Raw genomic sequence first — 56,247 nt, 5'->3', positions numbered from 1 at the left:
GGACGCTGCCGGTGCGGATGATGATCGCGGACCGGGAGACCGCGCTGCTGCCGCTGGTCCAGCACGTCGGCGGCATGACGGAGCTGACGGCCGCGCTGGTGCGCGACAGCAGCCTGCTGGAGGCGCTGATCGCGCTGTTCGAGGCGCAGTGGGAGCGGGCGACGCCCATCAGGTTCTCGGAGGACGGCCAGGTGGCCGACACCGGGTCGTGCCCCCTGGACGCCGACGAGCTCTATCTGCTGTCACTGCTGGTGGCCGGCGTGCCGGAGAAGACGATCGCGAGCCAGCTCGGGCTCAGCCTGCGTACGGTGCAGCGCCGCGTCTACCACCTCATGCGGCTCGCGGGCGCGCAGACCAGGATGCAACTTGCCTGGCATGCGGCCCGCGAGCACTGGTTGTGATCGGTCAGCGCACGCCGTACGCCCTGGTCACGGTCTGCTCGAACCGGCTGCCCCGGTCGCCCGTCACGGTGACCCGCAGCGAGACGCCGGTGTCGGTGCGCTTGTGCGCGACGAGGGCGGAGTAGCGGCCCTGGCCGAGCGGCAGCACCGGGATGCGCTTCCAGGTCTTGCCGTCGTCGTACGACAGCTCGGCGCTCAGCGTCTTCGCCCCCTTGGCGGTGAAGCCGAGCGGGACCGGCAGCGTCCTCGGCACCCTGCCTTCGAGGTCGGCGGGGATCGTGTAGTCCACGCCGAGCAGCGGCAGCTCCTTGGTGCCCTCGGCGCGGCCCGACCTGAACGTCCACGCGGACTCGGTGGCGGTGGCGTAGCGCCAGTTCTCCGAGGTGCGGGTGGTGGACAGCTCCATGCGGTATTCGGCGTCCTGCTCGCCGGCCGGGTAGGTGCCGCTCAGCGCCCTGCGCTCCTCCTCCAGCCTGCCGTCACGGTAGAAGCGGGCGGCGGTGGTGTCCTTGTCGCCGCTGCCGCCGGCGTACCCGATGTGCCCGGCGGCGTCCACGAACTCGGGCACCTCGACGCTCAGCACGTCACCCGTACGGCTCGCGCTCTGCGCGACCGGCCGGACGACGGGCGCGAACCAGGTCTCCCTGACCGTCTCACCGGCCCGGTACGTGCGCGGCACGTCGGTCAGGCCGCCGCGCAGCCGCGAGTTGGACTCCCAGGTGAGCATGTGCTGCACGATGTGCTGCCACTGGGTGTCGCCCGAGCTGACGTACTCGGCCCTGCGGTTGCCGGTCGGCAGGTAGCGCTGGGTCTCCATCTGGCTGTCGAGGCCGTACTGCTGCCAGGGCCGCCAGCCGAAGCGCTGGTCCTTGCCGTACCGCTCGCCGCCCGACTCCTGGTAGTGGGAGTCGACGAGGGCGGTGTTGCGCCAGTTCACGTCATGGACGATCTTCTGGGGCACGTGGCCCTGGGAGACCTGCATGACCTCGTACAGGTACGGGGTCTGGAAGCGGCCCGTCACCTGCAACGTGCCGCCGCCCTTGCGCACCCGGTCGAGCAGCACCTGGCCGCGGTCGTGAGTGATCATCAGGGTGGGCAGCGGGTCGCGGGCGCCGGTCGGGTTCCACGGCTGCCACATCGCGCGGCCGTCGGGGCCGACGACGATCACCGCCACCGCGCCGGCCGCCTTGAGATCGTCGAGCTTGCTCGACCAGTCGCCGAACGAGCTGCTGGTGATGACCGCGGCCTTGCCCTTGAGCTTGCCCTGGAGCCGGCCGCCCGCGTCGCCGTCGGCGAGCTTCCAGTGCTGGGTGCCGGAGATCTCGGGAGACCTGATCGTCGGCCTGACCACCAGGTCGTCGCGGCCGAGCCGGGCGCTCACCCGGGGCGCGGCGAGCTGCCAGCGTGAGGCGAACTCGAACGTGCCGTTCTTCACCGGCGCCGTCGGGGTGACGGCCAGGCCCTCGACGGACGGGAAGTTCATCGCGCCGAGCGCGATCTTCCTGTTCCCGTACGTGCGGTAGGTGAAGTAGGTGGCGATGCCGTCCTGGATCACCGGCTGCGAGGTTCTGATCTCGATCGGCACGGCGGTCCTGGCGTCGAGCACGACCTCCATGTCCTGCTGCAGCCGCAGCTCGGGGAAGACCATCAGGGTGTCCATGGGCAGCTCGTCGCTGGTCTCGCCCATGATGGCCTGGGTGTGGTAGACGCCCTCGGGCATCTCGACCGTCCAGCCCTCGGCCTCGTCGAGGATGTAGCCGTAGGCGTCGTCCCTGCTGGAGGCGCCGTACATCATGATCACCGGGACGCGGGACGGCCGGCCGTCGCGGCCGATCGCGGTGAAGTGGACCTTGTGCATCTTGCCGCGCCTGGTCAGCGCCAGCGTGGTGTGCGCGAGCGCGGCGCCGTCCGCGGTGGTCGCGGTGACGTAACCGGCGTGCCTGCCGTGCTGGAGCTTGGCGAGGTCCACCTGGAGGTCCACGGTGGCGCTCGCGCCCGGCTCGATCGTGACGGTGGTCGCCGACAGGGTGAGCGCGCCGTCGCCGGGGGCGGTGCCGTCCAGGTTGGACAGCGCCGGGGTGAGCGTCAGCGTGGCGGGGGAGTCGCCGGCGTTGCTGTAGGTGATCGTGCCGGACGGGACCGCGGTGCCGCCGTCCTCGAACACGCCGAGGCTCAGCGAGGCGGTGGCGGTGACCGTCTGGCGCAGGGCGCGGACCACGTCGAGCCGGCCGCCGCCCTGCTCGAACGGGGTCTGCCCGTCGATCGTCCTCGCCGTGGACACCAGGGCGTCCTTGAGCCGGCCCGCCTTCCAGTCCGGGTGCCGCTGGGCGAGGATCGCCGCCGCGCCCGCCACGTGCGGCGTGGCCATGGACGTGCCGTTGAGCCGGGTGTAGAGGTCGTCCACCGGGGTGCCCAGGGTGGTGCCGGAGGCCCTGGCGGCGGTGATGTTCACGCCGGGCGCGGTGATGTCCGGCTTGATCGCCTCGTCCAGGCGCGGGCCCCGGCTGGAGAAGGAGGCGAGCGCGTCGTCGCCGTCCACGGCGCCGACGGTCAGCGCCGCGCCGGCCGCGCCGGGGGAGCCGACGGTGTAGTCGTCGCCCTCGTTGCCCGCCGCGATCACGAACAGGCTGCCGGTCTCCTCGGTCAGCCGGTCCACGGCGACGCTGAGCGGGTCGGTGCCGTCGGTCGCGCCGCCGCCGAGGCTCATGCTGACGATGTCGGCGCCGCTCTCGCGCGCCGCCCACTCCATGCCGGCCAGCACCTGCGACTCCGCGCCGCTGCCCCGCTTGTCGAGCACCTTGCCGATGGCCAGTTGCGCGCCGGGGGCCACGCCCTTGCGCCGCCCGCCCGCGCCGGCGCCGGTGCCCGCCACGGTCGCGGCGACGTGGGTGCCGTGGCCGTGCTCGTCCTTCACCGATTCGTCGTCGGTGAAGTTCCTGGTCTCGGCGATCTTGCCGGCGATGTCGGGGTGGTTCTCGTCGATGCCGGTGTCCAGCACGGCGACCTTGACGCCCGTGCCGTCGTACCCGTCCTGCCACGCCTGCGGCGCGCCCACCTGCGGGACGCTGTGCTCCAGCGTCGCGTGCACCTTGCCGTCGAGCCACACCTTGGCCAGCCCGTCGCGCAGCCTCGGCTCGCCTGACGCGCTCCACAGCGTGGGCAGGTCGTCCTTCTCGGCGCGCATCGTGGCGGCGTTGACGCTGCGCAGCGTGACGCCCTTCGCGGCGCCGTCGCGGTAGGACAGGATGAGCGGCAGCACGTCGCTGCTCTCGTCGTCGTAGCCCTGCTCGATCAGCTCGCCGACCGAGAACAACCGCTCGTCCACGAGGCCGCGCGACAGGTACGGCACCATGTCGGCGGGCGTGACGACCAGGTCGCCGTTCTCCTCGCGGGTGAAGAACCTGACGTCCTCGCGGCCCTCGGCCGGTTTCACGGTCGCGGCGCGCTTCCCGCCGGCGAACTCCTGTACGGTGACCACGTCACCGGTGATCAACGTCACCCGGTGCTGCTCCCCGCCGCCCGGCTGGCCTGGCTCCGCGGCCTGGGCCGGAGCCGCGAGCAGCGCCAGGCCCACGCCGGTGGCGGCGAAGAGGGGGATCCATCTCATGAACGAACCGATCTTTCGTGCGGCTTTACCCGTTCAAGAGGATGGGGGATCCTGCCGGTCAGAAGCAGTCGAACAGCCTGGTCAAATGACGACATGTCGCGAACATGACAGCAGGGCCGGAGCTCAGTTGTACTTGTAGAGGCGGGTGGCCTGGCGCCGGCCGCCGTCGAAGAGCGAGGCGCGATACATGCTGATCGCCAGATCGCCGTGTTCCGCCTTGCCGCAGGTGCCGGTGCCGGCGAGCTGGTGGATCTCGAAGCGGGCGGTGGGGTCGCCGGCGACGAAGTACTCGGCGCGGGCCTGGAAGCGGTCGGCCTTGGTGTCGCAGGCGTAGACGAAGGTGGGACGCTCGCCGAAGCAGAGGGTGGCGCCGCCCTTGGTGGAGGTGCAGATCTTGGACTTGGCGCGGGCGGCGGCCGGGGAGGTGCGGGTCTCGCGCTTGACGGGGTATTTGGCGGCGTTCCTGACGGTCTTCCAGCGGCCGTACTTGACGCGCTTGCCGCCGCGGTACAGCGCGGCGCGGAACGTGACCGTCTTGCCGATCTCCCTGCTGCCGCGCACCTCGCCGTTGCGGGCCAGGTTGTGGATGACGTACTTGGTGCCGAGGTAGCCGTTCAGGTAGTACTCGACGGCCGGGTGGTAGCCGTCGTCACGGGTGTCCTCGACGGTGATGCCGGGGCGGGCGCTCCCGTCGGGCCCCACGCACGCCTCCACGCCCTTGAGCCGCGCGCACACCGGCTCGTCGTCCGTGGTGTCCGTGATGGCGTCCGTGTCCGTGGCGACGGCCACCGGCGCCGGAGACACCGTCGCCGACGGTACGGCCGCCACCGCCCCGTCGGCGCTCAACGCGGTGGCCGTCAGTACGACCGCCGCCAAGATGGTACGACCCAACATCACCGAACCCACCAACCTCTCTTGTCACTTCCTGCCATGCCTGGATGTGACGCGAAATACCGGAGGAAGGTTCCGGAAAAGCGCGGACGGCGATGACCGGCCCCCCGCCCGTCGGGCCGGTCACCGCGACGCCTGCCTGGTCAGGCCGGCAGCTCCCGCCGCTTGGGAGTCACGCTGGCCAGCAGCAGGAGCAGGGCGGCCTGGGCGAGCATGCCCGGGGCGAGCGGCGGCGCGCCGCCGACCGACTTCGTCAGCGCGGACCACCACTGCGACAGCGGCGACAGCGAATCCCAGTCGGGGTCCATCGCGCCCATGCCGTGGTTGGCCACCACGTGCATGAGGACGCCGTACGCCGAGGCCAGCAGCACGATCACGGCGAGCACGCGCACCACGGTGAGCACGGGCCCGGCGTCGCGCAGGGCGAGCATGAGCAGCGCGACCGCGAGCAGCGCGATGGCCACCCAGGGGATCAGCTGGGGCGGGGTCTGCCAGTGGCGCTCGAAGGCCAGCTCGAGAGCGGCGCCCACGATGCCGATCGCGACCAGGGCGAGCAGCCCGAGCCGCAGCATCGCGGTGCCTGCGGGGCCGCGGCGGCGGCTGGGCCGCGCGGTCGTTCGTGAGGAGGTTGAGGTCATGTGCGGGGACCACCGTCCGGTACGAGGGGTCTTCGTCCCCTCCAAGGTCGCCGTGCATCCTCAGATATTTCTCAGTGGAATGTGAAGATCTGGTGAGAAGTGCAGCTAGAAGGGCCGGGTGGCGAGGTCGAAGGCGCGTACGAGCTCGTCGGCCCCGGCCCGCGGATCGGCCGAGAGGGCGAGCGCCTCGATCGACCCCCGCAGCGCCGCGCTCATCACCTCGGCGTCGAACGCACGGAAGGCGCCCTCCCGCTGTCCCTCTACGAAGAGCTCGGCGGGCCACCCGTCGGAGCCCGCCTCGGAGGTGTTGCAGACGATCTGCCGCAGCGCCCGTACGCGCTCGGGCCGGGCCGCGGCGAAGTCGAGCCGCCCCCTGATGTACGCCGACAGCCGCTCCCGCACCCCCGCAACGCCCGAGGCCGCCCGCCGGACGAACGCCGCCTCCTCCTCCCGCACCACCCGCGCCACGGTCGCCAGCAGCTCCTCCTTGTCGGCGAAATGGTAGGAGATCAGCCGCTTGCTGCTGAGCCTCGCCTGCCGGCAGATGGCGTCGTAGCTGGTGCCCGCGAACCCCCGCCGCGCCAGCACGGTGATCGTGGCCGACGTGATCTGCGCCCGGCGCACCTCGGACACCGGCAGGCGCCTCGCGGGGACTCCCATGCCTGCACACGTTCCACGCCGCGGCTCGGGACATCCCCAGGGACGCTTAAAGCGCGGATTTCTCTGGTTCACGCCGCCGATGCGCCTACCCTGGTACGCGCCGCACCGGAGACTCCCGGAGAGACCCCCATGGCCAAATCCCCGCCCCCGCAAGCCACCCACGAGCCGGGCACGTACGCGGGCGCCCTCGCTGGTGACCCCGACGCCCCCGCAAGCCCCGTGACCAGGGCCGACCCGGCCACGGCCGAGCGGGCGCCCTACCGGGGAACGCCGGCCGCGCGGCGGCAGCTCGCCGGGCTCGCCTTCGCCGCCCGCAGGCTCGCGCGCGGCGACGCGGGCGCCGCGCCGGCGGTCGCCGTCGTGTACGTGGCGGGCGGCGACGAGGAGCTCACCCTGCGCCGCGTGCACCAGGCGCTGCGCGAGCTCGGCGGTGACGTCGTCAGAGGCAGCGTGATCTTCACCGGCAGCCTCTGGCAGGCGGTGCTGACCGTCTTCAAGCGGCAGGCCGGCGCCGAGCGCGTCGAGTCGGCGGTCGGGCTGGCCGTCTCGGCGGGGGAGAACAAGCTGTACTTCGAGACCCAGGCGGCCATCACCAAGACCAACGCCGAGGCGATCGCCACGCTGCTGGACTCGCTGGGGGACGCCACCATCGGCCTGGTCTTCGTCGGCAACCTGCTGGCCATGAAGATCGACGGGACGACCGTCGGCATGGAGCTGACCCCGCGGCAGGCGGCCTACCTGCGCGACAATCCGGCGCTGCACCGAGACCCCGCCGCGGCCCTTGAGGCCATGGAGCGCATTCGCGTACAGGGGGCCTGACGCGCCGCGGCAGGAGGTCGGTGGCTCACATGTTGATCATGTGGCCCGCGAGCCCGTGGACGGCCTCCTTGACGGCCTCACCGAGCGTCGGGTGGGCGTGGACGTTGCGCGCCACCTCGTGCACGGTGAGGTCCCACTGCTGCGCCAGCGTCAGCTCGGGCAGCAGCTCGGTGACCTCGGGCCCGATCAGGTGGGCGCCGAGCAGCTCGCCGTGGGTGTCATCGCTGATGATCTTCACGAAGCCGGCCGTCTCGCCGAGGCCGTGGGACTTGCCGTTGGCGGTGAACGGGAACTTCGACACCTTCACGTCGTAGCCCAGCTCGCGGGCCTGCGCCTCGGTGTAGCCGAAGCTCGCCACCTGCGGCTGGCAGTAGGTCGCGCGCGGGATCATCACGTAGTCGAGCTCCATCGTCTCGGCGTTCGCGATGGTCTCGGCGGCGATGATGCCCATCGACTCGGCCGCGTGGGCCAGCATCAGCTTGGCCGTGACGTCGCCGATGGCGAAGATGTGCGGCACGTTGGTGCGGCACCGGCCATCGACCGCGATCGCGCCGCGCTCGGTCAGCTCCACGCCGGTCTTCTCCAGGCCGTAGCCCTCGACCCGCGGCTGGAACCCGATGGCCTGCATCACCTTGTCGGCCTCCAGCACCTGCGTCTGGTCGCCGCGCGTGACGGTGACCTTGACCGAGGAGCCGTTGTCCTCGATGGAGTCGACGCGCGTGGAGGTCAGCACCTCGATGCCGAGCCGCTTGTAGCGCTTGGCCAGCTCGGCCGAGACCTCTTCGTCCTCCAGCGGCACGATGCGGTCGAGGAACTCGACGATCGTCACCTTGACGCCGTAGTTGTGCAGCACGTACGCGAACTCGACGCCGATCGCGCCAGCGCCCGCGATGATGATGCTGCCGGGCAGCTCCTCGGAGAGGATCTGCTCCTCGTACGTCACCACGCGCTCCGACAGCTGCGTGCCGGGGATGAGCCGGGTGGTCGCGCCGGCCGCGATGATGCAGTGGGAGAACGTGATGGTCTCGCCGTTGACCTGGAGCGTGTTGGCGTCGAGGAAGGTGCCGCGCCCGTCGTACTCCGTGATGGCGTTCTTCTTCATCAGGTAGTGAACGCCCTTGACCCGCCCGTCGGCCACCTTGCGGCTGCGCTGGAAGGCCGCGCCGTAGTCGAAGGTGACCTCGCCGCTGATGCCGAAGGTCTTGGCCTCGTGGTGGAAGATGTGGGCGAGCTCGGCGTTGCGCAGCAGCGCCTTGGACGGGATGCAGCCCACGTTCAGGCAGACGCCACCCCAGTACTTCTCCTCGACGACCGCGGTGCGCAGGCCGAGCTGGGCGGCGCGGACCGCGGCCGTATAGCCTCCAGGACCCGCGCCGAGGACGACGACGTCATAGTGAGTGCTCATGAGTCGGACCATACCGCCCGGGCGTACCTGCCCCTGACCTCAGACCTCCACCTTGTACGGCAGGCTGAGTTCATCTGCGGGAACGCCCCGGATGCCCCAGTTGTGCGTGGGCATCTCGATGATCGTGATCTCGACGTCCTCGGGATCGTACCCCGATCTGGCGTAGATCTCGCGAATCAGCGCCTTCTTGGCCTCGGCGCTGCGCCCGGTGAAGCAGACGATCTCGATGATGAGATAACGCTCACTCCGCTGCGGGCAGACGAAGTCGTCGGCATCGAGCAGCAGAAACCGGTGGAACCGCTTGTCCTCGGGCAGCCCCCACGCCTTCACCAGGCACGCCTGGATGAGATCGGAGACCTCACGCTGCCGCCCGGCCCACACGTCCCGGCGGCCGTACACCTTCACCTGCGCCATGCCGCCACTATAGAGGGCGTGATCCGCATACTCCTGGCCGACGACGAGGCCATGATCAGAGCGGGGGTCAGGGCGATCCTCGAATCCGACCCCGAGCTGGACGTCGTGGCCGAGGCGGGCGACGGCAGGCAGGCGGTCGACCTCGCCATCAGCCATCACCCCGACGTCGCGCTCCTCGACATCCGCATGCCGCGCCTCGACGGCCTGGCCGCCGCCGCCGAGATCCGCAGGGCGGCGCCCGCCACGGCGGTGGTGATGCTGACCACGTTCGGCGAGGACGACTACATCGCCAAGGCGCTCGACGTGGGCGCGGGCGGCTTCCTGCTCAAGTCGGGCGACCCGCGCGAGCTGCTGGCCGGCATCCACGCGGTCGCCGAGGGGGCGGCGTACCTGTCGCCGAAGGTCGCCCAGCGGGTGATCGCGCAGCTGTCCGGCGGGCGCATGTCGAAGGGGGCGCAGGCGCGCGACCGCATCGAGGTGCTCACCGAGCGGGAGCGCGAGGTGCTCGCGCTGCTCGGCGCGGGCCTGTCCAACGCGGAGATCGCGCGCGAGCTGCACATCGTGGAGGGCACGGTGAAGGCGTACGTGAGCGCCATCCTCACCCGGCTCGACGTGCGCAACCGCGTGCAGGCCGCGATCATCGCCCACGAGGCCGGCTTGGTAGCCTGACGCGTGATGTATCGCCTCGTGTTCTCGCAGGTCTTGCGGCGTTTCGACGCCGAGGCCGTGCACCGACTCACCGTGAGCGCCCTCGCGCTCCTCGCCCGGCTGCCGCTGCTCAAGCGGCTGCTGCACCGGGCGTACGCGCCGCACGACCCGGCCCTGCGCGTGAGCGCGTTCGGCGTGCACTTCCCCGGCCCGCTCGGCCTGGCCGCCGGCTTCGACAAGGACGCCGCCTGCGCCGAGGCCGTCGCCGCGCTCGGCTTCAGCCACGTCGAGGTGGGCACCATCACGGCCCACGGTCAGCCGGGCAACCCGCGCCCCCGGCTGTTCCGTCTCGTACGCGAGCGCGCGGTGATCAACCGGATGGGCTTCAACAACGCCGGCGCCCACGCCGCGGCCCGCAGGCTGCGCCGCCCGCGCGGCGTGCCCGTCGTGGTCGGGGTGAACATCGGCAAGACCAAGGTGATCCCCGAGTCGGGCGCCACCGCCGACTACGTCGCCGGCGCGAAGAAGCTCGCCCCGCTGGCCGACTACCTCGTGGTCAACGTCAGCTCGCCCAACACCCCTGGGCTGCGCGACCTGCAGGCCGTCTCGCTGCTGCGGCCGCTGCTCACCGCGGTCAAGGAGGTCTGCGACGCCACCCCGCGCCGCACCCCGCTGCTCGTCAAGATCGCGCCCGACCTCGCCGACGAGGACGTCGACGCGGTCGCCGAGCTGGCCATGGAGCTGGGCCTCGACGGCATCATCGCCACCAACACCACGATCAAGCATGACGGCGAGCGCGGCGGGCTGTCGGGCCGCCCGCTCAAGGCCCGCTCGCTGGAGGTGCTGCGGCGGCTGCGCGCCAAGGTCGGCGACCGGCTCACGCTGGTCTCGGTCGGCGGCGTCGAGGACGTCGACGACGTGTGGGAGCGCATCCTCGCCGGCGCCACCCTCGTCCAGGGCTACACCGGCTGGATCTACGGGGGCCCGCTGTGGGCCGCCCGCATCCACCGGCAGCTGCTGCGCCGGGTTCGCCGCCACGGCCTGAGCTCGGTCATGGAAGCCGTCGGCCGTACGGCGTGATCTAAGGTGGGCCGAATGATCCGACCCGTGACTCTCACCGGCGACGTTGTCATGCGCCTGGCGACCGAGCAGGACGCCGAGGCGCTCGTCACCGCCTACATCCGCAACCGCGACCACCTCAAGCGGTGGGAACCGCGCCGCTCCGAGGGGTTCTTCACCCTCGCGGGGCAGGCCGAGGGCCTCAAGGGCCAGCTCCAGGCGCACGCCAGAGGCCAGGTGGTGCCGTGGCTGCTCTGTGACGGCGAGCGGGTCGTCGGCCGCATGACGCTCAGCAACATCGTCCGCGGCCCCTGGCTCAGCGCCGACGTCGGCTACTGGATCGACGCCGAGTACAACGGCCGCGGCCTCGCCACCGCGGCCGTGCAGGAGGTGTGCAGACAGGCCGACCAGGAGATCGGCCTGCACCGCGTCGCGGCCGGCACCCTGCTCGACAACGCCGCCTCGCAGAGCGTGCTGCGCAAGTGCGGCTTCGAGCCGTACGGCACCGCGCCCGACTACTTGGAGATCGACGGCCGCTGGCAGCACCACCTGCTCTGGCAGCGCATACTCAACGACCGCCCGGCCTTCTGAGCGTCCGTCAGAGGCTGGGCCTGGTGGACTCGGCGTCGTGGGTCATGGCGTCGATGCGCTCCATCACCTCGGTCATCCGCACGGTGGAGGGCCGGTGCGGGCGGCGGCGCTGCCACGGGTGCGGCCCCGCCGCCGGACGGTACTCCACGCCGAGCGCGTCCAGCCGCCCCAGGTGCTCGCCCAGGCGGGCGTCGAAGTCGTCGCCCGCCGCGCCCGCCCAGGCCACCTCGGCCAGCGCGCACGCCCTGGGCCACATCCGGTAGTCGACGGTCCGCGGGTCGGGCACCCGCTCGGTCCACAGCTGCGCCTGCACGCCGATGACCCGCGCCCGCTCCTCGTCGCTCCACGGGGCCGGCGCGGGATCGAACGCGGCCACGTCCGCCACGGTGATGGCGTCGCCGATCGCCATCGGCTCGTCCGGCGAGCCGGCCTCGGCGTAGTCGAAGTAGAGCGGGAACACCGGCGTCGCCACCACGTCATGACCGGCCGCGGCGGCCCTGCGGCCCACGTTCATGCCGCGCCACGGCATGACGATCGTGTCCTGCCGCAGCCCGCCGCTCACGAACGCCTCGTCCCACACCACGGCCCGCGCGCCCCGCTCGGCCAGCACGTCGGCCAGCCGGCGCAGGAACCACGCCTGCAGCTCCACGACGCCGCCGAGGCCGAGCGACTCCCGGTACGCGGTGATCTCGTCGGAGGCCGCCCACCGGTCGAGCACCACCTCGTCGCCGCCGATGTGCACGTAGGGGGTCTCGCCCAGCGCGCCGATCAGCTCGTCGAAGATCGCGGTCAGGAACTCCACGGTCTTCGGCAGCGGCGACAGGATCGCGGGGGAGATGCCCCACCGGTCCAGCACGCCATGGGGCTCACCCGTGGCCCCGAACTCCGGATAGGCCGCCAGGATCGCCGACGCGTGCCCCGGCACGTCGATCTCCGGCACGATCGTCACGTGCCGCGAGCGCGCGTACGCGCCCAGCTCAGCGAGGTCGTCGAGGGTGTAGTAGCCGCCGTGCGGCACCTCGTCGTACGCGTCGGGCTCGCGGTAGTGGTTGACCGCCGTACGCGGCCGGTGCGAGGAGACCTCGTGCAGCAGCGGGTAGGCCCGGCTCTCCACCCGCCAGCCCTGGTCGTCCACGAGGTGCAGGTGCAGCCGGTTGAGCTTGTGCACCGCCATCAGGTCGATCAGCCGCAGCACCTCACGCTTGGGGAAGAAGTGCCTGGCCACGTCGAGGTGCAGGCCGCGCCAGGCGAAGCGCGGCGCGTCCTCGATCCGCACCCCGCGCACCGGCCACGAGGCGCCGGAGGAGAACCGGTAGGCGGCCGGCGGCAGGAGCTGGCGCAGCGACTGCGCCGCGTAGAACGCGCCCGCCGGCCCGCCCGCCACGATCTCCACACCCCGCGACCCGACCGTCAGCCGGTACGCCTCCTCGCCCAGCCCGGGGTCACGGCGCACGTCGATCTCACCGGAGTCGCCGGGCAGCGGGTCGAGCCCGGCCAGCGCCGTGCGTACGGAGGCGACCAGGTCACCGGAGACCGTGGGAGAGGCCGTCAGCTCGAAGGAGGAGGAAAGGTCACGAAGCAGCTCTGGGCGAGGAATCATGCTTGCAGATAGTGCTGCAATCCGTTCGCCAGCGCCACAGCGATCTTCTGCCGGAACTTCGGGTCGCGGAACTTGGCCGCCTCGGTGGCGTTGCGCATGTTGCCGCACTCCACGAAGATCTTCGGCACCGTCGACAGGTTGAGCCCGCCGAGGTCGCTGCGGTAGTCGAGGGCCTTGCGCCCGATGTAGGTGGAGTAGGGCAGCCCCGTGCCCGCGCGGAAGGCGTCGCGTACGGCCATGCCCAGGCTGCTGGAGTCGGCCACGACCTTGTCGACGGGACCCTTGATCTTCTTGGGCATGATCACGTGGAAGCCCCTGTTGGCCGGGGCCGAGCCGTCGGCGTGCACCGAGATCGCGGCGTCCGCCTTGGCCTTGTTGCCGATCGCGGCCCGCTCGGTGATGCACGGCCCGACGCCGTCGTTGCTCGAGCGGGTCAGCTTCACCGTCGCGCCGCGCTTCTTCAGGATCTTCTGCAGGCGCTTGGAGACGTCCCAGGTGAAGGCGGCCTCGCTGTAGCCGTCATTGGTCGAGGTGCCGGTCGTGTCGCAGGCCTTCATCTGCGTCAGCACGTTGACCTTGCGGTTGATCTCCTTGGGCGCCCGGTAGTTGCCGCCGTTGTGGCCGGGGTCGATGACGACCACCTTGCCGTCGAGCGGCTTGGCCTCGGGCGGTGCGTCCTTGGCCTGAGCGGCGGCGGGTGCCTGCCCTGCCGTGGTCGCTGGGGCGGCCTGACCTGCCGCGGCGCCACCGGTGCCGGTGCCGCCACACGCGGAGGCGATCAGGCCGCAGACGGCGAGGACTGTGGCTGGTAGAGCACGCATGCCGTCCAACTTACGGCAATCCACGCATGCGAACTCGACTTATGCCAAGGGCGGCGTGCCTCGGCAGGCCGTACGTCCTCACCAGACGCGCTCGCCGGCCTCCTGACGTTCGAGCAGGGCGGCGAGCTCCCGCGCGTCCTCGGCGTCGAGGCCGAGGACGACGCGGGGACGGCCCCACGGGTGGTCGAGCGAGTGGGCGACGTAGCTGGCGACCGACTCCGCGGCGCCGTCGGTGCCCCGTCCCCTGCCCGCCCGCCAGTGCCCCCAGGCGCGCTCTAGCTCGGCGGCGGCGCGCTGGGCGCAGGACACCAGTTCCGGATCACGCATAGCTGTTCCCCCGGATCAGATCGTGGCCGGATCGGATCCGGCCACACCTAGCATGACCCTGCCGAGTAAACCGCCGTGTGGCGCCGCCCCCACACGGCTTGACCCAGGTTTGATGCTCTCTTAGGCGGGTCCCGTGCTCCGCCGGACGATCAGTTCAGGGCGTACCTCCCGCAGGCGTGCGACCTTGCCGGGATCGCCGATCCTGTCGCTCAGCAACGCGGCCGCCGACCTGCCCATGGTGCGGCGAGGCTGGTCGACGGAGGTGAGCGAGATGTGCCGGGAGGCCGACAGGTGGGTGTTGTCGTAGCCGACCACCGAGAGGTCCTCGGGGACGCGCAGGCCCAGCTCGCTCGCGGCCGACAGCACGCCGAGCGCGGTCACGTCATTGGCGGCGAAGATCGCCGTGGGCCTGGGGTCGCGGGTGAGCAGCGCGAGCGCCGCCTCCCTGCCGCCCTCTTCCGTCGAGTCGGCGGCCTCGACCATGATGTACGGCGCCAGCGAGTGCCTGCGCATCGCCACGAGGTAGCCCTCGCAGCGCGACGCTCGCCGGCCTTCGATGTGGGCGATGCGCTTGTGGCCCAGCTCGACCAGGTGGTCGATGGCCAGCCGCGCGCCGAGCTGGTCGTCGTCGACCACGATGTCGACGCCGTCGAGCTCGATGTCACGTTCCCCCACGACGACGGTGGGGGTGTACGCGGTCGCCTCGATCAGCGTCTCGCTGGTCGGGGCGATGCCGAGCAGGACCAGCCCGTCGACCCTCAGCTCGAGGAAGGCCTCCACGGCCTCGTCCTCGAACGCGGGGTCCCATTGGCTGTTCCCGATCAGCATGCGCAGCCCGTCGCCGTGCAGACTCTCCTGCAGGCCGTCGAGGAACTCCGCGTAGAACGGGTTGTGCAGGTCGGCGACCAGTGCGCCCACCAGATGGGTACGTCCTTCGACCAGGCTCCGCGCGACCGCGTTGGGCCGGTAGCCGAGTTCGCGGGCCGCCTGCAGCACGGCCTGGCGCCGGTGCTCGCTCACGTGCGGGGATCCGCGCAGCACGAGTGAGACCAGCGATTTGGACACGCCGGCTCGTTCGGCGACGTTACGGATGGTCGGTCTGGGCCGAGGCAGCGCGTCTACCTCTCTTAGCTCAGGGATGGTGGATGTGTTGACGGGCGGTCCTGACATGTGTCTCCCCCGCGATGCGGATATGGGCACCTGTCTCACCAAACGATCGAGTTGACCGCAGGGTACGGCCTGCGTCACGGATTGCCGCAACCTGTCGCGTAACGGGCGCGGGACGTGCGGCATCCCGGCGGGGGCCGGTCGGATACTGTGCTGGTGTGACACCCGGGAAGTCAGCCGAGACGGCACGGCCGGCTCGGCGCAGGCTCAGCGTGGACCGCCGCCGGGAAGAGCTCATGGCGGCGGCGCTGGAGTTGTTCTCCACCCGCGACGCGGAAGACGTGTCGATCGACGACGTCGCATCGGCGGCGGGGGCTTCGCGGGCCCTGGTCTACCACTACTTCGGTGGCAAGCAGGAGCTCTACGTGGCGGCGCTGAGAAGCGCGGCGGAGCAGTTGGAGTCGCGGCTGCGGCCGCAGGAGGGCGGCAGGCCGCTCGACGAGCTGGCCTCCGGGCTCAGGCGCTACTTCGACTTCGTCGAGGAGCACGCGGCGGGCTTCGCGGCGCTGCTGCGCGGCGGCCCCGCCAACAGGACGGGCGAGGTGGGGGAGATCGTCGACGGCGTGCGCCGCCGGCTCTTCCTCCTCATCCAGAAGCAGATGGGCGTCGAAGAACCGAGCCCGGTGCTGCGCACGACCCTGCGGTCGTGGATCGCCTCCGTCGAGACCGCCGGGCTCGACTGGCTGGAGCATCGCGACATCGACCGGCCCACCCTGGAGAAGCTGCTGGTCGACCAGATGGTCTCGCTGCTCGGCGTCGCCGCGTCGCATGACGGCGGCGTCGCCGGTTTACTCGACCGGCCGGCGTAGCGGCGGAGGGCGTGACACGTCACGGAAGAGTGGCGCCGGGCGGGCGGCGCCAACTTCCATCCGACGTCTCGTCGTCACAGTGGTGGACCCGGCCCAAATGGCGACCCGGTCCACCCCCTTCAAACCCCCCTGAGGTCCGTGACGACCTTCCCGCTACTCGGAGCGCTGCTGCGGAATGCCCGCGAGCAGCGCCCGAACCTCGGTCTCCCGGTAACGCCGATGACCGCCCAGGGTACGAATCGACGTCAACTTGCCCGCCTTGGCCCACCGCGTAACGGTCTTGGGGTCGACCCTGAACATGGTCGCGACCTCAGCGGGCGTGAGCAGTGGCTCGGCCTCGGGTGTACGAGCTGACATTTGTGCGGCCTCTCCTCCGTGTGGACCGGCTTGCGATCCTGTGACTGCCTTTGCGCGTGTCACGGATGTCCCCCTATGGCGCAGAGCGTGCGGCTTTTCTGAGCCATATGCGGCATCACCCGATGTGACCATACCGCCACACAGAGCGATTGGCGAGCCCTTCTTTGACCCAGCTGCCCGCCCCCGTGGCCTTGTCACGCTCGGTGATTCTAGCGACACGGTTCGTGGTATCGCAGTGAAAACGGCAAACTACTCAGTTCGCAGAAGAGAGCAGCCGCGAGACGTGACCTACTCATGCAGGTCAGACGGCCGTATTGGGGCTCAGTTGGCAGATTCCAGCAGTTGCATTGACTTCCACCGCAGGATGACCCTCTGGTACATGGCGTAGGCAAGTTCTTCTTGACCCGTGTCCAGTCCCGTCAAAGCGGCAGAAAGCTCCGCAACCGACTGGTCGGCCTGCAACGCGTCGTCGTCCATCAGGTGGACGAGACCGCCGTAGTCGAGCTCGACGAGGGAGTGCGGGTGGAACTCCTCCAGCCACCTGGCGATGTCCTCGACCTCCAGATTGGCCGCCGCGTCGCCCAGATGCCGGCGCAGCACGTTGAGTGCGCGGGCCGCCCGCCTCCTGGCCTGTGCCATGGAGGTGACGTAGATGAGGTTACGGCCCGTAGCGGTCGTCACGTCCTGTCCCGGGTTGGCGGAGCCGAGCACCAGCCAGCGCTCGTTCCCATCAAACGGCACGAACCACGACGGCGGCACATGCCACGCCGTGGTGCGGATGTGGGTGCGCAACGCGGCCGAACCGGCCTTCCTCTTGTACCGGTCGAAGTCGTCGGCCGTCTGGTCGGCGATCGCCTTCGGCACGAGGTGGTCCATGATCTTCTGGGGTGTGGTGCCACGAAGCCGTGAGAACGCCAGCCACGAGCGCAAACGCGTCTGCCAAGGGCAGACATAGAGACGGTCCTCAACGCGCCGCAGATAGGCGTTGGGGCTCTCCTGGGCGGGAACGGGTTGAGGGGGCGTGCCGAGCAGACGCATGACCGACTCGCCATGCTCCGCATTGAGCGCGTTCGCGCGGCGCGGGCGGTCACGTGAGTCGGCGTAGTCGGCCCACACCTTGCGCTCGGACTCGGCGAACGCGGTCAGTGGCTCATAGACACGGAGGTAGGCGGCATAGGGCAGCACGGAGGCATCGTGTCACGAAGCGAACCTGCGTGCACCGTCGTGTCTCTTACTACTCTGTGAGGTGATCTCCGCCGCAAAGGAGCGGTGGACCGGACAGGGAGTCACTACCGTGACCGACGTCTTCGGAGCGTCCCACAAGGACGTCCACGAGCAGGTCGTCTTCTGCGCCGACGAGCAGAGCGGCCTGCGTGCCATCATCGCCATCCACAACACGGCCCTGGGCCCGGCCCTCGGGGGCACGCGGTTCTACCCGTACGGCAGCGAGCAGGAGGCCCTGGCCGACGTGCTCAACCTCGCCAAGGGCATGGCCTACAAGAACGCGCTGGCCGGCCTCGATCTGGGCGGGGGCAAGGCCGTCATCGTCGGCGACCCGGCCCGCGACAAGAGCGAGGCGCTGCTGCGCGCGTACGGCAGGTTCGTCCAGTCGCTCGGCGGGCGCTACATCACCGCCTGCGACGTGGGCACCTACAGCGAGGACATGGACATCGTCGCCCGCGAGTGCCGCTTCGTCACCGGGCGCACGGTGGCCAGCGGCGGCGCCGGCGACTCGTCGATCCTCACCGCCTTCGGCGTCTACCAGGGCATGCGGGCCTCGGCCGAGCGGGTCTACGGCACGCCGTCGCTGCGCGGCAGGCGGGTCGGCGTCGAGGGGGTCGGCAAGGTGGGCCACCGTCTGGTCGAGCTGCTGCGCGAGGACGGCGCCGAGGTCGTGATCTGCGACGTCTCTCCCCAGGCGATCGAGCGGGTGCGCCTGCGTCATCCCGAGGTCGACGTGGTGGCCGACGCGCGGGCGCTCATGACCTCCGACATCGACGTGTTCGCGCCCTGCGCGCTGGGCGGCGCGCTCGACGACGACTCGGTGGCGGTGCTGCGCGCCAAGATCGTCTGTGGTGCGGCCAACAACCAGCTCGCCCATCCCGGCGTCGAGAAGCAACTAGCCGAACGCGGCATCCTGTACGCGCCCGACTACGTCGTCAACTCCGGCGGCGTGATCCAGGTCGCCGATGAGATCGGCGGCTTCGACATGGAACGCGCCAGGTCGAAGGCGGCCCAGATCTACGACACGACTCTGAAGATCTTCGCGATCGCGGCCGAGGAGGGCGTTCCTCCCGCCGTGGCAGCGGATAGGCTTGCCGAGCGCAGAATGTCGGAAGTCGGGCGTATTCGGGCCATTTGGCTGGGCCACTGACGCCCCGCGCCCATACGACGTACCGAGCTGGGCACAAAACAGGTACGGTAATAGGCGAACGATAGGCTGACGCCCAAAGTCAGGCGGCGTCAGTGAGTGGTGCGTTAGCGACGAGGGGTCGGGGACGACCCCACACGAGGGGGTCGAGCCAATGGGGCGCGGCCGAGCAAAGGCCAAGCAGGTCAAGGTTGCTCGCCAGCTGAAGTACAACAGCGGTGGCACGGATCTTGACCGTCTTCGCGACGAACTCGGGGTCGGAGACTCCAGCCGCAATGACGACGCCGACGACCTCAACGATGAGCTGGCTGATCGCTATGCCGATTACGCCGATGACTATGGCGCCGGAGACGACGACGATGGCCGTACGTCCGGCCGCCGATAGCCGTTCTCCTGGTTGATGTGACCGAGGGCCCGGCGCCTCACCGCGCCGGCTCCTCGCTCACGCTCGTCGGGCCCCACGGGCAACCGTGGGGCTTTCGTTGCGTCCGCCTCCGGCCTCAACCGCGACGCCCTTCCACGAGGGGTCGCTTCGCGTATCGCGGTTCCAGGCGGCGTCTCCCAAGGGTGACACCGTCCCCCTTTCGCCCCTGACAAGCACGCTCGCCCAGCGCCCGCCCGTGAGGGCACACCGGTGGCCTTCGGGAGGGTGCACCGCGGAATCATCACAGGTGGCGGGGCATGTCGCCGCACCGCAGGCATGAGGCTACCCGGCTCCGCCGTCCGCTGCAGACAGTGATGCTGTTGTCACTGTTACGCAAGCGGCTCCTCCAATCTTCGCGTGATTACTTTGCGCATGTAAAGCGCTACACAGCGTATTCACGCGCAGCGGAAGGGGTCACGTGCACCACCTCCTCACCAAGCTCCTCGCGGCTCTCACCGTCATGGCGACGCTCTGCGTCGTCGCCCCCGCACCCGCCCAGGCGGCGGACCCGGCCTACTTCGTCATGACCGACATCACCCGCGAGGAGTTCGTCGTCCAGCTCACCGACCCCGGCAAGATCCAGCACGCCCGCGACCTGCTCAGCGGCGCCACCTCGGACAAACCCCATGTCATCGGGCGCATCGTCAAGAGGTCCGCCCCCTACAACCCGCGCTGGAGCTACAACCTGAACCCGGACACCGTCAGCTTCTTCGACGTCGCCATCGAGGTCTGCGACGCCACCATCCCCTACGTCGAAGATCACCTGGACGAGGCCGGCGGGGCGTTCCTGCCCGGGCTCGTGTGGTGCCCCTGGACTTCCAGGCTCGTGCGCGAGCTCCCGGCGCCATAGTCCATCTGACGTCAACTCTCATCGCGGCCCTGGGCAACCGCTCCGGGGCCGCCCGCATGCGCCGGAAGGGGCTTCAGCTCATGAGCATGCCCGAGCGAGACTTCGCTCCGGGAGACGGGCCGGCCACCAAAGTCCGTGTGTCACTGAGAGCGGGCACCATTCGCGCCGTCCGAGAGCGCGCCGGGGCCCGTGGGTTCTCGGCCTACGTCGATGCCGCTGTGGAGCGCCAGATCGAGCGGGATCTGTTGGAGGAGGCCCCGCAGGCGAACGAGGCCGCTGCCGGGCCGCTCCCGCATGCCTTACGCGATGAGGCGGCGGCGTTGTTCCGCCACGTCAGGTCGGCGCCTGAACTCCGGGAGGAGAGCGGGTGGCACGCGCACGAAGCAGATTGATTGCGGGCACCGTTGTTCTCGATTGCGAAGGGCCGGTGAAGTGATGCGAGGCCGCAAACGGTAGGGAAAAGCAGTGCAGGCGGTCCTACGGCGCGCGCACTGGTCATCGCCATGCCTGACGTCTTCCCGTGGGTGCGCCACCTGTCGTCGGACGAGCAGCGGGCCTTCACGCTCGAGCTAGTTGAGGCGCTGTCCGACGCGGCGGAGCTGGACATGGACGTGACCACGCAGGAGGTCATCGCCGGCTGGCGCGCAACCGCAAGGATTAAGGCCGATCCCGCGCAATATGCCGCAGCGCGCAAGCCTACGACTGGAGACTTCGGGCCTGTCGAGGTCACGGCGTGAGCCCGAAGCGCGGAGACCGCGTCACAGTGCCACCTCCAGACGGTGAAGGGGACCTCCGGTTCGGCACTGGCGATGCGGTCAAGGGTTGGGAAGAACTGTGCCGCCACGCGTTGGCCAATACCCGTCGTACTCCCGTCGGCCCACCGTGTAACCGGGATCGGGTGGGTTCGGCGAGCGCAAGCGAGCGTGCTTGTCGGAGGAGCGAAGTTCCCTTGGGAGGCGCTGGGTGAAGCCTGTGCGCGCAGCGCCCCCCTGGAAGATCTTGCGGTTAGTGGTAGCGGGCCTGGCCGGTGCCGGGGGTGGTTTCGCCCATGGGCCAGGCTTCGACTCCGCGTTCCGCCAGGAGGCGGATCGCCTCGTCCACGGCCTCGGCGGGCAGGATCGCCGCCATGCCCACCCCCAGGTTGAAGGTGCGGTCCATGTCGCGTTGCGCGATCTTCCCGTACCGGGCCAGTACGTCGAAGACGGCGGGTGGCGTCCAGGAGGAGCGGTCAAGTACGGCGTCGAGGTGGCCGGGCAGCGAGCGTGACAGGTTGTTCTCGATGCCGCCGCCCGTGATGTGCGCGTACGCGTGCACGTCCACCGTCCTGGCCAGCTCCAGGCAGGCGAGGGAGTAGATCCGGGTCGGTTCGAGGAGTTCCTCGCCCAGCGGCCGGCCCAGCTCGGGCAGGACCGCGTCGAGCGACAGGTCCGCCTCGCGCAGCACGTGGCGTACGAGGGAGTAGCCGTTGGAGTGGATGCCGGAGGAGGCGAGGCCGAGGACGACGTCACCGGCGGCCACGCGGTCGGGGCCGAGCATGGCCGACGCCTCGACGACGCCGGTGCCCGCGCCAGCAAGGTCGTACTCGTCGGGGCCCATCGCGCCGGGGTGCTCGGCCGTCTCGCCGCCCACCAGCGCCGCCCCGGCGAGCCGGCAGCCCTCCGCCACGCCGCCCACGATCTCGGCGATGCGCTCGGGCACCACCTTGCCGCAGGCCACGTAGTCGGTCATGAACAGCGGCTCGGCCCCGCACACCACCAGGTCGTCGAGGACCATGCCGACCAGGTCGATGCCGATCGTGTCGTGCTTGCCGTAACGCTGGGCGAGCATCACCTTGGTGCCGACGCCGTCGGTGGACGACGCCAGCAGCGGCCGCTTGTAGCGCAGCAGGGCCGAGGCGTCGAAGAGACCGGCGAAGCCGCTCGCGTCGTCGACCACCTCGGGCCGCCGCGAGCGCGCCACCTTGTCCTTCATCAGCGCGACGGCCCGCTCGCCCGCCTCGATGTCGACGCCCGCCGCCTCGTACGTACTCACGCCTTGCTCTCCAACACGAACTTGCCCACGTTGTCCTGGTCGATCGGGATCGGGTACTCGCCCGTGAAGCAGGCCCGGCAGAGCCGGTCGGACGGGAGGGTGGTGGCCTTGGTCAGCCCCTCGAGGGAGATGTAGCCGAGCGAGTCGGCGCCCAGCGAGGCCCTGATCTCCTCCACTGTCAGCGAGCCCGCGATCAGCTCCGCCCGGGTGGCGAAGTCGATGCCGTAGAAGCACGGCCAGGCCACCGGCGGCGACGAGATGCGCACGTGCACCTCACGCGCCCCCGCCTCGCGCAGCATCCTGACGATGGCCCGCTGCGTGTTGCCGCGCACGATCGAGTCGTCCACGACGACCAGCCGCTTGCCCTCCACGACCTCGCGCAGCGGGTTGAGCTTGAGCCTGATGCCGAGCTGGCGGATGGTCTGGGAGGGCTGGATGAACGTGCGGCCCACGTAGGAGTTCTTCACCAGGCCCTGGCCGTAGGGGATGCCGCTCTCCTCGGCGTAGCCGACCGCCGCGGGCGTGCCCGACTCGGGGGTCGGGATGACCAGGTCGGCCTCCACCGGGTGCTCCCTGGCCAGCACGCGGCCCACCTCGACCCGGGTGACCTGCACGCCGCGACCGGCGATCGTGGTGTCGGGGCGGGCGAGGTAGACGTACTCGAACAGGCAGCCCTTCGGCTCGGCGAGCGCGAAGCGGCGGGACCTGACGCCGCGCTCGTCGATCGTCAGCAGCTCGCCCGGCTCGATCTCGCGGACGAACGTGGCGCCCACGATGTCGAGCGCCGCCGTCTCCGAGGCCACCACCCAGCCGCGTTCGAGGCGGCCGAGCACCATCGGGCGGATGCCCTGCGGGTCGCGGGCCGCGTAAAGCGTGCGCTCGTCCATGAAGACCAGCGAGTAGGCGCCCTTGACCTGCGGGAGCAGCTCGGCCGCCGCGTCCTCGACGGACCTGCTGCGGTCCTGCGCGAGCAGGGTCGTCAGGACCTCGGTGTCGGTGGTGGCGCGCGTGGAGCCGGGAGCGAGGCGCTGCGCCAGCTCAGGGGTGTTGATCAGGTTGCCGTTGTGGGCCAGCGCGAGGCCGCCCTCCTCGGTGGAGCTCAGCGTGGGTTGCGCGTTCTCCCACACGCTGGAGCCGGTCGTGGAGTAGCGGCAGTGTCCGATGGCCAGGTGGCCGCGCAGGGTGCTGAGCACCGACTCGTCGAAGACCTGGGCCACCAGGCCCATGTCCTTGTAGACGAGAATGCGGCTGCCCTCGCTGACCGCGATGCCCGCGGACTCCTGTCCGCGGTGCTGCAACGCGTACAGCCCGTAGTAGGTGAGTTTGGAAACTTCCTCGCCCGGAGCCCAGACGCCGAAGACGCCACAGGCGTCTTTAGGTGCGCGGTCGTGGGGGTCCAGGTCATGGCCGAGCCGGCCGTCGCCCTTCAGCACATGCCTCAGTCTAGGTTGGGCGCTTCCGTGCTCGCACACCTGGGGGTGAATCTGCGGGTGCGCGTTGACCTGGCCGCATTCGTACCGTGCTCCCGTCATGCTTGCGGTCGCGCTCCGGTACGGTCACGCGCCCGCCACCCGGCCGTTCCTTACTCGTTCCCTGACGTTTTGTCACACGGTGACCCAGAGATGAGGATCCTCTTACCGTGTCGTGCGGTTTAGCGGGCGCTCTCCGCGAAAGGGTGAACTATCCGGCATGCAGACCCGTCGGGAGACGCAGACGTGACCACACCTGGGGACCCCAACGAGCCCCGCCCGGGGCAGGACCAGCGTCCAGAGCACCAGCAGGAATCAGAGTGGTGGAGCGAGGGCACCCGGCCGGACGACCGGTCCGACGAAGAGCCTGAGCGCCCGGGTGAGAAGCCCGGACGGCCCGGTGAGGAGCCGCGGCCCGGCGTGGAGCCCAGGGAGCCGGGGGACGAGCCCGTGCAGCGGGACGTGGAGGAGACGCAGGTGTTCCCGATCCCCGGGGCGACGCCCACCTACCCGGGATGGGGCCGGGAGCAGGAGGAGGGCGAGCCGCCGGGCAGGCAGCAGCCCTCACGCTACGAGCAGGGCGACCAGCCGCACTTCGCGCCACCGGGCGAGAGCTCCCGGTGGGAGGGCGGCCAGGCGGGCACGCCGCCGCCCGGCGGAGGACCGGCCGGCACGCCGCCGCACGCGGCGGGGGAGTACCGCGGCGACCAGCCGCACCCGCGCGAGCAGCAGGAGCGGCGCGACCAGGCGTACCGGCAGGACGAGGACCAGACGATCCCGGGGACGATGCCCTCCAGCCCGTACGGCGGCCCGCCCGGCTACCCGCCGCCCCCGCCCCCGGGCACCCCCTACGGCCCCTCAGGCGGCCAGTACGGCCAGTACGGCCCATACCAGCAGCCCCGGCCTGGCAGCGGCCTGGCGACGGCCTCGCTCGTGCTGGGCGTGGCCAGCCCGTTCCTGGTGTTCGTCTGCTTCACGGGCCTGATCACCGCCATCCTGTCGATCATCTTCGGCTGCGTGGCCCTGGCCAAGCGGGTCGGCAAGGGCCGCGCGATCGCCGGCATCGTGATCAGCGTGCTGTCGCTGGTCCTGTTCGCGATCGTGGCGATCTGGTTCTGGAACGTCGTGCAGGAGTGCGCCCAGCTGCCGAGCCCGATGGCGGACCGGTGCTTCGAGTCGAAGTTCCCGTGGATGAGCGGCACCAGGTAGGGCCTACAGCGGCAGGTGGGCCGAGAGGTCGGCGCGGGAGCCGCTGGCGGAGACGGCGCCCTTGGCGACCGCTTCGTCCCAGGTGAGGCGCCCGAGCGCGAGCTCGATCCAGGTGCGTCCGTCCATCTCGACGACGTTGGGCGGGGTGCCGCGCGTGTGGCGGGGCCCCGCGACGGCCTGGACGGCGGCGTACGGCGGCACGCGCACCTCGACGGTGTGGCCCGGCGCGGCGGTGGCGAGCTTGTCGAGCAGATAGCGCACGGCCTGCCTGGCGGCGTCGCGTTCGGGCGGCAGCCCGCGGTCGTAGGCGGCGAGCACGGCGGCGACGAGCGCGTCGGGGAGCGCGGACGCGGGGCCGTCGTAGGGGGGCTCGTCGAGGGCGACGAGCTGGCCGTCGAGCGCGGCTCTCAGCTTTTCCTGGTCCAGCTTGCGTGGAGGCACCTCACCATTGTCTCCCTGTCAGCGTTCATCGGGATGGAGGTCGTCGTTCACCTGCGGTTTCGACGGCGCCCGTAGCCTCCCCGCCGTACAACTGCGCCTTTTCCTGGAGGACCTGTGGCGAACCCCAACGCGGGAGGCCGGCTGCTACCGCTGCTGTCCACCCCGCACAAAGGTGGCCGTTCCGCGCTGACCTGTCAGTTCCGCTGCGGCAACGCGTGCGCCCACGACGTGGCCAACACCACGGACAACGTCTACTTCGGCGATGTGGTGAAGGAGGCCCTGTCGCGCCGCGGCGTGCTGCGGGCGGGCGCGCTCGGCGCGCTGGTCGCGGGTGCGGGCCTCGCGGGGGCGGCGCCGGCGCTCGCGGACGGGCAGGCGGAGCCGGCGGCGGCCCGTCCTGGCAGGCCGGGCGGCGGCCGTTCCGACCTGCGCTTCGCTCCGGTGCCGCCGAACAAGGAGGACGTGCTGCGCGTCCCCGACGGCTACAAGTCCTCGGTGGTGGTGCGCTGGGGCGACCCGGTGCTGCCCGACGCGCCCGCGTTCGACTTCGACGGTCAGACGCCCGAGGCGCAGAGCAAGCAGTTCGGCTACAACTGCGACTACGTGACGCTGTTCCCCATGGGCGACGACCGGGCGCTGATGTGGGTCAACCACGAGTACACCGACGAGAGCCTCATGTTCCGCGGCTACACCGGCGGCGCGGAGGCGACCGAGGAGCAGATCAGGATCGGGCTGGCCGCGCACGGCGGCTCGGTCGTGGAGATCGAGCGGGCCGGCGGCAGCGGCCAGTGGAAGCTGGTCACCAAGGGGCGCCGCCGCTACAACCGGCGCATCACGGCGCAGACCGAGATGCGCTTCAGCGGCCCCGCCGCCGGGCACGAGCTGCTGCGCACGGCCGCCGACCCGAAGGGCCGCACGCCCATCGGCATGCTGAACAACTGCTCGGGCGGCACCACGCCGTGGAAGACGGTGCTGACCGCCGAGGAGAACGTCGACCAGTATTTCGTCAACGGCGACAAGGTGCCCGCGGCGCAGAAGCCGTACATCGAGCGCTACACCATCACGACGGGCGTGCCCGAGGAGAGCCGCCGCTTCGACCGGGTGGAGGAGCGCTTCGACCTGGCCAAGCACCCGCACGAGGCCAACCGCTTCGGGTGGATCGTGGAGATCGACCCCTTCGACCCCGACTCCACACCGGTCAAGCGCACCGCGCTCGGCCGGTTCAAGCACGAGGCGGCCACGACCACGCTGGCCCGCGACGGCCGCCTGGTCGTCTACATGGGGGACGACTCGCGGTTCGAGTACATCTACAAGTTCGTCTCCAAGGACCGCTACATCCCCGGCTTCGACCGGCACAACAGGGCACTGCTGGACGAGGGCACCCTGTACGTCGCCAAGTTCACCGGCGACAGCCCGGACGAGGAGATCGACGGGTCCGGCAAGCTGCCGAAGGACAAGGAGTTCGACGGCTCGGGCGAGTGGATCCCGCTGGTGTCGGGCGACCGGTCGTACGTGAAGGGCATGTCGGCGGCCGAGGTGCTGGTCTACACGCGCGTCGCGGCCGACAAGGTCGGCGCCACGAAGATGGACCGGCCTGAGGACATCGAGCGCAACCCGGTCACCGGCGGCGTGTTCGTGGCGCTGACCAACAACACCAACCGCACCCCGGCCCAGGTGGACGAGGCCAACCCGCGCCCCTCGAACAAGCACGGCCACGTGCTGGAGATCACCGAGCGGCGAGACGACGCGGGCGAGCGGCGCTTCGCCTGGTCGCTGGTGCTGGTGTGCGGCGACCCGAAGGACGCCACGACCTACTTCGCCGGGTACGACAAGAGCAAGGTCTCGCCGATCTCCTGCCCGGACAACGTGACGTTCGACAAGGACGGCAACCTGTGGATTTCCACGGACGGCAACGAGCTGGGCTCCAACGACGGCCTGTTCGTGATGCCGGTCGAGGGCAGGGAGCGGGGCCACCTGCGCCAGTTCCTGACGGTCCCGGTGGGCGCGGAGACCTGCGGCCCGCTGGTGACGAGCGACCAGCGCAGCGTGTTCGTGGCGGTGCAGCACCCGGGCGAGATCGACGGCGCCACGCCGGACAACCCGGGCAGCCGCTGGCCCGACGGCGACCAGCCGCGCCCTGCGGTGGCGGTGGTCTGGCACGGCAAGGGCAAGAAGATCGGCGCTTGACCTCAAGTTAAGTCGAGGTCGTACCGTCCATGTCATGAGCATGGAGATGACCGCCTGGCACCAGCTTTATTCGATGAACAACCAGCAGGAGCGTCGTCCGCTGTCGCGGGCGACGCTCCGCCGTATCGCCGGGTTCGCCCGTCCCCACCGCACCAAGATCACGCTGTTCCTACTGCTCAGCGTGGTGCTCGCGGGCCTCGCCGTGGGCTCTCCGCTGCTCGCGGGCCGGGTGGTGGACGCCGTCTTCAACGGCGAGCCGCTCGGCGTGGTGGTGACCGTGGCGCTGCTGATCGCGGGGCTGGCGATCGCGGAGGCCGGGCTGGGGCTGCTGAACCGGTGGTTCTCCGCGGGGCTCGGCGAGGACCTCATCCTCGACCTGCGTACGGCCGTCTTCGACCACGTCCAGAAGATGCCGATCGCGTTCTTCACGAGGACCCGCACCGGCGCCCTGGTCAGCCGCCTGAACAACGACGTGATCGGCGCGCAGCGGGCCTTCACCGACACGCTGTCCGGCGTGGTGGGCAACCTGGTCACGCTGGTGCTCACGCTGGTCGCGATGATCGGCATCTCGTGGCAGATCACGCTGCTCGCGCTGGTGCTCCTGCCCGTGTTCATGCTGCCGGCCCGGCGGATGGGCGGCAGGATCGCCCGGCTGCGGCGCGAGGCGGCCGACCACAACGCCGCCATGGGCACGCAGATGACCGAGCGGTTCTCGGCGCCGGGCGCGACGCTGATCAAGCTCTTCGGCCGGCCCGCGCACGAGTCGGCCGAGTTCGCGGGCAGGGCCCGCAGAGTGCGCGACATCGGCGTGCGCACCGCCATGACGCAGACCGCGTTCGTCACGGCGCTCACCCTGGTCTCCGCGCTGGCCCTGGCCCTCGTGTACGGCCTCGGCGGCTTCTACGCCCTGCGCGGCCAGCTCGCCCCCGGCGCGGTCGTGGCGATGGCCATGCTCCTCACCCGCCTGTACGCCCCCCTGACCGCGCTGGCCAGCGCCCGCGTGGACGTCATGAGCGCGGTCGTCAGCTTCGAGCGCGTCTTCGAGGTGCTCGACCTGAAGCCGCTCATCCAGGAGCGCCCCGGAGCCCGCGAGGTGCCCGAAGGACCGGTCTCGGTGGAGTTCGACGACGTGCGCTTCTCCTACCCCTCGGCCGACAAGGTCTCGCTGGCCTCGCTCGAAGAGGTGGCCGTGCTCGACTCGCGCGGCGGCGAGGAGGTGCTGCACGGGGTGTCGTTCCGCGCCGAACCCGGGCAGATGGTGGCGCTGGTCGGCTCGTCCGGCGCGGGCAAGTCCACGATCGCGCAGCTGCTGCCCCGCCTGTACGACGTCGACTCGGGCGCCGTACGGCTCGGCGGGGTGGACGTGCGCGACCTGACCGCCGACACGATCCGCGACACGCTCGGCATGGTCACCCAGGACGGCCACCTCTTCCACGAGACCATCCGCGCCAACCTGCTGCTGGCCAGGCCGGGGGCGAGCGAGGACGAGCTGTGGGACGCGCTGACCCGCGCCCGCCTGGCCACGCTCATCCAGTCGCTGCCCGACGGCCTCGACACGGTGGTGGGCGAGCGCGGCTACCGCCTGTCGGGCGGCGAGCGCCAGCGGCTGACGATCGCCAGGCTGCTGCTGGCCAGGCCGCGGGTGGTGATCCTGGACGAGGCGACCGCGGCGCTCGACTCGACCTCGGAGGCGGCGGTGCAGGCGGCCCTGGGCGAGGCGCTGGAGGGCAGGACCGCCGTGGTGATCGCGCACCGGCTGTCCACCGTACGGGCGGCCGACCTGATCCTGGTCATCGAGGACGGCCGGGTGGTCGAGCGCGGCACGCACGCCGAGCTGCTCGCGGCGGGCGGGCGTTACGAGGAGCTCTACCGCACCCAGTTCGAGGACCCGACGGCGGCGGAGGCGGCCGCCTGATTCCTCCTCGGGGAGGCGGCCGGAGGTTACAGTCACGATCATGGCCTTCGAACTGATCTGTTTGTCTACGGCGACAAGCCCACCAGCGGCAACCGCACCAGCGACCTGACCGTGCGCTCGATGATCGAGGAGGCGCGGGCGTTCTCGCCCGGCTTCCACGTGGGCGCCGCCGCCGCGCTGCGTCCGCTGCCGGCCTGGAAGCGTACAGCCGACTTCCTGTTCTCCCAGGTCAGCTTCTCGGTGGAGGCCCAGTTGCGCTGGCGCGACGAGCACCCGGCCGACGTGCCGGTGTACGCCGGCGTGATGGTCCTCGCCAGCGAGCGGCACGCCCGCACCCTGGCCGCGGCCATCCCCGACATCGCGATCCCCGACGAGCTCGTGGCCGCGGTGGCCGCCGACCGGGCGGCGGGCGTCGAGGCGGCGTGCGAGCAGGTGCTGGCGCTGCGCGACAGCGGGGCGTTCGCCGGGGTGCACCTCATCCCGGTCGCCCGTTACCGTCAGGTCGAGGCGCGGCTGGCCGGCGCGCTCTGAGGCCGCGCCAGAGCCGCCAGCACCGCACCCGCCAGGGCCACGGCGAAGAGCACCGCGTACGCCCGCTGGAAGCCGTCCATGAGCTGCCCCACGGCCACCGGTGAGAGTGTGGAGAGCGTGCCCGCGTAGACCTGGGCACGCAGCTCCGGCCCCACCGAGGCGGTCAGCACGGTGAGCGACAGGCCGACGCTGATCACGATGCCGACGTTCATCACCATCACCCGCAGCCCGTTGACCACGCCCAGGCTCCCGGCCGGCAGCGCGGTCATCACCTGCGTGGTGTTGCCGGTGAGGAACGTTCCGCTGCCGCAGCCGGCCACGAACAGCCCGATGCCGATCACCCAGTACGGCGTGCCCGCCCCCGCCGTCACCATCAGCGTGCCGAGCCCGGCCGCGCTGAGCAGCGCGCCCCCGATGGACAGCGCGTACGGCGACACCCGCCGTCCCAGCATGCCCACGATCGGCGAGGCCAGCCCGATCCCCACCGGCACGGGCAGCACGCTCAGCCCCGCCTCGAACGCGCCCACGCCGCGCGCCGCCTGGAAGTACAGCGCCACGACCAGGATCAGCGCGGAGCGGGCCAGTGCGTTGCAGAACGAGGCCAGGTTCGCGCACGCCAGCAGCCGCCCGCCGAACAGCCGCAGATCCAGCACCGGGTTCGCGGAGCGCCGCTCGGCCACCACGATCAGCGGCACCGCCACGACGAACACGGCCACTCCCACGATCACGACAGGGCTGCCGGGCCCCCGCGACCCGGCTTCCGACAATGCCAGCAGCAGCGCCGACAGGGCGGCGAACACCAGCACGTTGCCCAGCGCGTCCACCGGCTGCCTGGGCTGTCGCGGCATCTTGCGTAAGATCGCCGCGCCGACGCCGAGCGCGAGCAGCCCGGCGGGCACGTTCACCCAGAAGATCCACTGCCAGCCGGCCGTCTCCGCGATGAGACCGCCCACGGTCGGCCCGGCGAGCTGGGCGACCGACATCGTGCCGATGTAGACGCCCATGCCCTGGCTGAGCCGCTCGGGCGGGAACGCGTCGGTGATGATCACCGTCCCGTTCGCCAGGATCATCGCCGCGCCGACCGCCTGTAACACCCGCATCGCGATCAGGAACCCGACGCTCGGCGACAGCCCCGCCAGCAGCGAGGCCAGCGTGAACAGCGCGAACCCGGCCAGATAGACCTCGCGGCGGCCCAGCAGGTCGGCCACGCGGCCGAAGAACACCAGGCTCGCGGTGTTGACCAGCAGGAACGCGAGCAGGATCCAGCCTGACTCCAGCGGGCCCGCCTGGAAGTGCCGCACGACCGCGGGCAGCGCCACGTTCAGGGTGCTGCCGGCGATGCCGATGAGGACCAGGCCCAGGCTGGTGACCGCGCAGACCCGCCAGGCGTAGCGCAGGCGGGTGGCGTCGTGGGGGGTGACCGCGACCATGACCTCCATCATGACGTACGACGTACGTCACGGAATGTGGTCACCTGGCGCGCTTACGCAGTCCCTCCAGGTCGTGGATGACCACGCGCCGCCGGCCGGTCTCGATGAGCCCGCGGTCGCGCAGCGTGCGCAGCGCCTTGCTGACGGCCTCGCGGGAGGCGCCGGTCCAGCCGGCCAGCTCGTCCTGCGAGAGGGGCAGCGCCACCCGGACGCCCGTGGCGGTCTTCTCGCCGTAGCGCTCGGCCAGCTCAAGCAGGCGGGTGGCGACCCGGCCCGTGGTGTCGAAGGCGCCGTACTCGATGCGCTTCCTGTCGGAGTCGCGCAACTTGGCGCTGACCTGCTGCATGAGCAGCACCGCGATGCGGCCGTGCGACTCCAGGAACGTGGCGAAGTCACGGACCACGATGCCGGAGATGGGTTCGAGCGCGGTGACCGTGGTCGAGCGGGGCGAGCCGTCGATGGCCGACAGCTCGCCGATGAGCGCGCCGGGGCCGCGTACGGCCAGCACCACCTCGGTGCCCGCGCTCGTGTGGGACGAGCACTTGACCCGGCCGTCCAGCAGCACCAGGACCCAGTCGGACGTGTCGCCCTCGGCCATGATGGTCGTGCCGCGGTCCCACCGCCGCGGGCGGCCGGCCGCCTTGAGCGACTCGACCTCCTCGTTGGTCAGCAGGGTGAGAAACTCGCCAGGTTCTGGGGCCATGCGCCCGATTATGGCGGCAACGGAACCCTGGTTCTATTCCAAATCCGTCAGAACGTACGCGGTGACCGGCTCCTCCTTGCCCTTGAGGTTGAGCGCGCCCAGGGAATTCACCGTCACGTCATCCCCGAGCTGCCGGTACGTCGTCTCGCCGATGACCACCGTGCCGGGCTCCGCGATCGCCTGGAGGCGGGCGGCCACGTTGACGCAGTCGCCCATCGCGTTGAAGCCGCGCAGCTCGGGGCTGCCGATGTTGCCCACCAGCGCGGGCCCGGTGTTGACGCCCACCCGGAACGTCGGCCACTCCACCTCGTCGGAGCGTTGCCAGGCCATCTCCTCGGCCACCTCGGCGGCGGCCCGCTGCATCTCCAGCGCCGCCTTGCAGGCCGCCCGCGCGTGCCCCGTCTGCGTGGCCGGCGCGTTGAACAGCGCCAGCAGCGCGTCGCCGACGAACTGCACGATCGTGCCCCCGTTGTTGAGGATGCAGGGGACGGCCGCCGTGTGATAGCGGTTGAGCATCTCGACGATCTCGCCCGGCGTCACCTTCTCCGAGAACGTCGTGAAGCCCTTGAGGTCGGCGAAAAGCGCGGTCAGCTCCTTCACCTCGCCGCCCAGCGCCGCCTGCCCCGGATCGGCGAGCAGCGCGTGCGCCACGTCCGGCGACATGTACTGGTGGAAGAGCGTGTGCAGCTCCTGGTAGAGCCGGGCGTTCTCCAGCGAGATCGACAGCTGCCCGGCCAGCGTCGCGGCCAGCGCCTCGTCCTGGCTCGTCCGCCCGATCGGCACCTCCAGCACGCCCGCCAGGTTGCCCTTGACCGTCAGCGGGAAGGCCAGCAGCCCGTCACGCCTGATCGGGTCGTCACCCACGAACGCGTAGTCGCGCGAGCCCACCTGCGTCTTTCCCTCGGACACCAGCGCGATCTTCACATCCCCGTACGCCTGCCGCACCCGCTCCAGCGACGTCGTCAGCAGCTGATCCTCCGGCAGGCCCACCCGCGTCTGCACGCTCACCGCCACCAGCGCCGACAGCCGCTCCGACAGCTCGCGCTCCTCGGCCAGCGCCCGTCCTGCCCGGTCGAGCACCGCCGCCTGGCCCTCGTTGAGCCGGAACTTGCCCGACATCCGGGTCGCGGCCAGCGGTTCGCCCTTGCGTACGTGCTCGACCAGCTCCTCCAGCGCCTGGTCGTAGTCGCGCTTGATGCGGGCCACGGTCGCCGACAGCGCCACCGAGTCGAACAGCCCCGCGCTCGACCCCTCGCGCCTGAACTGCAGGTAGGCGCTGTAGGCGACGAACATGAAGGCCAGGGTCAGCAGCAGGTGCCACTCCCACCACGACAGGTGCCAGTTGAGCTGCGACATGCCGGCCACCATCGACTCGGCCAGCAGCGCGTACGCGGTGAGCAGGCTGATCAGCATCGCCGAAGGGCGGCGCCTGTGCAGCAGGAACATCATCACGCCGGCCGCGCCGTACAGCAGCAGCCCCGGGATCGACGCCCAGACCAGCCAGTCGATCGGGGAGACCTCGGGCGGCTCGCTCAGCGCGGTCAGGCCGGGCACCAGCGACACCACGCCCCACAGCACCATGGAGCCGAGCAGCGCGCCCCTGATGAAGTGCTGCCACGACAGCACGACCTTCGCCACCCGCTCGCCCAGCGGCAGCGCCGAGACGAACGCGAACACCGCCGCGATCGACAGCCCGACCTGCTGGCCCGCGTCGAAGCCCACCGAGCCGCCGGGCAGGATGACCTTGGGGGTGGCCAGGCCGTGCAGGAAGAAGAAGCCGGCGTTGGTCACGAAGACCATGGAGACGAGGAACAGGCGGGCGTCGGCGCGCCGCCGCGACGCCTCGCTGATGAGTACGCCGAGCACGAGGTTGACGCCGGCGACCAGGATGATCAGCCAGAAGTGGCTCGGGTTGTGCTGCCACGGGATGTTGATGTGGTCGTTGGCCAGCAGCAGCCAGAGGCCCAGCATGGGCAGCGCCAGGTGGATCCCCCAGACCACGCCGCGAACGGGCTGGGTGGCCGGTGGGAGGTACGTGGGACCAGGGGTTGACACAGACCGATTATCCACGGGGGGTCGCCGTCGCGACTGCGTCGTTTTACTCACCCACGTCATCGACAATCCGTCAGTGCGGTCAGTACCTTTCTGTTTCGTAACAAATACGTTAGGTAGTTGCCGTCATCCTATGGACCGTTTCAGGCGTGATCTTCATGCATCACCCGCCAAGCTCCCAGCGGACCGGCGCCGGAAGGAAGGGGCCGCCACGTGGAGGCACGTGCCGGTTAACGGCCACGGGAAAGCCGGGCGCGCCGCCCACCCCATCACGCAGGCAGCGCTCAGAAGGTGTGGCGGAGGCGCGGAAAGGGCCGGTGCGAGGGAACTCGCACCGGCCCTTGAAGCACCGGCCCTTGAAGCACCGGCCCTTGGAGCACTGGCCCTTGAAGCACCGGCTGTTGAAGCACCGGCTGTTGAAGCGCCGGCGCTAAAAAACCCCTCAACCGGTCAGCCGAACAACGCCGGCAGTGCTGCCGTGTGGGTGTCGCGGAGTTCTTCCACCGGCACCTCAAAGACGTCCTTGACGACCAGTGACGAGCCGCCGGTCGTCCCCAGGCCGTAGCAGGGGACGTCGTGCCGGCCGCACAGGGAGGCCAGCTCGTCGTAGACCTCGGGGCGCACCACCACGAGAGCCCGCGCGGCGGACTCGCTGAACAGGTCGGTGAAGGCGTCGCCGGTCAGCTCGACGGTCGCGCCGACGCCCTTGGCCAGGCACGACTCGGCGAGCGCGATGGCGAGCCCGCCGTCGGACAGGTCGTGGGAGCCCGCGAGCAGCCCGCGCCGAGCCGCCTCGACGAGGACGGTGCCGAGCGCCTGCTCCGCCTCCAGGTCGGCCTGCGGCGGCAGCCCGCCCAGGTGACCGTGGACGACGTGAGCCCACTCCGAGCCACCGAACTCCTCGCGGGTGTCACCGAGCAGCACGACCCGCAGCCCCTCGGCCACGAACCCGGTCGGCACCCGCTGGGCGACGTCGTCGATGACGCCCAGCACGCCCACCACCGGCGTCGGGTGGATGGCGGTGGAGCCGGTCTGGTTGTAGAAGGAGACGTTGCCGCCGGTCACCGGCACGCCGAGGGTCCTGCAGGCGTCGGCGAGCCCGCGCGTGGCCTCGGCGAACTGCCACATGACCTCGGGGTCCTCGGGGGAGCCGAAGTTGAGGCAGTTGGTGACGGCCAGCGGCTTGGCGCCGGTGACGGCGACGTTGCGGTACGCCTCGGCCAGCGCGAGCTGCGCCCCCGCGTAGGGGTCGAGCTTGGCGTAGCGGCCGTTGCCGTCGGTGGACAGCGCGATGCCCCGGGTGGTCGGCTCGGCGCCCTCGATGGCCTCGGAGATGCGCAGCATGCCCGCGTCGGCCGGCTGGGCCAGCACGGTGTTGGAGCGCACGTAGCGGTCGTACTGGCCGGTCACCCACTCCTTGGAGGCGAGGTTGGGCGAGCCGAGCAGCTGGAGCAGCGTCTGCCGCAGGTCGGCGGGCCGCTCTAGCCGGTCGGGGGTGTCGGCGTTGAGCGCCGCCTGCCCGGCGGGTTCGTGGTAGGGCCGCTCGTAGACCGGCCCGTCGTCGGCGGCGGTGCCCGGCGGGATGTCCACGATGACCTCGCCGTCCCAGGTCATCACGAGGCGGCCGGTGTCGGTGACCTCGCCGATGACGGTCGCGGGGACGTCCCACTTCTGGCAGATCGCCATGAACGCGGGGATGTCGTCGGGCCGGACCACGGCCATCATGCGTTCCTGCGACTCGCTCATCAGGATCTCCTCGGGCCTGAGCGAGGGGTCGCGGAGCGGGACGAGGTTGAGGTCGACGGTCATGCCGCCGGTGCCCTTGGCGGCCAGCTCGGTGGTGGCGCAGGAGACGCCGGCCGCGCCGAGGTCCTGGATGCCGACGACGACGTCGGCGGCGTACAGCTCAAGGCAGCACTCGATGAGCAGCTTCTCCATGAACGGGTCGCCGACCTGCACGGCGGGCCGCTTGGCCTGCGACTCGTCCTCGAACGTGGCGCTGGCCAGCACCGAGGCGCCGCCGATGCCGTCGGGGCCGGTGGAGGCGCCGAACAGCACGACCTTGTTGCCCGGCCCAGGCGCGGTGGCCAGCTTGATCTGGTCTTTCCGCAGCAGGCCCACGCACAGGGCGTTGACCAGCGGGTTGCCGAGGTAGCAGGGGTCGAAGGAGACCTCGCCGCCGATGTTGGGCAGGCCGAGGCAGTTGCCGTAGCTGCTGATGCCCTCGACCACGCCGGGCAGCACCCGCCGGGTGTCGACCGCGTCGGCGGCGCCGAAGCGCAGCGCGTCCATGACCGCGATCGGGCGGGCGCCCATCGACATGATGTCGCGCACGATGCCGCCGACGCCGGTGGCCGCACCCTGGTGCGGCTCGACGTAGGAGGGGTGGTTGTGCGACTCGATCTTGAACGTGGCCGCCCACCCGTCGCCGATGTCGACCACGCCGGCGTTCTCGCCCATGCCCACCAGCAGCGCCTCGGACTTGGGCGCCTTGGTGGCGAACTGCCGCAGGTGCACCTTGGACGACTTGTACGAGCAGTGCTCGGACCACATGACGCTGTAGATGGCCAGCTCGGAGCCGGTCGGACGGCGGCCCAGGATCTCTTTGACCCGGTCGTACTCGTCCTGCTTCATCCCCAGCTCGGCGAAGGGCATCGGCTCGTCGGGAGTCTCCGCCGCCCGCTGGACACTGTCTGTCATGCGTTCACCAGGTTCTTCAGGATGGAGGTGAAGATGCCGAGGCCGTCGGTGCTCGGGGCGCCGACCAGCTCTTCGACGGCGTGCTCGGGGTGCGGCATGAGGCCGACGACGTTGCCGGCCTCGTTGCGGATGCCGGCGATGTGGTTGAGCGAGCCGTTGGGGTTGCCGACGTAGCGGAAGACCACGTGGCCGCCCGACTCGAGCGCGGCGAGCGTGTCGTCGGAGGCGACGTAGCGGCCCTCGCCGTGCTTGATCGGCAGGACGATCTCCTGGCCGGCGGTGAAGCCGTTGGTCCACGCCGTCGCGGTCTGCTCGACCTTGAGCCGCTGGTCACGGCAGACGTAGTGGAGCGAGGCGTTGCGGGTGAGCGCGCCGGGCAGCAGGTGCGCCTCGCAGAGGATCTGGAACCCGTTGCAGGTGCCGATGACCGGCAGGCCGGCCTTCGCGGCGGGGACCAGCTCGTCCATGATCGGCGCGAAGCGGGAGATGGCGCCGCAGCGCAGGTAGTCGCCGTAGGAGAAGCCGCCGGGCAGGAAGACGGCGTCGACTCCCTTCAGGTCGTGGTCGGCGTGCCACAGCGGGACCGCCTCCGCGCCCACGAGGCGCACGGCTCTGGCTGCGTCCTGGTCGTCGAGAGTTCCTGGAAACGTGACAACGCCCACACGGGCAGCGCTCATGACAGTCGTCCCCTCCGGGTGAATGCGCGCGCCACCGTCCCATCGGGGTGGACGGCGGTATCACCAGGTTATCGGGTGCGCTCCGGTGGTCCGCATCGGCTCGGGACGCGGGACTGGCGCGGGCTTACCCAGCGGCTTACCCGGCGGCTTACACGGCGGCGAGCTCGCGGGGACGGGCCTCGGCGGCGTCGTCGTCCCAGTCGAGCAGCTTGCGCAGGTGGACCGTGGTGCCCCGGCCCGGCGTGACGCCGAACGAGATCTCGTCGACGACGGATCGCATGATCAGCAGGCCGCGGCCGTTCTCGGTGTCGGGAGGAGGAAAGTGCGGAGGCATGGTCGGCACGCCGTCGCCGTTGTCGGCCACGCGGACGTCGCACTGGCCGGCCCCGATGGCCGCCGTCACCTCGTAGCGGTTGGCCGGCCCTCCGTGCCGGACCGCGTTGGAGCACGCCTCGGACACGGCGAGCAGCATGTCGGCGATGCACGTCTCGCTCACGTTGAGTGAACGCATGGCGTCGCCCAGCACTCGCCTGACCATCGGTATGCCGATCGCATCCCGAGGCAGTGCCAACGAGAACTCAATATCCACCGGACTCCTCCGGGCTCCGGAATGTCACCTGGAGTAGGTTTCCCTGAGAAAACGGGGCTAACCGCAAAATCACGTTGTTGTTATTTAGTGTTGGCAAGCCCGTGGCATTGTGGCATGTCCGAACCCGGCTTTAACCACCCGAGGGGAAATCCAGCCCCCAAAAGTGCCTTCTACCCCTCAACCCGGACGACGTAGTCCTCGATCACCGTGTTGGCCAGCAGGGTTTCGGCCATCTTGCGCACCTCGGCGAGCGCGGCCTCGTCGGCCTCGCCCTCGATCTCCAGCTCGAAACGCTTTCCCTGGCGCACGGCGGAGACGCCGGAGAAGCCGAGCCTGGGCAGCGCCCTGGCGATGGCCTGGCCCTGCGGATCGAGGATCTCGGGCTTCAACATGACGTCCACGATGACGCGGGCCACTGCGTTCCTCCTGGGTGCGGTGGGTGGTGGGAAGCACAGCCTACCGGCGCGTGTGGCCGCCGACACAACGGGAACGGGGAGGACATGGGGCTTGCGCACAGGGCTGTGACGTCTGCCACGATGGCCCCAAAAGCGTACGAACCTCCACCTCCCGGTTCGGCGCTACGAAGGCTGGCCTAAGGTGGCAACCCCATCTCGGACCGGCCCCGACCACAGGAGTGGCACGTGACACAAGACGCCTCTCGTGGTGCTGACGCACCTCCTGAGCTCGTCCAGCTGCTCACCCCCGAGGGAGAGCGGGTCGAGCATCCTGACTACGACATCGATCTGACCCCGGAGGACGTCCGGTCGCTCTACCGCGACCTGGTGCTGGTCCGCCGCGTCGACCTGGAGGCCGTCGCGCTGCAGCGCCAGGGCGAGCTGGGCATCTGGGCCTCGCTGCTCGGCCAGGAGGCCGCCCAGATCGGGTCGGGGCGCGCGCTGACCGACTCCGACATGGCCTTCCCCACCTACCGCGAGCACGGCGTGGCGTGGTGCCGTGACGTCGACCCGGTGAAGCTGCTCGGCCTGTTCAGGGGTGTCAACCACGGCGGGTGGGACCCCAAGGAGCACAACTTCCACCTCTACACGATCGTCATCGGCAGCCAGACCCTCCACGCGGTCGGCTACGCCATGGGCATCCAGCGCGACGACGCCAACGCGGCCACCATCGTCTACTTCGGCGACGGCGCCACCTCACAGGGCGACGTCAACGAGTCGTTCATCTGGGCCAGCGTGTTCAACGCGCCGATCGTGTTCTTCTGCCAGAACAACCAGTGGGCGATCTCCGAGCCGCTGGAGAAGCAGACCCGCATCCCGCTCTACCGGCGCGCCTCCGGGTTCGGCTTCCCCGGCATCAGGGTCGACGGCAACGACGTCTTCGCCTGCCTCGCCGTCACGCGCAAGGCGCTGGAGGCCGCGCGTACGGGCCAGGGCCCCACGCTGATCGAGGCGTTCACGTACCGGATGGGCGCCCACACCACCACCGACGACCCGACCCGCTACCGGGTGGCCAGCGAGCTGGAGGCGTGGAAGCTGAAGGACCCGATCGAGCGGGTCAAGTCGTACCTGTTCAAGAACGAGCACGCCGACCAGGCGTTCTTCGACGCGATCGAGGCCGAGGCCGACCAGCTCGGCGCCGACCTGCGCAGACGCTGTCTGGCCATGCCGGACCCCGAGCCGCTCGACATCTTCGACCACGTCTACAGCGAGCCCCACGCCCTGATCGACCAGGAGCGCGCCCAGTTCGCCGCGTACTTGGAGGGGTTCCGTGACTGAGCGAGGCGACCGCAGCGGCCGGTTCGGGGCGAAGGAGGCGTCGTGACCGTACTCAGCCTGTCCAAGGCGCTCAACGAGGGCATGCGCAGGGCCATGGAGGACGACCCCAAGGTCCTCATCATGGGTGAGGACGTCGGCAAGCTGGGCGGGGTCTTCCGGGTCACCGACGGGCTGCAGAAGGACTTCGGCGAGGACCGCGTCATCGACACGCCGCTCGCCGAGTCCGGCATCATCGGCACCGCGATCGGGCTGGCGCTGCGCGGCTACCGGCCGGTGTGCGAGATCCAGTTCGACGGGTTCGTCTTCCCGGCGGCCGACCAGATCATCACCCAGCTCGCCAAGATGCCGATGCGCTCGCTCGGCGCGATCAAGCTGCCGGTCGTCGTCCGCATCCCGTGCGGCGGCGGCATCGGCGCGGTCGAGCACCACAGCGAGTCGCCGGAGGCGTACTTCACGCACACCGCCGGACTGCGGGTGGTGGCCTGCTCCAACCCGGCGGACGCGTACACGATGATCCAGCAGGCCATCCGCAGCGACGACCCGGTGATCTTCTTCGAGCCCAAGCGGCGCTACTGGGAGAAGGCCGAGATCGACACCGGCTCCACCGACTGGTGGCCGCCGCTGCACGCCGCCAAGGTCGTACGTCCTGGCGCCGACGCGACCCTGCTGGCCTACGGCCCCATGGTCAAGACCTGCCTGGAGGCCGCCGCGGCGGCCGAGGAGGACGGGCGCTCGCTGGAGGTCGTGGACCTGCGCTCGCTCAACCCGCTGGACGAGCCGCTGGTCATGGAGTCGGTACGCCGCACGGGCCGGGCCGTGGTCGTGCACGAGGCGCCCGTCAACAGCGGCTTCGGCGCGGAGCTGGCGGCCAGGATCACCGAGCAGTGCTTCTACCACCTGGAGTCGCCCGTGCTGCGCGTCGGCGGCTTCTCCACCCCCTACCCGCCGTCGAAGCTGGAGGAGCACTACCTGCCCGACCTTGACCGCGTGCTCGACGCCGTCGACCGGACCTTCGGATACTGAGGGGGCAGACGATGCGACGCGAGTTCAAGCTGCCCGACGTCGGCGAGGGGCTGACGGAGGCGGAGATCGTCCGCTGGCACGTCAAGCCGGGCGACGACGTCAAGGTCAACCAGATCGTGGTGGAGATCGAGACCGCCAAGTCGATCGTCGAGCTGCCGATCCCGTGGGACGGCGTGGTGGCCGGGCTGATGGCCGGCGAGGGCGAGACGGTCGACGTGGGCGTCCCGATCATCGCGGTGGACACCGACGGCGAGGGCGGCGCCCCTTCACCGGGCGCGACCGGCGCCACGACTCAGGAGGCGCCCGCTCCCACTGCGCCGGCTCCCTCTGCGCCCGCCAGCGGCGGGACGGCGCCGGCGTCCGGGATCGAGGCGCTGGCCGACGACATGGTGCCGAAGCCGCCCGCCGAGGGCGCGGTGGAGCCGGGCGCGCACGGCAGCCCGGCCCCCAAGGAGGAGCGCCAGGCGGTCCTGGTCGGTTACGGCGTCAAGACCGGCGCCACCAAGCGCCGCCCGCGCCGCCAGGCCGCTCCCGGCCACCCGACCAACCCGGTGGCGAACCCGGCCCGCGTGGGCCTGGACGCGCCGCCGCAGACCCCCGCCCTGGCCCCCGCCCCGGCCCCCGCATCCGCCCCGGCCCCGGCGCCTGCGGTTCCGGCCGGAGCGCAGGGTCCTGGGGCGGCGCGGGCGCTGGCCAAGCCCCCCGTACGCAAGCTCGCCAAGGACCTGGGCGTGGACCTCGCCACGCTCACGGGCACGGGCCCCCAGGGCACGATCACCCGTGACGACGTTCACGCGGCGGCGGCGAGGACGCAGGAGCGGCCCGTCACGACGGGCGAGCGGCGGGAGAGGGAGGAGCGCGTCCCGGTCAAGGGTGTCCGCAAGATGACCGCCCAGGCCATGGTGACCAGCGCCTTCACCGCCCCCCACGCCACCGAGTTCCTCCAGGTGGACATGACGGCCACCATGGACGCCGTGCGCGGCATGCGCACGCTCCCGGAGTTCGCCGAGGTCAAGGTCTCGCCGCTGCTCCTGGTGGCGAAGGCGGTGCTGACGGCGATCACCAGGCACCCGATGATCAACTCCTCGTGGGACGAGGCCGCCCAGGAGATCGTGGTCAAGCACTACGTGAACCTGGGCATCGCCGCCGCCACCCCGCGCGGCCTGGTGGTGCCGAACATCAAGGACGCCCAGGAGCTGTCGCTGCCCGCGCTGGCCGGGCGGCTGGCGGAGCTGACGGAGGTCGCCAGGGCGGGCCGTACGCAGCCGGCGGAGATGGCCGGCGGCACGTTCACGATCACGAACGTCGGCGTCTTCGGCGTCGACGGCGGCACCCCGATCATCAACCCGGGCGAGGCGGCGATCCTCGCCTTCGGTCAGATCAGGGACATGCCGTGGGTGGTGGACGGCGCGCTCGCGGTGCGCAAGGTGGCGACGCTGTCGCTGTCGTTCGACCACCGCATCGTGGACGGCGAGCTGGGCTCGCTGTTCCTCCGTGACGTGGGCGCGATGCTGGAGGACCCCATCAGAATGCTCGCCTGGAGCTGACGCACCGGTACGGCGGCCGCCGGGAGGACCCCTCTCCCGGCGACCGCCGTACGGCGGGGGACACCCGCACCCACGACGTCAGAGCCTCCAGGATGTCCCGTTGATACATGGATAAAGTGGCTTGCATGATTCGCCACATCGTGCTGTCCACTTGGACCGACGACGCCACCGACGAGCAGAAGACCGCCGTGGCCGAGGCGCTGGGCACGCTGCCCGGCCTGATCCCGCAGCTGCGGTCGTACACGTTCGGCCAGGACGCGGGCATCAACCAGGGCAACCACGACTTCGCGGTGGTGGCGGACTTCGACAGTGTGGACGACTACCTGGTCTACCGCGACCACCCCGAGCACCAGGCGGTCATCGCCGAGCGCATCAAGCCGATCGTGGCCTCGCGTGCCGCCGTCCAGCTGAGCCTGTAGGTCTCAGACCTCGGGCGGACGGTTCTCCCGGTGCATCAGCCGGCCTTCCGACGTCTGGCCCCGCCGAGGGGCCAGCACGATGCTCAGCACGATCCCGACGCCGCCGACGATCATGAAGATCAGGCCGATGATGTCCATGTGCACGCTCTTGCCGAAGACGTCGGGCTCGATCGCGAACCTCAGGATGGCGCCCAGCGTGAGGAAGAAGATGCTGACCCCGACACCCATGGCGACCTCCCGGCAAAGAACGCGTACAGGCACCGTCATACCCGGCTAAAGCTGATCATCACGCCAGACAGGTCAGCGGCTCCCCGCCGTTGTACGTGATCATGTCGAGGATCGCCCCCACCAGGTCCATCGGCGGCCCGCCGAGATCGGCGTACGCGCGGTGCAGGTTGCCCACGATGCGCTCGGCGTCGAGCAGCCCGGCCCACTCGCGAGACGGGCAAGGTACTCCCGGCGGCGCCCCCGGTCTGTGCCGTTCACGACACTTCGACCAGGGGCGCACCCGTTGTCAGAAGGCGTCCTCCGGCAGCTCCATGAGCTCCTGGCCGGTGGACTCCAGCGTGCGGCGCTCGGCCGCGAGGCGGGGCAGCACGGTCTTGGCGAAGAACGAGGCCGCCGCGACCTTGCCGAGATAGAACGGGTCCTCGCCCTCGGCCAGCCGGGCCAGCGCCGCCTCGGCCTGGCGCTGCAGCAGCCAGCCGATGACCAGGTCACCCAGCGCGAGCAGGAACCTGGTGGTGTTCAGGCCGACCTTGTAGACCTCCTCCGGCTTCTCCAGCGAGCCGAGCGCCCAGGCCGCCATGGTGTCGCCCATCGCCTTGACCTCGGCGGCGGCCTCGGCGAGCAGCTTGCGCTCCTCCTTGAGCCGGCCGTTGCCCGCCTCGGAGCCGGCGAACGCGTTGATCTCGGCCAGCAGAGAGCCGACGGCCGAGCCCTGGTTGCGCAGGATCTTCCTGAAGAACAGGTCCTGGCCCTGGATCGCGGTGGTGCCCTCGTACAGGGAGTCGATCTTGGCGTCGCGGATGTACTGCTCGATCGGGTACTCCTGCAGGTAGCCGGAGCCGCCGAGGGTCTGCAGCGAGCGCGACAGCAGCTCGTACGACCGCTCCGACCCGACGCCCTTGACGACCGGCAGCAGCAGGTCGTTCATCTCGGAGGCGTGCCGGTCGTCGGGGTCGATGAGCAGGGCGTCCTGGAAGGTCGCGGTGTAGAGCACCAGGGCGCGCATGCCCTCCACGTACGCCTTCTGCAGCATGAGCTCGCGCCGCACGTCGGGGTGGTGGGTGATGGTGACGCGGGGCGCGGTCTTGTCGCCCGACCTGGTGAGGTCGGCGCCCTGGACGCGAGCCTTGGCGTAGTCGAGGGCGTTGAGGTAACCGGTGGAGAGCGTCGCGATGGCCTTGGTGCCGACCATCATGCGGGCGTGCTCGATGACCATGAACATCTGCTTGATGCCCTCGTGCACCTCGCCGACCAGGAAGCCGATCGCCGGGTGCTTGTCGCCGAAGGTCAGCTCGCAGGTCGTGGAGACCTTCAGGCCCATCTTCTTCTCGACGTTGGTGACGTAGACGCCGTTGCGCTCGCCGAGCTCGCCGCTGTCGAGGTTCACGTGGTACTTCGGCACCAGGAACATCGACAGGCCCTTGGTGCCGGGGCCGTGGCCCTCGGGACGGGCCAGCACGAGGTGGAAGATGTTCTCCGACATGTCGTGCTCGGCGCTGGTGATGAAGCGCTTGACGCCCTCGATGTGCCAGGTGCCGTCGGGCTGCCGCACCGCCTTCGTCCGCCCGGCGCCCACGTCGGAGCCGGCGTCCGGCTCGGTCAGCACCATGGTGGCGCCCCAGTTGCGCTCGATGGCCAGCTCGGCGAAGCGCTTCTGCTCCGGAGTGCCGAGCCGCCACAGCGTGTACGCGAAGTTCGGCCCCGCGGCGTACATGTAGAGCGCCGGGTTGGCGCCCAGCACCATCTCGGCGGTGGCCCACGCGAGGCTGCGCGGGATGCCGGGGCCGCCCAGGTCGGAGGGCAGGTCGAGGTGCGCCCAGCCGCCCTCCACCAACGCCTTGTACGACTTCTTGAACCCCTCGGGCACCTTCACTGAGGCGGTGGCCGCGTCGAACACGGGCGGGGTCCTGTCGCCCTCTTCGAAGGAGTCGGCGAGCACGCCGGTCGCAAGGCGGTTCATCTCGTCCAGGACGGAGCGGGCGACGTCCTCGTCGATCTCCGCGAAGGGCCCGGTGCCGAGGATCTCGCGTCTCCCGAAGACCTCGAAGAGGTTGAATTCCAGGTCACGCACGTTGCTCTTGTAGTGGCCCATGGGCGTCGATCTCCTTGAACCGAGATGGCTGTACTGGTGAGTAACCTTACTCTGAAATGCTACCCGCGGGTAACCCACGCCATGCATGGCATGCTCGTCTCCATGGACGCCGAAGAACTCGCCGCACGCTGGCGAGAGCGACTCGAATCCTGGGCGATTCCGGACGAGATCCTGGCCAAGGCCGTCGCGGACCCGTGGAGTCATTCGCCCGAGCGGTTCGGCACCCGTACGGACCGGGCGCTGGCCGAGCCGGACGACGGCCCCACCATGACCCGCGTGGCCGAGGCGCTGCCCGACAAGGGCACGCTGCTCGACGTCGGCTCCGGCCCCGGGGCCTCGTCGCTGCCGCTGCACGAGCGGATCGGCCACCTCTACGCCGTCGACACCTCGGCCTCCATGCTCGAAGGGCTGACGTCCAGGGCGGACAAGCTCGGCGTACCGGTCACCACGGTCGAGGGCCGCTGGCCCGACGTGGCGGGGCGGGTGCCGGTCGCCGACGTCACCGTGTCCGCCCACGTGGTCTACAACGTGCCGGACCTGGCTCCTTTCCTGCGCGCGCTCGACGACCACACGCAGGGGCGGGTGGTGATCGAGCTGCCGCACCGCCACCCCATGAGCTGGCTGACCCCGCTGTGGCAGCACTTCCACGGCGTCGACCGCCCGGTGCGCCCGATCGCAGAAGACTGCGTGGCGCTGGCGGCGGCGATGGGTTTCCCCGTGCGGGTGGAGGAGCGGGAGTCCCCCCTGGAACGTTTCACCTCGCTGGAGGAGCTGGCCCAGAGCGCCTGCCGCCGCGTGTGCCTCGACCCTTCGCGGGCCGAGGAGGTCGCCGCGACCGTGATGGAACTGGGCATGTGGCCGATGCCGCGCGACCGCTGGGTCACCATCTGGTGGGAATAACGGGGTTGCGGGCACGTTGTCGTCAATGAGCCTGGGAGGCTCCCGGACGAGACGCGCCGTACCCGGTACGCCAAGACGACGCACCCGAGTCAGTCATCGTCATCGAGGGAGTCGTCATCGTGGCGTGGATCGTCCTGGTGCTCGCGGGCCTGTTCGAGGTCGTCATGGCCCTGTCGCTCAAGCTCAGCAACGGGTTCAGCAATCTGTGGTGGACACTGTCGTTCGCCGTCACCGCCGTGCTCAGCTTCGGGCTGCTCTCGTACGCGCTCAAAAGCCTGGAAGTGGGCACCGCGTACGCCGTCTGGACCGGCGTCGGCGCGGCCGGCACGGCCATCCTCGGCATGATCGCCATGGGGGACGAGGTGTCACCCGCGCGGCTGATCTCCATCGCCCTGATCCTGGCCGGCGTCATCGGGCTGCGAACACTGGCTTGACGTCTTCGGTGGTGTCGGGTTGGGTGGCATCATGATCGAGATCCACGCCGTCACGTTCGACGCGGCCGACCCGTACGAGATCGCGAGCTGGTGGAGCAAGGCCACCGGGCTGCCTTTGGGCGAGGGCGACAAGCCGGGCGACGACGAGGTGATGCTGCGCACCAAGCAGGACCCGTACGTGCTGTTCATCCGCGTGCCCGAGGGCAAGACGGTGAAGAACCGGGTGCACCTCGACGTCAACGGCACCGAGGGCAGGACCCGTGACCAGGAGGTCGAGCGGCTGCTGGGGATGGGCGCCACCATCTACCAGGACCTGCGCGACGCCAACGGCGTCGGCTGGGTCACCATGCTCGACCCCGAGGGCAACGAGTTCTGCGTGTGCAGGTCGGACGCGGAGCGGGCCGCAGCTCAGGGCTGATCGGGTCAGGGCTGATCGGGTCAGGGCTGATCGAGTGAGGGCTGATCGAGGAGGTCAACGGGCCGATCGGGCACGCCCCCGCATCGCGAGCGTCAGGACACCGGAGATCAGGTAGACCAGCGCGCCGTGCCACAGGGCGTCCCAGCCGGCGCCGAAGACGCCCTCGCCGTCGAGCACGAGCTGCACGGGGTAGTTCAGCACGGCGGCGATGCCGGCGGGCAGCAGCGAGAACCGCCACGGGTGCTGCAGCGACCAGAGCCTGGCCTGCCGCGTCACGCGGTCGCCCACGTCGGGCTTGGCCACCGCGCCGATGGCGGCGATCAGAGAGAACAGGGCGATGCCCAGCCCCAGCGCCCACACCAGGTCGCCGCCGCCGGTGAGCACGCTCAGGCCGAAGCCGCCGGCGGCCACGGCGCCGCCGGTGATGGCGGCGGTCTTCCAAGGGGCGCCGCGCAGCGCGGCGGCCGACAGCGAAACCTCGTCGCGTCGAGTGATTTCGTTCATGTCACCAATGCTGCCCTTTGTCCGTCCCTGGGGCATCGGGGGCGGACCCTGAGCTGTCCCTGACATGATGCCGCCATGACGGACATTCAGCTTGTGCCCCTTCGTCCCGGTGACGGCGAGCGGCTGCGCGCGCTGCGCCTGCGGGCCCTCCAGGACGCGCCCGACGCGTTCGGCTCCTCGTACGAACGCGAGGTCGCGTTCACGCCGCAGCGGTGGGCCGAGCGGCTGGCCAACCCCGCCGCCCGCTACTGGGTGGCGAGGTCGGGAGCGGCGGACGTCGGCCTGGTGTGCGTGCTGCTGGAGGACGAGGGCAGGCACGCCCACCTGCTGTCCATGTGGGTCGCCCCCGAGGCCAGACGGCATGGCGCGGCGTCCCGCCTGGTGGACGCGGCCGTGGAGTGGGCGAGGAGCACCGGCGCCGAGGAGATGGGCCTGTGGGCGGTGGACGCCAACCAGGCCGCCCGCGCCCTGTACGCTCGCAAGGGCTTCACCCCCAGCGGCAAGGTCATGGCCCTGCCCTCCAACCCCGCGCTCATGGAGTCCCACTACGTGCTGTCCTTGATCTTCCGCACCGCCCGCAGGGACGACCTGCCCGCCATCGTCGCGATGCTGGCCGACGACCCGCTCGGCGCGCAGCGCGAGGGCGACCCCGCCGACGAGCGCTACCTCGCCGCCTTCGAGCGCATCGACGCCAACCCGCACGACGAGCTGATCGTGGCCGAGCAGGAGGGCAAGGTCGTGGGCACGATGCAGCTCACCTACCTCGCCGGCCTGTCCCGCCTGGGCGCCGAGCGCTGCCAGATCGAGGCCGTCAGGGTCTCCGCCGCCGTCCGCGGCCAGGGCCTCGGCCGCAAGATGATCACCTGGGCGATCGACCGGGCCAGGGCACGCGGCTGCGCCATGGTGCAGCTGACCTCCGACAAGACCCGCACGGACGCGCACCGCTTCTACGACTCGCTCGGCTTCACCGACTCCCACGTCGGCTACAAGCTCAAGCTGGACTGATCTCCACCCAGTTGTCGTGGAACCCGGCGCCGCGCCCCATGTCGGCGTCCCGCTCGGCCACGACGGCGTTCGGGTTCGCGCCGCCAGGGCTGAGCTTGGGCCAGCGGCCCTTCGTCGAGGCGACCACGCCGGGCGAGACCCGGTCGCTGACCTCCACGTCCGCGACGAACGCGCCGCCGTCGTTGTGCACCCGTACGCGCTGCCCGTCCGTCAGCCCCCTGGCCTCGGCGTCGGCCCTGTTGACCAGCACCACCGGGTCCTTGGCCCGCCGCCGCAGCTCGGGGTTGTTGCCGAACGTCGTGTTGAGGAACGTGTGCGCGGCCGGCGTCACCAGCCGCAGCCGGTACGGCGAGCCGTCCGCGACGGCCGTGTGCGGCGGCACGTACGCCTGGCCCTTCGGCGGGAAGCGCAGGCGGCCTGACCGCGTCGGGAAGCCGTCGGCGAACGGCGTGAAGGGCTTGGGGTAGTTCATCCGCACCCAGCCCTCCTTGCGCAGCCGGTCGAGGGTGACGCCCTCCAGCGACGGATGCCCGCTGCTCAGCAGCTGCTCGGCCAGCTCCAGGTCGGAGTCGTACAGCGAGGGCTCGGTCAGCCCCATGTGCGCCGCCAGCCGGCGGAACGTCTCCGTCGTCGACAGGCACTCGCCGGGCGGCTGCACGGCCTGTTCGTTCCACATCAGATAGAGGTGCCCGTAGCCGGCGTGCAGATCATGATGTTCGGTCTGCATGGTCGCGGGCAGCACGATGTCGGCGTAGTCGGCCGTGTCGGTGGGGAAGTGCTCCATGACGACCGTGAACAGGTCATCGCGCATGAGGCCGCGCCTGATCGCGTTGGAGTCGGGGGAGGAGCCCACCGGGTTGGCCGCGTACACGAACAGGCACTTCACCGACTCGTCCAGCTGCGAGGCCAGCTTGGTCATCACCCGCGTGCGCACCGGGCCTGGCAGCAGGTCCTCCCGGGTGTCGATGTCGAGGTGCACGTGATCGCTGGTCGAGAAGGCCATGCCGCCGCCGGGGTGCCGCCAGTCGCCGGTCACCGCAGGGATCGCGGAGATCGTCCGCAGCGCCGTGCCGCCGCCCGCGTGCCGCTGGAGCCCGTGCGTGGCGCGCAGCCCCGCAGGGCGCGTGTGCGCGAGCCTCATCCCCAGCCTGTGGACGGCCTCGGCCGGAATCCCCGTGATCTCGGCCACCCTCCCCACCGGGTGGCTCAGGATCTCCTCGCGGAAGCCGGCCCAGCCCTCGGTGTGCGCGGCGAGATACTCCTCGTCCTGGGCGTTCTCCGCCAGCACCACGTTGAGCAGGCCCAGCGCAAGCGCCGCGTCCGTGCCCGGCCTGATCGCCAGCCACTCGTCCGCCTGGTCGGCCGTCCTGGTGCGGATGGGGTCGATCGCGACGACGTGGGCGCCGTTCGCCCGCGCCTCCTGGATGAACTTCCACAGGTGGTGGCCGCTGGTCAGCGTGTTCGTGCCCCAGAGCAGAATGAGCTTCGACAGCGCGAAGTCCTCGGGGTCCATGCCGGCCGCCGTGCCGTTCGTGCGGCGCAGGCCGCTGTTGCCCGCCCCCGAGCAGATGTTCAGCCAGTGCTTGCCGGCGCCCAGCACGTTCCAGAACCGCCGGCCCGCCACGCCCTCGCAGCCCTGGAGGTAGCCGAGCGTGCCGGTGCCCACGTACGGCCAGATGGCCTCGCCGCCGTGCTCGTCCACGATGGCGCGCAGCCGTACGGCGATCTCGTCGAGCGCCTCGTCCCACGTGATCCGCTCGAATCGGCCGGACCCCTTCGGCCCGACCCGGCGCAGCGGGTGCAGGATGCGGTCGGCGGCCCGCGTGTGCTCAAGGTAGCGGTTGACCTTCACGCACAGCGCGCCCCTGGTGTAGGGCTGATCGGGATTGCCGCGCAACGAGACGGCCTGACCGTTCTCCACACCGACCACCCACGAGCAGGTGTCCGGGCAGTCAAGCGGACAAGCCCCCAGAACTCTCAATGCACCCGACATGCGACACAGCCTATGTCGCCACGTGGACAGGAATTCAAAGGTGAACCCGGGGAAGCCCACCGTGTAGCCTGCCCCCTGCGACGACTGCGGGGGGACGGTCGGGCACATTGAACGCCTGGAGATCGTACAGTCCGCCACGGGAAGGTGCAGAATCGCTGTCGGTGGCCGAAATCAGGGAACGAGATGACACGGAGGACCTCGCGGAGGGGGACCCGGCCGTGGCTGAGTCACGCGCGGAAACCGACGTCTACGTCGTAGAGCCGCTGCTGCCCCAGCGCTTGCGCCGCCCCTCCGACCTGCTGCGCTTCATCGCCACGCTGCTCGTGCTCGGCGCGGTCATCCTGCTCGCCCTCGTCGCCAAGCAGACCCTCATCGGGCTGGAGGCCGACGTCAAGGAGGGCGCCGAGCTGGTGCCGCTGCTGAGCAGGATCGCCGCCTTCCTCGGCGGCGCGGCCGTGCTCATCGTGCCGGTCGCGTTCGCGGTCGAGCGCGTCTTCCACCGCGACGGCCTGCGCGTCGCCGAGGGGCTGATCGCCGCCATCGTCGGCATGGCCGGCTCGTTCCTGCTCGGCCAGTGGCTGGTCGCGGGCAACATGAACGACCTGCGCGTGCTGCTCACCGGCGGTCGCGAGATGGAGCCGCTCAACACCCTGCTCACCTCGGTCGTCGCGTACGCGACCGCCGTCCGCATCTCCCGCCGCCCCACCTGGCGGATGCTGATGTGGACCACCATCGCCCTCTACATCCTGGCCTTCTTCTCCGGCCGCCAGATCACCATCCCGAGCGCCATCGTCACCGTCCTGGTCGGCATGGCCATCGGCTACGCCACCCTCTACGGCGTCGGCAGCCCCAACACCCGCCCGCCGGGCAGCGCCGTCGTGGCCGCCCTGCGCAAGCTCTCGTTCTCCCCGGTCTCCGCCCGCCGCGTCGAGGACGACCACCAGGGCAGCCGCCGCTACGCCGTCGGGCTCAAAGACGGCAGCAGCCTCGACGTCACCGTCCTCGACCGCGACCGGCAGGTGGCCGGCCTGCCCTACCGCCTGTGGCGGCGCATCAGGCTCAACTCCGAGACCAGGCGCCGCGCCATCAGGTCGCTGCGCGCCGAGCTCGAACGCGAAGCCCTCATGGCGTACGCCGCCCAGGCCGCCGGCGCCAGCACCCCCCGCCTGCTCGGCACCAGCGAGATCGGCACCGAGGCCGCCCTGCTCGCCTACGAGCACATCGACACCCGCTCACTCGACGAGCTGTCCGACGACGAGATCGACGACGAGCTGCTCGCCCAGATCTGGGAGCAGGTCGAGCTGCTGCAGATCCAGCGCCTGGCCCACCGCAGGCTCACCGGCGACAGCATCCACGTCGACGGCGCCGGCCGGGTCGTGCTCACCGACGCCCGCAGCGGCGAGGTCGCCGCCGGTGACCTGCTGCTCCGGCTCGACGTCGCGCAGCTCCTCACCTACCTCGCGCTGCGCGTCGGTCCCGAGCGCTCGGTGCGCACCGCGGCCGCCGTCATGGGCCCCGACGCGCTGGCCTCCGCCATGCCGCTGCTCCAGCAGATCGCGCTGACCAGAGAGACCCGAGCCGCGCTCGCCAAGGCCAAACACGTGCTGCCCGGCATCCGCGACCAGATCGTCGCGCTCAAGCCGCAGAGCAAAGTCGAGGAGATCCGCCTAGAGCGCTTCCGCCCTCGCACGCTCATCACGATCATCGCCAGCGCGATCGCCGCCTACGTCGTGCTCTACCAGCTCAGCCAGGTCGACGTCTACCACGTCATCACCACCGCCAACTGGGCCTGGTCGGGGCTGGCGCTGGTGGCCTCGTTCGCCAGCTTCGTGGCCGCCGCGCTCATGCTGCGCGGGTTCGTGCCCGAGCACCTGCCGCTCTGGCGCACGGTGCTCGTGCAGTTCGCGTCCTCGTTCGTCAAGCTCGTCGCGCCCGCCGCGGTGGGCGGCGTCGCGATCAACACCCGCTACCTGCAAAAGCGCGGCGTCCCCCCGGCCAGCGCGGTCGCCAGCGTCGGCGCGTCGCAGCTCATCATGCTGATCTTCCACATCGGGCTGCTGGCGCTGTTCGCCTACATCACCGGCTCCAACACCGCCACCTCGTTCACGCCGTCACGCGGGCTCGTGCTCGCGCTGCTCGCCGTCGCGGTGCTGGTCGTCGCCGTGCTCGGCGTGCCGCCGCTGCGCCGCCTGATCACCGGCCGGCTCTCCAAGCTCTTCTCGAACGTGCTGCCGCGGCTGCTCGACGTGCTCCAGTCGCCACGCAAGATGATCGAGGCGGCCATCGGCACGCTCATGATCACCCTCATGTTCGTGCTCTGCCTCGACGCCTGCATCGCCGCGTTCGGCTACGACATCAGCTTCACCGCCGTGGCCGTCGTCTACCTCACCGCCAACGCGATCGGCTCGGCCGCGCCCACCCCCGGCGGTCTGGGCGCGGTCGAGCTGGCGCTGGTCGGCGGGCTCGTGCTGGCCGGGGTGCCGAAGGAGCTGGCCACCTCGGCCGTGCTGCTCTACCGGCTGCTCACGTTCTGGCTGCCGGTGCTGCCCGGCTGGGCCTCGTTCACCTACCTGCAGCGCCACGAGGCCCTCTAGAAGCCGGCTCAGCGGCGCCCGGCGGTGATCTTGTCGATCGCCTCCAGCTCGTCCTCCGTGAACGCGGGCCCGTCCACGCACGCCACGTTGTCCTCCAGCTGCTTGACGCTGCTGGCGCCGATCAGCACGCTCGTCACCCGTGAGTCGCGCAGCGTCCACGACAGCGCCATCTGCGCCAGCGTCTGCCCGCGCGTGCGCGCGATCTCGTTGAGGTCGCGGGCGAGGTCGAGGTCGATCCTGTCGGCGCTCAGGAACCGGCTGGTCGCCGCCCGCGAGTCGGCCGGCACCCCGTCGAGGTAACGGTCGGTCAGCAGGCCCTGCGCCAGCGGCGAGTAGACGATGCAGCCCATGCCCGCCTCCTCCAGCGCGTCCAGCAGGCCGTCCTCGATCCACCGGTTGATCATCGAGTAGGACGGCTGGTGGATGAGCAGCGGCGTGCCCAGCTCGCGCATGATCCGCGCGGCCTGCGCCGTCTGCTCCGCCGAGTAGTTGGAGATGCCCGCGTACAGCGCCTTGCCCGAGCGCACCGCGCGGTCGAGCGCGCCCATCGTCTCCTCCAGCGGCGTCTCCGGGTCGGGACGGTGGCTGTAGAAGATGTCGACGTAGTCGAGGCCCATGCGCTTGAGCGACTGGTCGAGGCTGGCCAGCACGTACTTGCGCGAACCCCACTCGCCGTACGGGCCCGGCCACATGTCGTAGCCCGCCTTGGTCGAGATGATCAGCTCGTCCCGGTACGGCAGGAAGTCCTCGCGCAGGATGCGGCCGAAGTTGCTCTCCGCCGACCCGTACGGCACCCCGTAGTTGTTGGCCAGGTCGAAGTGCGTCACCCCGAGGTCGAACGCGCGCCGCAGGATCGCCCGGGAGTTCTCGATCGGCCGGTTGTCGCCGAAGTTGTGCCACAGCCCCAGCGACACCACCGGCAGCTTGAGCCCGCTGCGCCCGCTGCGGTTGTACGGCTGCCGCTCGTAGCGCTGCTCGTCGGCCTGAAATGTCATGACGTGCCTTTCTCAATGATCCAGGACAGCGCGAACGCCTCTTCCCGCCAGGCGTCGTAACGTCCGCTGCGCCCGCCGTGCCCCGCACCCATCTCCGTCTTCAGCAGGAACGGCCCGCCGCTCGCCGTGGCGCGCAGCCTCGCGATCCACTTCGCCGGCTCGTGGTAGAGCACGCGCGTGTCGTTCAGGCTGGTGATCGCCAGAATCGGCGGGTACAGCCTGCCGTCCACGTTCTCGTACGGCGAGTAGCTCTTCATGTAGGCGTATACGTCAGGGTTGTGCAGCGGGTCGCCCCACTCGTCCCATTCGATCACGGTCAGCGGAAGCGACGGATCGAGGATGGTGTTGAGCGCGTCCACGAACGGCACCTCGGCCACGATCCCGGCGAACTCCTCGGGAGCGAGGTTCGTCGCCGCGCCCATCAGCAGCCCGCCCGCCGAGCCGCCCCTGGCCACGATCTTGCTGCTCCAGCCCGCCGCCCTCATGTGCTTGGCCGCCGCCACGAAGTCGGTGAACGTGTTGCGCTTGCTGGTCAGCTTGCCCTGCTCGTACCAGTGCCTGCCCATCTCGCCGCCGCCCCGCACGTGGGCGATCGCGAACACGAACCCGCGGTCGAGCAGCGACAGCCTGGGCACCGAGAAGCCGGGGTCGATCGAAGTCTCGTAGCTTCCGTAGCCGTACAGGACGGTGGGGGCGGGGGTCTCGGTGTCCTTGCGCTTGACGAGGGAGACGGGGATCTTCGTGCCGTCCTCGGCCGTGGCCCACTCGCGCACCTGCTCGTAGTCGCCCGCGTCGAAGCCGCCGAGCACCGGGCGCTGCTTGAGCAGGATCAGGTCGTGGGTGTCCAGGTCGTAGTCGTACACGCTGGCCGGGGTGACCATGCTCGTGTAGCCCAGACGGAGCCGCCGCGTGGTGAACTGCGCGTTGCCGGCCGGGCCGACGTCGTACAGCGGCTCGGGGAAGTCGATCTCGTACGCGTTGCGCTCCGCCGCCTCCACCCGCTCGCGCCAGTCGCTCCCGCCGGCCGGGTAGGGGAGCACCCGCAGGCCGGTCAGGCCGTCGCGGCGGAAGTGCACCACCGCGTGGTCGGAGAACGCGTCGATCTCCAGCAGCCTGGTGTCGGTGCGGTGGGAGATGAGCGGGGTCCACGTGCCGGGGTCGTCGAGGGGGGCCGTGGACAGCTCGAAGTTCGCGGCGTTCTCGTTGTGCAGGACGTAGAAGAAGCCGCCCGCGTGCTCGACGCCGTACTCGACGCCGGTCTTCCTGGGCCGGACGAGCTTGAACTCGCCGCCGGGGTCGTTCGCGTCGAGGATGCGGACCTCGCTGGTGATCTTGCTGCCCGCACCCAGCACGAGGTACTGCTCGCTGCGGGTCAGCCCGATGCCCACCCAGTAGCGCTCGTCGCTCTCCTCATAGACGAGCACGTCCTCCTGGGTGCCCAGGGTGTGCCGGTAGACCTGGTAGGGACGCCAGGCGTCGTCCACGCGCGTGTAGAAGAACGCGGAGGCGTCGGCCGACCAGGCGCCGCCGTAGAAGATGTCGGTGACCTCGTCGGGCAGGATCTCGCCGGTTTCGAGGTTCTTGAACTTGAGCGTGAACCGCTCGTTGCCCGTGAAGTCGGTCGAGAAGGCCAGCATCTTCCCGTCGGGGGAGACCGCGCTGGTGCCGACCGAGAAGAACGGGCTGTCGCCGGCGAGCTCGTTGCCGTCGAGGACCACCTGCTCCTGGTCGAGCCGTTCCCCGGTGGTGATCTCAGGTGGGGTCTCGCTGTCGGCGGGCACCCGGCACGACACCGGATACTGCTTGCCCTCCTCCGTACGCGAGAAGTACCACCACGAGCCCTTGCGGCTCGGCACCGACAGGTCGGTCTCCTGAGTGCGGCCCTTGATCTCCTGGAACACCTGCTCCTGGAGGTCGGCGAGGTGAGCGGTCTCCTTCTTCAGAAAGTCGTTCTCCGCCTCCAGATAGGCGGTGGTGTCGGGATCGTCCTTGTTGCTCAGCCAGGCGTACTCGTCGATGACGATGTCGCCGTGGTGGGTGCGCTCCGTAGGGATCTTCTTCGCCACTGGCGGCGTGTTGCTGCTCACGTGGGGAGTCTATGTTCGGTTGTGATCGTTCTGTTGCCGTCGAAGCAGGAGAACCGGCACGAGCGGTGGAAGGGCGCTGCTAATCTTTGAGAGCCGACGCGGAGCGGCACAACCCACATCCTTCACTCAGGTGACTGCGATGTGTTGTGTCACTGATCGTCGGCAATCCCTTGTGACGCGCCGGTTCGCAGATCGATTCGCAGATCGCTCGACGGGCTGGTAAGTTAGAGGGGTTGTCTCCGAAAGGGGGCGCGGCTTAATTCTTGGAAAGTCGAGCCGGTCCGGTCAATTTGACAGGGACTTGAGCGGCTGAAAAGATTAAGACATAACAGAACGAACGGAGTGAACGCCTCCGAGCGGGGATCACAGAGATTGTGGTTTCGGTGAGGATGTACGCGTCCGTTTCTTGAGAACTCAACAGTGTGTTAAAAGCCAGTGCATGATGCACAACCCCGTCATATTTTGACGGATTCCTTTGGTTG

51 protein-coding genes, 1 pseudogene and 1 riboswitch (1 of these 53 only partly in view) are annotated in these 56,247 nt (G+C 70.4%); of the genes and pseudogenes, 24 read left to right on the top strand and 28 right to left on the bottom strand.

Annotated elements, in window-relative coordinates; all coding sequences use genetic code 11:
• A protein-coding gene (locus ABZW11_RS03320) for a helix-turn-helix domain-containing protein (RefSeq protein WP_355412126.1) crosses the window boundary here: on the top strand, positions 1-401 show its 3' portion. The gene continues 577 nt to the left of window position 1, outside the view; 401 of the gene's 978 nt are visible here — the last part of the coding sequence; its start codon lies off the left edge, out of view; it ends in the stop codon at positions 399-401.
• Positions 402-405: 4 nt separating this feature from the next.
• Here the strand turns inward: ABZW11_RS03320 and ABZW11_RS03315 are convergent, their stop codons facing one another.
• The 4 genes from ABZW11_RS03315 to ABZW11_RS03300 all read right to left on the bottom strand — a co-directional run bounded on the left by ABZW11_RS03315 (position 406) and on the right by ABZW11_RS03300 (position 6,197).
• Positions 406-4,008: a S8 family serine peptidase gene (locus ABZW11_RS03315; protein ID WP_355412124.1), complete on the bottom strand. Its 3,603-nt coding sequence runs from the start codon at positions 4,006-4,008 to the stop codon at positions 406-408.
• Positions 4,009-4,131: 123 nt separating this feature from the next.
• Positions 4,132-4,902, bottom strand: a complete 771-nt coding sequence (locus tag ABZW11_RS03310; RefSeq protein WP_355412122.1) for a hypothetical protein — start codon at positions 4,900-4,902, stop codon at positions 4,132-4,134.
• Positions 4,903-5,042: 140 nt separating this feature from the next.
• Positions 5,043-5,537 (bottom strand): hypothetical protein, encoded by a 495-nt coding sequence (locus tag ABZW11_RS03305; protein WP_355412119.1) that lies wholly within the window; start codon positions 5,535-5,537, stop codon positions 5,043-5,045.
• Between the two features lie 105 nt (positions 5,538-5,642).
• Entirely contained in the window at positions 5,643-6,197 is a 555-nt protein-coding gene (locus ABZW11_RS03300) for a TetR family transcriptional regulator (RefSeq protein WP_355412117.1), read from the bottom strand.
• Between the two features lie 129 nt (positions 6,198-6,326).
• Between ABZW11_RS03300 and ABZW11_RS03295 the strand changes: the two genes are divergently transcribed.
• Entirely contained in the window at positions 6,327-7,016 is a 690-nt protein-coding gene (locus ABZW11_RS03295; RefSeq protein WP_355412115.1) for a hypothetical protein, read from the top strand.
• A gap of 25 nt (positions 7,017-7,041) precedes the next feature.
• Here ABZW11_RS03295 and lpdA read toward each other — a convergent pair whose 3' ends face one another.
• Together lpdA and ABZW11_RS03285 are read right to left on the bottom strand one after the other, a co-directional pair.
• Positions 7,042-8,421 carry a dihydrolipoyl dehydrogenase gene (lpdA, locus tag ABZW11_RS03290; RefSeq protein ID WP_355412113.1) on the bottom strand — a complete coding sequence of 460 codons (1,380 nt, stop codon included), beginning with the start codon at positions 8,419-8,421 and terminating at the stop codon, positions 7,042-7,044.
• 39 nt (positions 8,422-8,460) lie between these two features.
• The gene (locus ABZW11_RS03285) at positions 8,461-8,835 is read right to left on the bottom strand and encodes a tautomerase family protein (RefSeq protein WP_355412111.1); all 375 of its coding nucleotides are present in this window, start codon (positions 8,833-8,835) and stop codon (positions 8,461-8,463) included.
• 18 nt (positions 8,836-8,853) lie between these two features.
• Between ABZW11_RS03285 and ABZW11_RS03280 the strand changes: the two genes are divergently transcribed.
• From ABZW11_RS03280 to ABZW11_RS03270, 3 genes are read left to right on the top strand one after another with little or no spacing between them, the layout of a single operon-like run.
• On the top strand, positions 8,854-9,504 hold the full coding sequence (locus tag ABZW11_RS03280; protein ID WP_355412109.1) for a response regulator transcription factor: 651 nt from the start codon (positions 8,854-8,856) through the stop codon (positions 9,502-9,504).
• Between the two features lie 6 nt (positions 9,505-9,510).
• Positions 9,511-10,563, top strand: coding sequence for a quinone-dependent dihydroorotate dehydrogenase (locus ABZW11_RS03275; protein ID WP_355412107.1), 1,053 nt, complete (start codon positions 9,511-9,513; stop codon positions 10,561-10,563).
• Between the two features lie 15 nt (positions 10,564-10,578).
• The gene (locus ABZW11_RS03270) at positions 10,579-11,133 is read left to right on the top strand and encodes a GNAT family N-acetyltransferase (protein ID WP_355412105.1); all 555 of its coding nucleotides are present in this window, start codon (positions 10,579-10,581) and stop codon (positions 11,131-11,133) included.
• A gap of 7 nt (positions 11,134-11,140) precedes the next feature.
• Here ABZW11_RS03270 and ABZW11_RS03265 read toward each other — a convergent pair whose 3' ends face one another.
• From ABZW11_RS03265 to ABZW11_RS03250, 4 genes are all read right to left on the bottom strand, one after another.
• The gene (locus ABZW11_RS03265) at positions 11,141-12,733 is read right to left on the bottom strand and encodes a beta-N-acetylhexosaminidase (RefSeq protein ID WP_355412103.1); all 1,593 of its coding nucleotides are present in this window, start codon (positions 12,731-12,733) and stop codon (positions 11,141-11,143) included.
• Positions 12,730-13,554 carry an N-acetylmuramoyl-L-alanine amidase gene (locus ABZW11_RS03260; protein ID WP_355412101.1) on the bottom strand — a complete coding sequence of 275 codons (825 nt, stop codon included), beginning with the start codon at positions 13,552-13,554 and terminating at the stop codon, positions 12,730-12,732. Before ABZW11_RS03260 ends, ABZW11_RS03265 begins: the two co-directional genes overlap by 4 nt.
• Positions 13,555-13,632: 78 nt before the next feature.
• Positions 13,633-13,881 carry a hypothetical protein gene (locus tag ABZW11_RS03255; protein WP_355412099.1) on the bottom strand — a complete coding sequence of 83 codons (249 nt, stop codon included), beginning with the start codon at positions 13,879-13,881 and terminating at the stop codon, positions 13,633-13,635.
• A 120-nt stretch (positions 13,882-14,001) separates the two neighbouring features.
• A complete protein-coding gene (locus ABZW11_RS03250; protein WP_355412852.1) occupies positions 14,002-14,973 on the bottom strand; it encodes a LacI family DNA-binding transcriptional regulator in 972 nt (323 codons plus the stop codon).
• 233 nt (positions 14,974-15,206) lie between these two features.
• Between ABZW11_RS03250 and ABZW11_RS03245 the strand changes: the two genes are divergently transcribed.
• On the top strand, positions 15,207-15,857 hold the full coding sequence (locus ABZW11_RS03245) for a TetR/AcrR family transcriptional regulator (RefSeq protein WP_355412097.1): 651 nt from the start codon (positions 15,207-15,209) through the stop codon (positions 15,855-15,857).
• Between the two features lie 153 nt (positions 15,858-16,010).
• Here ABZW11_RS03245 and bldC read toward each other — a convergent pair whose 3' ends face one another.
• Both bldC and ABZW11_RS03235 read right to left on the bottom strand, forming a co-directional pair.
• A complete protein-coding gene (gene bldC / locus ABZW11_RS03240) occupies positions 16,011-16,214 on the bottom strand; it encodes a developmental transcriptional regulator BldC (protein ID WP_013133571.1) in 204 nt (67 codons plus the stop codon).
• Positions 16,215-16,535: 321 nt separating this feature from the next.
• Positions 16,536-17,399, bottom strand: coding sequence for a hypothetical protein (locus tag ABZW11_RS03235; protein ID WP_345391407.1), 864 nt, complete (start codon positions 17,397-17,399; stop codon positions 16,536-16,538).
• A 109-nt stretch (positions 17,400-17,508) separates the two neighbouring features.
• Between ABZW11_RS03235 and ABZW11_RS03230 the strand changes: the two genes are divergently transcribed.
• The 4 genes from ABZW11_RS03230 to ABZW11_RS03215 all read left to right on the top strand — a co-directional run bounded on the left by ABZW11_RS03230 (position 17,509) and on the right by ABZW11_RS03215 (position 20,596).
• The gene (locus ABZW11_RS03230; RefSeq protein WP_355412094.1) at positions 17,509-18,588 is read left to right on the top strand and encodes a Glu/Leu/Phe/Val dehydrogenase dimerization domain-containing protein; all 1,080 of its coding nucleotides are present in this window, start codon (positions 17,509-17,511) and stop codon (positions 18,586-18,588) included.
• Positions 18,589-18,739: 151 nt separating this feature from the next.
• On the top strand, positions 18,740-18,970 hold the full coding sequence (locus ABZW11_RS03225) for a DUF3073 domain-containing protein (RefSeq protein ID WP_080047438.1): 231 nt from the start codon (positions 18,740-18,742) through the stop codon (positions 18,968-18,970).
• A gap of 457 nt (positions 18,971-19,427) precedes the next feature.
• A complete protein-coding gene (locus tag ABZW11_RS03220) occupies positions 19,428-19,859 on the top strand; it encodes a calmodulin-binding protein (protein WP_355412091.1) in 432 nt (143 codons plus the stop codon).
• A 503-nt stretch (positions 19,860-20,362) separates the two neighbouring features.
• The gene (locus ABZW11_RS03215) at positions 20,363-20,596 is read left to right on the top strand and encodes a hypothetical protein (protein WP_355412089.1); all 234 of its coding nucleotides are present in this window, start codon (positions 20,363-20,365) and stop codon (positions 20,594-20,596) included.
• A gap of 268 nt (positions 20,597-20,864) precedes the next feature.
• Here ABZW11_RS03215 and purM read toward each other — a convergent pair whose 3' ends face one another.
• A complete protein-coding gene (gene purM / locus ABZW11_RS03210; RefSeq protein WP_355412087.1) occupies positions 20,865-21,890 on the bottom strand; it encodes a phosphoribosylformylglycinamidine cyclo-ligase in 1,026 nt (341 codons plus the stop codon).
• Positions 21,887-23,323 (bottom strand): amidophosphoribosyltransferase, encoded by a 1,437-nt coding sequence (gene purF / locus ABZW11_RS03205; protein ID WP_355412085.1) that lies wholly within the window; start codon positions 23,321-23,323, stop codon positions 21,887-21,889. The genes purM and purF overlap by 4 nt, the downstream gene beginning before the upstream one ends.
• Before the next feature lie 282 nt (positions 23,324-23,605).
• On the opposite strand from purF, the gene ABZW11_RS03200 reads away from it, so the two are divergent.
• The gene (locus ABZW11_RS03200) at positions 23,606-24,568 is read left to right on the top strand and encodes a hypothetical protein (RefSeq protein WP_355412083.1); all 963 of its coding nucleotides are present in this window, start codon (positions 23,606-23,608) and stop codon (positions 24,566-24,568) included.
• A 3-nt stretch (positions 24,569-24,571) separates the two neighbouring features.
• Here the strand turns inward: ABZW11_RS03200 and ABZW11_RS03195 are convergent, their stop codons facing one another.
• The gene (locus ABZW11_RS03195) at positions 24,572-25,009 is read right to left on the bottom strand and encodes a sterol carrier family protein (protein ID WP_355412081.1); all 438 of its coding nucleotides are present in this window, start codon (positions 25,007-25,009) and stop codon (positions 24,572-24,574) included.
• A gap of 114 nt (positions 25,010-25,123) precedes the next feature.
• Here ABZW11_RS03195 and ABZW11_RS03190 point away from each other — a divergent pair, with 114 nt between their 5' ends.
• From ABZW11_RS03190 to ABZW11_RS03180, 3 genes are all read left to right on the top strand, one after another.
• Positions 25,124-27,196 (top strand): PhoX family phosphatase, encoded by a 2,073-nt coding sequence (locus ABZW11_RS03190; protein ID WP_355412079.1) that lies wholly within the window; start codon positions 25,124-25,126, stop codon positions 27,194-27,196.
• Between the two features lie 34 nt (positions 27,197-27,230).
• Entirely contained in the window at positions 27,231-29,111 is a 1,881-nt protein-coding gene (locus tag ABZW11_RS03185; protein ID WP_355412077.1) for an ABC transporter ATP-binding protein, read from the top strand.
• Positions 29,112-29,231: 120 nt separating this feature from the next.
• Positions 29,232-29,642, top strand: coding sequence for a methylenetetrahydrofolate reductase (locus tag ABZW11_RS03180; RefSeq protein WP_355412075.1), 411 nt, complete (start codon positions 29,232-29,234; stop codon positions 29,640-29,642).
• Here the strand turns inward: ABZW11_RS03180 and ABZW11_RS03175 are convergent.
• The 7 genes from ABZW11_RS03175 to purS form a co-directional block, all read right to left on the bottom strand.
• Positions 29,609-31,072 (bottom strand): MFS transporter, encoded by a 1,464-nt coding sequence (locus ABZW11_RS03175; RefSeq protein WP_355412073.1) that lies wholly within the window; start codon positions 31,070-31,072, stop codon positions 29,609-29,611. The two genes, ABZW11_RS03180 and ABZW11_RS03175, sit on opposite strands and share 34 nt — an antisense overlap.
• A gap of 40 nt (positions 31,073-31,112) precedes the next feature.
• Positions 31,113-31,775, bottom strand: coding sequence for a Crp/Fnr family transcriptional regulator (locus ABZW11_RS03170; RefSeq protein ID WP_355412071.1), 663 nt, complete (start codon positions 31,773-31,775; stop codon positions 31,113-31,115).
• A 33-nt stretch (positions 31,776-31,808) separates the two neighbouring features.
• Positions 31,809-33,830 (bottom strand): adenylate/guanylate cyclase domain-containing protein, encoded by a 2,022-nt coding sequence (locus tag ABZW11_RS03165; RefSeq protein WP_355412069.1) that lies wholly within the window; start codon positions 33,828-33,830, stop codon positions 31,809-31,811.
• Between the two features lie 447 nt (positions 33,831-34,277).
• Positions 34,278-36,527: a phosphoribosylformylglycinamidine synthase subunit PurL gene (purL, locus tag ABZW11_RS03160; RefSeq protein ID WP_355412067.1), complete on the bottom strand. Its 2,250-nt coding sequence runs from the start codon at positions 36,525-36,527 to the stop codon at positions 34,278-34,280.
• On the bottom strand, positions 36,524-37,204 hold the full coding sequence (purQ, locus tag ABZW11_RS03155) for a phosphoribosylformylglycinamidine synthase subunit PurQ (protein WP_355412065.1): 681 nt from the start codon (positions 37,202-37,204) through the stop codon (positions 36,524-36,526). The genes purL and purQ overlap by 4 nt, the downstream gene beginning before the upstream one ends.
• Positions 37,205-37,352: 148 nt before the next feature.
• Positions 37,353-37,742, bottom strand: coding sequence for an ATP-binding protein (locus ABZW11_RS03150; RefSeq protein ID WP_355412063.1), 390 nt, complete (start codon positions 37,740-37,742; stop codon positions 37,353-37,355).
• Positions 37,743-37,963: 221 nt separating this feature from the next.
• On the bottom strand, positions 37,964-38,209 hold the full coding sequence (gene purS / locus ABZW11_RS03145; protein ID WP_345391362.1) for a phosphoribosylformylglycinamidine synthase subunit PurS: 246 nt from the start codon (positions 38,207-38,209) through the stop codon (positions 37,964-37,966).
• Positions 38,210-38,434: 225 nt separating this feature from the next.
• Between purS and pdhA the strand changes: the two genes are divergently transcribed.
• The 4 genes from pdhA to ABZW11_RS03125 all read left to right on the top strand — a co-directional run bounded on the left by pdhA (position 38,435) and on the right by ABZW11_RS03125 (position 42,515).
• Positions 38,435-39,526 carry a pyruvate dehydrogenase (acetyl-transferring) E1 component subunit alpha gene (pdhA, locus tag ABZW11_RS03140; RefSeq protein WP_345391359.1) on the top strand — a complete coding sequence of 364 codons (1,092 nt, stop codon included), beginning with the start codon at positions 38,435-38,437 and terminating at the stop codon, positions 39,524-39,526.
• 42 nt (positions 39,527-39,568) lie between these two features.
• A complete protein-coding gene (locus ABZW11_RS03135) occupies positions 39,569-40,549 on the top strand; it encodes an alpha-ketoacid dehydrogenase subunit beta (RefSeq protein ID WP_355412060.1) in 981 nt (326 codons plus the stop codon).
• Positions 40,550-40,560: 11 nt separating this feature from the next.
• Positions 40,561-42,096 (top strand): dihydrolipoamide acetyltransferase family protein, encoded by a 1,536-nt coding sequence (locus ABZW11_RS03130; RefSeq protein WP_355412058.1) that lies wholly within the window; start codon positions 40,561-40,563, stop codon positions 42,094-42,096.
• A 125-nt stretch (positions 42,097-42,221) separates the two neighbouring features.
• Positions 42,222-42,515: a Dabb family protein gene (locus tag ABZW11_RS03125; protein ID WP_355412056.1), complete on the top strand. Its 294-nt coding sequence runs from the start codon at positions 42,222-42,224 to the stop codon at positions 42,513-42,515.
• 3 nt (positions 42,516-42,518) lie between these two features.
• Here the strand turns inward: ABZW11_RS03125 and ABZW11_RS03120 are convergent, their stop codons facing one another.
• Both ABZW11_RS03120 and ABZW11_RS03115 read right to left on the bottom strand, forming a co-directional pair.
• The gene (locus ABZW11_RS03120) at positions 42,519-42,743 is read right to left on the bottom strand and encodes a hypothetical protein (protein ID WP_355412054.1); all 225 of its coding nucleotides are present in this window, start codon (positions 42,741-42,743) and stop codon (positions 42,519-42,521) included.
• Between the two features lie 286 nt (positions 42,744-43,029).
• Positions 43,030-44,835 (bottom strand): acyl-CoA dehydrogenase, encoded by a 1,806-nt coding sequence (locus tag ABZW11_RS03115; RefSeq protein WP_355412052.1) that lies wholly within the window; start codon positions 44,833-44,835, stop codon positions 43,030-43,032.
• 102 nt (positions 44,836-44,937) lie between these two features.
• Between ABZW11_RS03115 and ABZW11_RS03110 the strand changes: the two genes are divergently transcribed.
• The 3 genes from ABZW11_RS03110 (at position 44,938) to ABZW11_RS03100 (ending at position 46,587) form a co-directional block, all read left to right on the top strand.
• A complete protein-coding gene (locus ABZW11_RS03110) occupies positions 44,938-45,735 on the top strand; it encodes a class I SAM-dependent methyltransferase (protein WP_355412050.1) in 798 nt (265 codons plus the stop codon).
• Between the two features lie 24 nt (positions 45,736-45,759).
• A riboswitch (guanidine-III (ykkC-III) riboswitch) is annotated at positions 45,760-45,820 on the top strand.
• Positions 45,821-45,854: 34 nt separating this feature from the next.
• On the top strand, positions 45,855-46,169 hold the full coding sequence (locus tag ABZW11_RS03105; protein ID WP_355412048.1) for a multidrug efflux SMR transporter: 315 nt from the start codon (positions 45,855-45,857) through the stop codon (positions 46,167-46,169).
• A gap of 31 nt (positions 46,170-46,200) precedes the next feature.
• Complete coding sequence (locus ABZW11_RS03100; RefSeq protein WP_355412046.1) at positions 46,201-46,587, top strand: VOC family protein; 387 nt, start codon at positions 46,201-46,203, stop codon at positions 46,585-46,587.
• A 54-nt stretch (positions 46,588-46,641) separates the two neighbouring features.
• Here ABZW11_RS03100 and ABZW11_RS03095 read toward each other — a convergent pair whose 3' ends face one another.
• Positions 46,642-47,091: a hypothetical protein gene (locus ABZW11_RS03095; RefSeq protein WP_355412044.1), complete on the bottom strand. Its 450-nt coding sequence runs from the start codon at positions 47,089-47,091 to the stop codon at positions 46,642-46,644.
• A gap of 75 nt (positions 47,092-47,166) precedes the next feature.
• Between ABZW11_RS03095 and ABZW11_RS03090 the strand changes: the two are divergent.
• Both ABZW11_RS03090 and ABZW11_RS03085 read left to right on the top strand, forming a co-directional pair.
• Positions 47,167-47,583: pseudogene (locus ABZW11_RS03090) on the top strand (GNAT family N-acetyltransferase); the annotation flags it as partial.
• Between the two features lie 42 nt (positions 47,584-47,625).
• On the top strand, positions 47,626-48,096 hold the full coding sequence (locus ABZW11_RS03085; RefSeq protein WP_355412850.1) for a GNAT family N-acetyltransferase: 471 nt from the start codon (positions 47,626-47,628) through the stop codon (positions 48,094-48,096).
• On the opposite strand, the gene ABZW11_RS03080 is transcribed toward ABZW11_RS03085, so the two are convergent.
• Entirely contained in the window at positions 48,083-50,089 is a 2,007-nt protein-coding gene (locus tag ABZW11_RS03080; RefSeq protein ID WP_355412042.1) for a molybdopterin-dependent oxidoreductase, read from the bottom strand. The two genes, ABZW11_RS03085 and ABZW11_RS03080, sit on opposite strands and share 14 nt — an antisense overlap.
• 218 nt (positions 50,090-50,307) lie before the next feature.
• Here ABZW11_RS03080 and ABZW11_RS03075 point away from each other — a divergent pair, with 218 nt between their 5' ends.
• The gene (locus ABZW11_RS03075; RefSeq protein WP_355412040.1) at positions 50,308-52,683 is read left to right on the top strand and encodes a lysylphosphatidylglycerol synthase transmembrane domain-containing protein; all 2,376 of its coding nucleotides are present in this window, start codon (positions 50,308-50,310) and stop codon (positions 52,681-52,683) included.
• Between the two features lie 8 nt (positions 52,684-52,691).
• Here the strand turns inward: ABZW11_RS03075 and mgrA are convergent, their stop codons facing one another.
• Complete coding sequence (gene mgrA / locus ABZW11_RS03070) at positions 52,692-53,678, bottom strand: L-glyceraldehyde 3-phosphate reductase (RefSeq protein WP_355412038.1); 987 nt, start codon at positions 53,676-53,678, stop codon at positions 52,692-52,694.
• Positions 53,675-55,765: a S9 family peptidase gene (locus tag ABZW11_RS03065; protein ID WP_355412036.1), complete on the bottom strand. Its 2,091-nt coding sequence runs from the start codon at positions 55,763-55,765 to the stop codon at positions 53,675-53,677. Before ABZW11_RS03065 ends, mgrA begins: the two co-directional genes overlap by 4 nt.
• Positions 55,766-56,247 lie beyond the last annotated feature (482 nt).

The organism is Nonomuraea sp. NPDC004580, assembly GCF_040609855.1.
Classification (GTDB): domain Bacteria; phylum Actinomycetota; class Actinomycetes; order Streptosporangiales; family Streptosporangiaceae; genus Nonomuraea; species Nonomuraea salmonea.
This window is presented reverse-complemented; position numbering and strand designations above follow the sequence as displayed.

Coding starts and splice junctions, on each gene's coding strand:
- ABZW11_RS03315 (WP_355412124.1), bottom strand. CDS start 4,008: ATGAGATGGATCCCCCTCTTCGCCGCCACCGGCGTGGGCCTGGCGCTG.
- ABZW11_RS03310 (WP_355412122.1), bottom strand. CDS start 4,902: ATGTTGGGTCGTACCATCTTGGCGGCGGTCGTACTGACGGCCACCGCG.
- ABZW11_RS03305 (WP_355412119.1), bottom strand. CDS start 5,537: ATGACCTCAACCTCCTCACGAACGACCGCGCGGCCCAGCCGCCGCCGC.
- ABZW11_RS03300 (WP_355412117.1), bottom strand. CDS start 6,197: ATGGGAGTCCCCGCGAGGCGCCTGCCGGTGTCCGAGGTGCGCCGGGCG.
- ABZW11_RS03295 (WP_355412115.1), top strand. CDS start 6,327: ATGGCCAAATCCCCGCCCCCGCAAGCCACCCACGAGCCGGGCACGTAC.
- lpdA (WP_355412113.1), bottom strand. CDS start 8,421: ATGAGCACTCACTATGACGTCGTCGTCCTCGGCGCGGGTCCTGGAGGC.
- ABZW11_RS03285 (WP_355412111.1), bottom strand. CDS start 8,835: ATGGCGCAGGTGAAGGTGTACGGCCGCCGGGACGTGTGGGCCGGGCGG.
- ABZW11_RS03275 (WP_355412107.1), top strand. CDS start 9,511: ATGTATCGCCTCGTGTTCTCGCAGGTCTTGCGGCGTTTCGACGCCGAG.
- ABZW11_RS03270 (WP_355412105.1), top strand. CDS start 10,579: ATGATCCGACCCGTGACTCTCACCGGCGACGTTGTCATGCGCCTGGCG.
- ABZW11_RS03265 (WP_355412103.1), bottom strand. CDS start 12,733: ATGATTCCTCGCCCAGAGCTGCTTCGTGACCTTTCCTCCTCCTTCGAG.
- ABZW11_RS03260 (WP_355412101.1), bottom strand. CDS start 13,554: ATGCGTGCTCTACCAGCCACAGTCCTCGCCGTCTGCGGCCTGATCGCC.
- ABZW11_RS03255 (WP_355412099.1), bottom strand. CDS start 13,881: ATGCGTGATCCGGAACTGGTGTCCTGCGCCCAGCGCGCCGCCGCCGAG.
- bldC (WP_013133571.1), bottom strand. CDS start 16,214: ATGTCAGCTCGTACACCCGAGGCCGAGCCACTGCTCACGCCCGCTGAG.
- ABZW11_RS03225 (WP_080047438.1), top strand. CDS start 18,740: ATGGGGCGCGGCCGAGCAAAGGCCAAGCAGGTCAAGGTTGCTCGCCAG.
- ABZW11_RS03215 (WP_355412089.1), top strand. CDS start 20,363: ATGCCTGACGTCTTCCCGTGGGTGCGCCACCTGTCGTCGGACGAGCAG.
- ABZW11_RS03185 (WP_355412077.1), top strand. CDS start 27,231: ATGAGCATGGAGATGACCGCCTGGCACCAGCTTTATTCGATGAACAAC.
- ABZW11_RS03180 (WP_355412075.1), top strand. CDS start 29,232: ATGATCGAGGAGGCGCGGGCGTTCTCGCCCGGCTTCCACGTGGGCGCC.
- ABZW11_RS03175 (WP_355412073.1), bottom strand. CDS start 31,072: ATGGTCGCGGTCACCCCCCACGACGCCACCCGCCTGCGCTACGCCTGG.
- ABZW11_RS03170 (WP_355412071.1), bottom strand. CDS start 31,775: ATGGCCCCAGAACCTGGCGAGTTTCTCACCCTGCTGACCAACGAGGAG.
- purL (WP_355412067.1), bottom strand. CDS start 36,527: ATGACAGACAGTGTCCAGCGGGCGGCGGAGACTCCCGACGAGCCGATG.
- purQ (WP_355412065.1), bottom strand. CDS start 37,204: ATGAGCGCTGCCCGTGTGGGCGTTGTCACGTTTCCAGGAACTCTCGAC.
- ABZW11_RS03150 (WP_355412063.1), bottom strand. CDS start 37,742: ATGGTCAGGCGAGTGCTGGGCGACGCCATGCGTTCACTCAACGTGAGC.
- ABZW11_RS03130 (WP_355412058.1), top strand. CDS start 40,561: ATGCGACGCGAGTTCAAGCTGCCCGACGTCGGCGAGGGGCTGACGGAG.
- ABZW11_RS03125 (WP_355412056.1), top strand. CDS start 42,222: ATGATTCGCCACATCGTGCTGTCCACTTGGACCGACGACGCCACCGAC.
- ABZW11_RS03120 (WP_355412054.1), bottom strand. CDS start 42,743: ATGGGTGTCGGGGTCAGCATCTTCTTCCTCACGCTGGGCGCCATCCTG.
- ABZW11_RS03115 (WP_355412052.1), bottom strand. CDS start 44,835: ATGGGCCACTACAAGAGCAACGTGCGTGACCTGGAATTCAACCTCTTC.
- ABZW11_RS03110 (WP_355412050.1), top strand. CDS start 44,938: ATGGACGCCGAAGAACTCGCCGCACGCTGGCGAGAGCGACTCGAATCC.
- ABZW11_RS03100 (WP_355412046.1), top strand. CDS start 46,201: ATGATCGAGATCCACGCCGTCACGTTCGACGCGGCCGACCCGTACGAG.
- ABZW11_RS03095 (WP_355412044.1), bottom strand. CDS start 47,091: ATGAACGAAATCACTCGACGCGACGAGGTTTCGCTGTCGGCCGCCGCG.
- ABZW11_RS03085 (WP_355412850.1), top strand. CDS start 47,626: ATGGAGTCCCACTACGTGCTGTCCTTGATCTTCCGCACCGCCCGCAGG.
- ABZW11_RS03080 (WP_355412042.1), bottom strand. CDS start 50,089: ATGTCGGGTGCATTGAGAGTTCTGGGGGCTTGTCCGCTTGACTGCCCG.
- mgrA (WP_355412038.1), bottom strand. CDS start 53,678: ATGACATTTCAGGCCGACGAGCAGCGCTACGAGCGGCAGCCGTACAAC.